The organism is Ornithinimicrobium panacihumi (assembly GCF_052073805.1).
GTDB classification, from domain to species: domain Bacteria; phylum Actinomycetota; class Actinomycetes; order Actinomycetales; family Dermatophilaceae; genus Ornithinicoccus; species Ornithinicoccus panacihumi.
Genome location: NZ_JBQGWG010000025.1, coordinates 1 through 48,358 on the forward strand (window position 1 = coordinate 1; position 48,358 = coordinate 48,358).

Consider the following 48,358-nt stretch of genomic DNA (forward strand, 5'->3'; position numbering starts at 1 on the left):
GGGTTTCTCCTATGTCAAGCCGCTGCCGTTTGGCAAGTCGGTTCGACGGTGGTGTGGGTGTTGTGGTCGGTGGTCAGGAGGTTGAAGACGGTGCGGACCAGGCGTCGTTTCAGGCAGCGCAGGGCTTCACGGTTGGACATGCCCTCGGCCTTCTTCTTCTCGTAGTACGCCTGCCCGAGGGATCCTTTGAGCCGGACCTGGGTGATGGCGATGCGGTGCAGGGCGCAGTTGAGCTGACGGTTGCCCGAGCGGGTCATCCGGACCCGCCCGTCGGTGCGTCCGGACCAGACCGGGATCGGCGCCGCTCCCGCGTGCCGGGCGAACGCGGCCTCGCTCTTGAAGCGGGTGATGCCGGCGGACTCCCCGAGCAGTTTGGCCGCGGTCAGCCCGGCGCAGCCGTCCATCGCGACCAGGGAGGGGGCGTGCTCTTTCGCGTGCGCGGTCAGCTCCTTCTCCTTGGCCTTGATCCGTGCCGTGAGCTCGATGACGTCCTCAAGCTCCTCCAGCGCCAGGGCGGCCACGATCCCCTCCTGGGTGACCAGCCACGCCTTCAACGCGTCCTGGTGCTTGGCCAGGTCCAGCGACCGGGGCTTGGGAGCGTGCTCGGGGTCCAGCTCGTGCACCCGCCACAGCAAGGCGTTGATCCGCTGCGTGCGGGTCTTGACCAGCGCATCTCGCCGGTCGGTCAGCAGCTTGGCGGTCCGGGACACCTCGTCATGGGAGGCGACCGGCAGGTGTGGCTCACGCAGGTACGCCTGCGCCACAGCCAGTGCGTCGATCGGGTCGGACTTGCCCCGGGTGCGGGCGCTGGCCCGGACCTGGGCCATCATCTTCGGCGGGACCCGCACCACGAGCTGGCCCGCGGACAGCAGGTCCCGCTCCAGCCTCGCGGACAGGTGCCGACAGTCCTCGATCGCCCAGGTCAGCTCGGTCCCGAACTCGCGCCGGGCCCACGCCAACGCCTTCAGATGCCCCTTGGACGTGGCCTCGACTTTCAGTTGGCCCAGCTTGCGGCCGACCTCGTCGACGGCGACGAAAGTGTGGGTGGACTTGTGCACATCGGCTCCAACAACAACCATGGCGGTTGCCTCCTCTTTCACCTTGATCAGTGAGTGGACGGTTGGACCGGTCGGCGGACACATCTCAGTCGGGGCGAGACCACGCTCCTATCAAGTCACGCCGGCCGGTCCGTCACACCTGGTGCCGGCAAAACCCATGCTGGTCAACCCGCGAGCGAGCGACAGCGAACCTATGAGCCAGACACCAGGTGATCAGGATCCAACCACCGCAACCAGTGCGGTGCCATCACCCTGACACTGAGGCGAGCCTAGGCCGACGCGAGCCGGTGGGAACAACCACACGGCGCGCCCGGTGGGGGTGGGGGCAACCACACGACGCGCCCGGTCGGGGTGGGGGCAACCACACGACGCGCCCGGTGGGGGTGGGAACAACCAGACGAGGCGCCCGGTCGCCCTGTGGGCAACCAGACGCCTCGCTCGGTGGGTTGGGGTCAGCGGTAGCCGGCCCGCCTCATGTCGGCGTTCATCTGGGAGATGACGTTGAGCGGAATGCCCTTGGGGCAGGCGCGCGAGCACTCGCCCAGGTTGGTGCAGCCGCCGAAGCCCTCGAGGTCGTGCTGGTGGGTCATGGCCAGGACGCGGGCGTCGCGCTCGGGCTGACCCTGGGGCAGCTCGCCCAAGTGGGTGATCTTGGCGCCCATGAAGAGCATGCCGGCCGCGTTGGGGCAGGCCGCGACGCAGGCGCCGCAGCCGATGCACTCGGCGGCCATGAACGCGCGGTCCGCGTTCTCCTTGGGCACCGGGGTCGCGTGGGCGTCCGGGGCCGCGCCGGTGTTGGCCGAGATGAAGCCGCCGGCCTGGATGATGCGGTCGAACGCGGTGCGGTCGACGACCAGGTCCTTGATCACCGGGAAGGGGTCCGCGCGCCAGGGCTCGATGACGATCTCGTCACCGTCCTTGAAGGAGCGCATGTGCAGCTGGCAGGTGGTGGTCCGCTCCGGACCGTGCGCCTCGCCGTTGATGACGACGCCACACGTGCCGCAGATGCCCTCGCGGCAGTCGGAGTCGAAGGCGACCGGCTCCTCGCCCTTCTCGATGAGGTGCTCGTTGAGCAGGTCGAGCATCTCCAGGAAGGAGCTGTCCTCGCTGACGTCGTCCAGGTGGTAGCTGACCATCCGACCCTTGTCGGAAGGCCCGTCCTGGCGCCAGATCTTCAGCGCGACTCTCACTTGTAGCTCCTCTGCTTGAGCTCGATGAATTCGTAGACGAGGTCTTCCTTGTGCAGCACCGGCGCGTCGCCGTCGCCGCCCCACTCCCACGCCGCGACGTAGGCGAACTCGTCGTCGTGACGCAGCGCCTCGCCGTCCTCGGTCTGGGACTCGGCCCGGAAGTGGCCGCCGCAGGACTCGCGACGGTGCAGGGCGTCGATGCACATGAGCTCGCCCAGCTCGAGGAAGTCGGCCACGCGGCCGGCCTTCTCCAGGGACTGGTTCATGCCCTCGGCGGTGCCGAGGACGCGGACGTTGGTCCAGAAGTCGGCGCGCAGGGCGCGGATCTCCTCGATCGCCTCGCGTAGACCCTCGTCGGTGCGCTCCATGCCGCACTTCTCCCACATGATCTTGCCCAGAGCCTTGTGGTAGGAGTCGACGCTGCGCGTGCCGTTGATGGTCATCAGCTTCTCGACCCGGCTGCGGACCGCCTCCTGGGCCTCCACGACCTCAGGGGCGTCCTCGGCCACCGGCCCGTGGGCCGAGGCCTTGGCCAGGTAGTCGCGGATGGTGTTCGGCAGCACGAAGTAGCCGTCCGCCAGGCCCTGCATGAGCGCCGAGGCACCCAGGCGGTTGGCGCCATGGTCGGAGAAGTTGGCCTCACCGGTGACGAACAGGCCCTCGAGGTTGGACTGCAGGTCGTAGTCGACCCACAGGCCACCCATCGTGTAGTGCACGGCGGGGTAGATGCGCATCGGCACCTTGTAGGGGTTCTCACCCGTGATCCGCTCGTACATGTCGAAGAGGTTGCCGTACTTGGCGCGGACGGCGTCCTCGCCCAGGCGGTCGATCGCGTCGGCGAAGTCGAGGTAGACACCGCGGCGGGCGCCGTCGACCTCCGGACCGACGCCGCGGCCCTCGTCGCACATGTTCTTGGCCTGGCGGGAGGCGATGTCACGCGGGACCAGGTTGCCGAAGCCGGGGTAGATCCGCTCCAGGTAGTAGTCGCGGTCCTCCTCGGGGATCTGGCGCGGGTCCTTGTCGCAGTCCTCGGCCCGCTTGGGCACCCAGATGCGGCCGTCGTTGCGCAGCGACTCGCTCATCAGGGTCAGCTTGGACTGGTGGTCGCCGGACTGCGGGATGCAGGTCGGGTGGATCTGCGTGTAGCAGGGGTTGGCCATGTAGGCGCCCTTGCGGTGCGCGCGCCACGCCGCGGTGACGTTGCAGCCCATCGCGTTGGTCGACAGGAAGAAGACGTTGCCGTAACCGCCGGAGGCGAGCACGACCGCGTCGGCCAGGTGGGTCTCGATCTCACCGGTGACCATGTCGCGGGCGATGATGCCGCGAGCGCGGCCGTCGACGACGACCAGCTCGAGCATCTCGTGGCGGGCGTACATCTCCACGGTGCCGGCGGCGACCTGCCGCTCCAGCGCCTGGTAGGCGCCGATCAGCAGCTGCTGCCCCGTCTGGCCACGGGCGTAGAAGGTGCGGGAGACCTGCACGCCACCGAAGGAGCGGTTGTCGAGCAGACCGCCGTACTCGCGGGCGAACGGCACACCCTGGGCGACGCACTGGTCGATGATGTCCGCGCTGACCTCGGCCAGGCGGTAGACGTTGGTCTCGCGGGAGCGGTAGTCGCCACCCTTGACCGTGTCGTAGAAGAGGCGGTGCGTGGAGTCGCCGTCGCCCTTGTAGTTCTTGGCGGCGTTGATGCCACCCTGGGCGGCGATCGAGTGCGCGCGCCTCGGGCTGTCCTGGTAGCAGAAGGACTTGACGTGGTAGCCCGCCTCGCCCAGCGTCGCACCGGCGGAGGCACCGGCCAGGCCGGTCCCGACGATGATCACCGACAGCTTGCGTCGGTTGGCCGGGTTGACCAGGGCCGCGTCGAACTTGCGGGTGGTCCACTTCTGAGAGATGTCGCCCGCGGGCGCCTTGGTGTCGGCGATCGGCTCACCCTCGCGGTAGAGACCGTCGATCAGCGTGTCAGTCATGTCTTTTCGTGGTCCTTAGTCGACGAGCCCGAACAGGATGGCGAAGGGCGGGATCAGGAAGCCCACGACGACGATCGTGGCCACCAGGATGGAGACGAACCGGATCTGCTCGGCCCGCTTCAGCGAGGTGTTCAGCCCCAGGGTCATGCCGGCGCCCCAGATGCCGTGCAGCAGGTGCATCCCGACAGCGATCATGGCGACGGCGTAGATCAGCACGACCCACCAGATCTGGAAGTTGCTGACCACACGCTCGGCCGGACTGACGTGCGCGCCGGTCGGGGTGATCGTCTGCGTCGTGAAGTGCATGATGTGGAAGACCACGAAGAGCAGGATGGCCAGGCCGCCCCATCGCATCGCCTTGGCGTAGACCGTGCCGTAGGTGGCCTTCTTGCTGCCCGAGTAGCGCTGGCTGCGGGCCTTGCCGGCCCGGCGCCACAGCGTCATCGTCGCCCACACGTGACCGATCACGGAGCCGAGGAGCAGGAGCCGGAAGACCCACAGCACCCCCTTCTCGGGGATCATGCCCTCGCCGAGCACACGCAGGTGGTGCGCGTAGCCGTCGAAGGCCTCCCGACCCACGAGGATCTGGAGGTTTCCGTACATGTGCATGAGCAGGTAGAAGACGAAGAAGAGGCCGGTGGCAGCCACGATCGTCTTCAACAGGATGCTGGGCGGACCGACCTTGGTCGCGCGCGCGGGAGCAGTTGTAGTGGCCACGGGTGCACCCTACTACCGGACGCCACGGGGCCTTTTACAACATTCGACACTGCCCTAATCCCACCTCGGCGCGGGTCGGGGAGCACCTACGATGACGGGCATGGAGTCTCTGCGGGAGCGGCTGCTCGGGCCGTCGTCCCGGCAGACGGCACGGGCGCACCGGATCGCCTGGATCGGCATCCTCGTGGCCACCGTGCTCGGCGGCGCGATCCGCTTCTGGCGCCTCGGCCACCCCACCCGCCTCATCTTCGACGAGACCTACTACGTCAAGCAGGCCTGGTCCCTGCGCCTCTACGGCCACGAGCGGGAGATCAAGGACGGGCTCGAGACGCCGGACGAGCTGTTCACCAACGGCACTCCAGAGGTATGGGGTGACGCACCTGATCTGGTCGTCCACCCTCCCGTCGGCAAGTGGATGATCGCGCTGGGCGAGATGCTCTTCGGCGTCGAGTCCTCCTTCGGCTGGCGCTTCTCCTCGGCCGTGGTCGGCACGCTGTCGATCCTGATCCTGGGCCACGTGGCGTGGCTGCTGTGGAAGAACGCGCTCCTGGCGATCGCGGCCTCGACCCTGCTGGCCGTCGACGGGCACCACTTCGCCCAGTCGCGCATCGGGCTGCTCGACATCTTCGTGATGTGGTGGGCCCTGCTGGCCTTCTGGTTCCTGCTGCTCGACCGGGAGCATGGGCGGGCCCGGCTGGCCCGACGGTGGGAGCCCTGGCTGGCCCGACGACGAGCCGCGTCAGGCCCTAGCCGTCACGTCCAGGGTGCGTGGGGGCCGGGCTCCTGGGGGCCGGGCCTGGGCGTGCGCTGGTGGCGGCTGGCAGCCGGCATCAGCCTGGGCCTGTGCATCGGCACCAAGTGGTCCGGGCTGTTCTTCCTGGCCGTCTTCGGTCTGATGACGGTCTGGTGGGACCTGGGTGCCCGCCGGGCCGCGGGTGCGCGGGGGTGGCTGCCGGGAGCTGTGGTGCGTGACGGCATACCCGCCTTCCTCCTGATAGTGCCCACCGCGCTGGTGACCTACGTGGCCAGCTGGGCGGGGTGGTTCGCCACCGACGGCGGCTGGAAGCGCGACTGGGCGACCCAGCACCCCGCCGCCGACGGCAGCCTGGCCGCCCTGGTGCCCGACCCCCTCCGCTCGCTGTGGGCCTACCACGCCGAGATGATGACCTTCCACGTCGGGCTGCAGAACGAGCACAAGTGGAGCTCCAACCCGTGGAGCTGGACGGTCCAGTGGCGCCCGACCCTGTTCTACGCCGAGTGGCCCAAGCAGGGCGAGAAGGGCTGCGAGGTCGCCGACTGCGTCGACTACATCGCCTCCCTCGGCAACGTCTTCGTCTGGTGGGGCGCGACCGCCGGGATGCTGGTCGTGGCCTTCCTGTGGCTGCTGGGCCGAGACTGGCGCGCCGGGGCCGCGTTGTCGGGGATCATCGCCGGCTGGCTGCCGTGGTTCATGTACCAGACCCGCACGATCTACAGCTTCTACGCCGTGGCCTTCGTGCCCTGGCTGGTGCTCGTCGTCGTCTGCTGTCTCGGCCTCGTCCTCGGCCCGGCGGACGCGTCGCGGCAACGGCGGCGCTGGGGTGCCGTCGCCGTCGTGGTCTACCTGACCCTGGCTGCCGCCTGGATGGCGTGGTACTACCCCGTCCACGCCGCCGTGGTTATCCCGCGCGACGAGTGGCAGCTGCGGATGTTCTTCGACTTCTGGAACTAGGCGTCCAGCCCCATCGCCTCGGCCAGCTTCAGGTGCGGGGCACCCTCCTCGGCACGGCCGGCGCGCTGGAGGGTGCGGGCCAGAAGCAGGTGCGTGTAGGCGTCACCGGGCCAGCGCTCGAGCATCTGGCGCAGCACCGTCTCCGCCGGGCCGAGCCGGGCGGCGTGGTAGTAGGCGCGCGCCAGGAGCAGCGCGACCTCGGAGTTGCCGGGGTTGTCCCGCACGAGCGGCTCGAGCAGGTCGGCGGCCGCCCCATAGTTCTTGGTCTCGAAGGCGAAGGTGGCCCGGTCGTAGCGCGCGTGGTCGTCCAGCTCCGCCTCGTCCGGGAGCTCGATCGACGGCAGGCCCTGGTCGGGCAGCGCGGTCAGACCGCTCAGCATGGCCTCGAAGTCGGGCTGGTTCTGGCTCACACCTCGACTACGCCAGGAAGTCCTCCAGCATTCCCGGGGTCGCCTCGCGGGCGAGCGCGACCGCCAGGTCGACCGGGATGTTGGGGGCGATGACGACCTCGGCGCCGGCCGCGGTCGTGGCGTGCAGGTCGGCCAGGCCACGCCGCCGCTGGAAGAAGGTCTGGTGCATGGTCCAGCCGATGATCCCGGCCCGCTCCAGCGCCTCGCGCGTGCGGATGACCGCACCGGTCTGCACGACGAGGTGCTTGCCGGTCAGCCCGTGCCCCAGGTTGCGCCAGGCGCTCTCGGCCAGCAGCGCGTTGAGCAGGCCGAACCCGACCAGCCCGGCCACCGGCAGCCAGTCGGGGATCCGGTCAAAGATCCACCACCGGTCCAGGAAGTAGGTCAGCACCGCCAGGACGCCGGTGAAGAAGAGCGTCCCCCACTGGTTCTGGAGGTGGATCCGGCGCCGGGCGTAGGGGCCGTGCCCGATCAGCGGCATCGTCAGGGCGCCGTCCTCCTCGAGGAGCTCGTGGCCGATCCGGGTGACGACCTCGCGCGGCGCCGGCGGCAGCACCTTGGTCGTGCCGGCCGCACCGATGCCGGTCGCCATCGCGGTCAGCTCGGCCCCCTTGACGAAGCGCAGCAGGAAGGGCTCCCCCATGCTGACGCCGCGGACCTTGGCGCGCTCGATGGTTTGGCTGTAGGTCGTCAGCAGGCCCCGCGTGACCCGCAGGTTGCCGTTGCCCTCCCGCACGACGCGCAGGTTCCACCAGGTGATGACATAGCTGAGCGTGGACAGCAGCACCCATCCGACCACGACGAGGAGCACGGCCCCGGCGACCAGCACCAGCAGCGTGCGGGCCAGGATCCAGGCCCAGGCGTCCTGGGCGACCTCGACCTGGTCGATCGGCAGGTCGTCGCCGAACTGCGAGAGCACACCGACGGCACCGGCGACCACCACGAGGCTGGACAGGCTGAAGGGGGCGAAGCGCAGCCAGCCCCAGTCGATGCGCGCCAGCTCGGTCTCGGGTCCCGAAGGCGCCTCGGGGTATGCGGCTGCTCCTGCCCCCGCGTCCCTCGCCTCGCCCTGGCTCGGGTCGGTCACGGCGCTGCCGCGCCCAGCCTCGACCGGCGAGACGGTCTGCCCGGCCTTGGCGCGCAGGAGCAGGAAGGAGCGCAGCTCGGCAGCCTGTTCCTGGGTGAGCCCGTCCAGCTCGATCCGGCTGTCGTCGACTCCGGTGCCGACCTTGACGGTCGCCAGGCCGAGGGCGCGGTGCAGGGGGCTGGACTCGATGTCGACCGAGCGCACGCGGTCCAGCGGCGCGGTCAGCACCCGCCGGCTGAGCAGCCCGGTGCGCATCTGGAGCTGCTCGGCGGTGAAGCGGTAGCGGGTGACGAACCAGGTGAAGACCCCGGCGAACAGCGCGATCGCACCACCGGCCAGGGCGATCCAGATCCAGAACGGGTTCTCCCCGTCCCCCCGGGTGCCGGCGAAGATGGCGATGACCAGCGGGAAGGCCATCGACCACAGCGTGCGGACGGGGTGGACCAGCAGCATGCGTCGGCTCAGCCGGCGCCAGCCCTCGGCATCCTGCGGCTGCAGGTCCGGCGGCATCGGTTCGCTCGACGGCATCGGTTCGCTCGACGGCATCGGTTCGCCCGGCGGCATCGGCGCGTCCGGCGACGCCGGCTGGTGCGCCGGCGGCACGACCGGTCGCCCCACGGGGGGCGGCAGGTCGGGGTGCGGCTGGCTCACGTCGCGTCGCCCGTGGTCTGGCCGGTGATCCGCGCCAGCTCGGCAGTGACCCGGTCGGCCACGTCGGTGTCCAGGCACTTCAGCGTGATGGGGCCTGCCGCCGACGCAGTGGTCACGGTGACGTTGGCCAGCCGGTAGAGCCGCATGATCGCGCCCCGGTGGGTGTCAACGGTCTGCACGCGGGACAGCGGCGCGATCCGCTGGTCCCGGGAGAGCCACCCGGTCTGGGCGAAGACCTTCTCCCCCGTCACCTCCCAGCGGGTGCGCCGGTAGCGGATGATCGGCTCCAGCGTCACGTCGATGAGGTTGGCGGCCATGATCAGGATGAACAGCGGCCCGAGCCAGCGGCCCCAGGAGTCGGGGACGAACCAGTAGATGGCGAACAGGATCGCCCAGGTGATCACCCCGCTGATCAGCCCGTTGACGACCCAGTAGTTGATCGCCCGCGGGCTGACCTGGTGCGCGGGCTCGCGCAGGCCGAGCTGCTCCATACCCTGCATGTCTGAAGAATCCCCCCTGGGGTCGTGGCGTGACCGGCTCAGGCGAGCGTGGCCACCATGAGCGCCTTGATCGTGTGCAGCCGGTTCTCGGCCTGGTCGAAGACGATACTCGCCGTCGACTCGAAGACCTCGTCGGTGACCTCGAGGCCGTTCTTGAGCTCGGGGTGCTTGCCCATGAGCTCCTGGCCGACGTCGGTGTCGGTGTCGTGGAAGGCCGGCAGGCAGTGCATGAAGCGGGCCTCGGGGTTGTCGGTCGCAGCCATCAGCTCGGTGTTGACCTGGTAGGGCAGGAGCTTCTCGATCCGCTCGTCCCACGCCTCGACGGGCTCACCCATCGACACCCACACGTCGGTGTGGACGAAGTCGACGCCGCGGACGGCCTCGACCGGGTCCTCGGTGATGGTCAGCCGCGCGCCGGTCTCGGCGGCGATCTCCTCGCAAAGCCGGACGACCTCACCCGTGGGCTGGAAGGCCTTGGGCGCACCGATGCGCACGTCCATCCCCATCTTGGCGCCCAGCAGGAGCAGCGAGTGGCCCATGTTGTTGCGGGCGTCGCCGACGTAGGCGTAGGAGATCTCGTGCCGGTGCTTGTGGCTGTGCTCGGACATGGTCAGCCCGTCGGCGAGCATCTGCGTGGGGTGCCACTCGTCGGTGAGCCCGTTGTAGACCGGGACGCCGGAGTAGTGCGCGAGCTCCTCGACCTTGGCCTGGCTGGAGCCGCGGTACTGGATCGCGTCGTACATCCGCCCGAGCACGCGGGCGGTGTCCTTGATCGACTCCTTGTGCCCGATCTGGGTGCTCTTGGGGTCCAGAAAGGTGGTGGTGGCCCCCTGGTCGGCCGCGGCGACCTCGAAGGCGCAGCGGGTGCGGGTCGAGGTCTTCTCGAAGATCAGCGCCACCGACTTGCCGCGCAGCAGCGCCCGCTCCTGGCCGGAGTACTTCGCTCGCTTGAGGTCGTGGGCCAGGTCGATGAGATAGCGGACCTCCTTGGGGGTCTCCTCCACCAGCGACAGCAGGCTGCGGCCACGCAGGTTGACGGCCATCTGAAGGGCTCCTCTCAACGACATCGCCGGCGACCCGGCTGCACAGGCCGAGCCTAGCTGCGGGAACCGACAGGATATGAGGCAAGGCCCGGTCTCCGAGGAGTCCGGGCCTTGATCGGGTGGAGCTGAGGGGATTCGAACCCCTGGCCTTCTCATTGCGAACGAGACGCGCTACCAACTGCGCCACAGCCCCGTGGTGCGGCTACCGACTATAGACCCGTGCAGGCATCGTCACAAAATGTCGCAGCCCAAACGCGGTGGTGATCCGCACCCGGCGGATCAGCCCACGGACTCGATGCGGGGCAGGTCCTCGAACTCCTCGTCCAGGGCCATCGCGTTGCCGTCCGCCGGCAGCTCGGAGCCGCCGGTGTAGCTGGGGCGGTAGGCCTTGGCCTTGAGGGTGTAGGTCGGGGGCGGCACCGGCACCGGGCTCCATGAGCCCGCGGGCACCTCGGCCTCGGACCGCGCGACGGCCTGCTCCGGAGCCGTCGGGTGGTGGGCCGCCGGCTCGTGAACTGCAGCTCCGGAGCTGGCGGCCGCCTCCACCTGGTCGATGTCGTAGAGCTGGGCGGCCGTGACGCTGCGGCGGGCCGTGCGCGTGGTGACGGCCACCGACTGCCGGGCGAAGACGTTGTCCTCGACGGGGGTGGCGAGCTCGGCCGGCTGGGTGCTCGCACCGGCGACGGGTCGGTGGGAGACGGGCCGGTCGGCTGAGGCGACGGGGGCGGCCTGACCGCGCGGCGCGACCTGCCGTGCGGACACCGTCCGACGAGCACGGGCCTGCTTCCGGCCCGCGGAGGCCGAGAGTCGGACGCCACCGACGGCGACGGCCATCACCAGCACCCCGACGAACGCGGCCCACGGGGGCAGCTGCCTGAACAGCGAGAGCCCCACGAGGGTCACCATGGTCACCGACCCCAGGAGGAGCGCCGCGCCGCGCAGACGGGCGACGGTGCGGGCACGCCGCACGGTGGGCGGGGCCTTGACCGCGGTGGCACCGGCGGCCACCGGCTTGACGACGACCTCGGGGCGGGCCGGCCGCAGCGGCGAGACGGAGTAGGAGCGCGGGGCGGGCTCGGCCAGGTCCGGCCTGGGCAGCGCACGCCGGCGCTCCAGCACGCGCATCGACTCGGAGAAGCGGTCGACGGACCGGGCGGTGGCCAGGTGGTCCCGGCGCCGGATCCAGTGCTGCACCAGATAGACAGCCCAGACCGCCAGGATGACGACGAAGATCAGGCTGCTGAGGGGCACGCATTCACGCTAGGTGCAGCCGCCGCCGGAACCGGTGAGGCGAGACGTGTGTCGCGCAAGTTCCTGGTGTGACTCAGGTGATCGGGCCCCGCAGCTGCCGGACCAGCCCGCCGGGGGCCCAGCCGTCCGGACCCAGATCCTCGGCCAGCGCCACGAAGACCCGATGGTCGCGCCACTGGCCGTCGACATGCATGAAATCCCGGCGCAGGCCTTCCTCAGGCAGACCGAGCCGCCGGGCCACGGCGATGCTGCGGGGGTTGTCCGGCCGGATGCCCACCTCGACCCGGTGCAGCCCTACCTCCAGGAGGGCGTGGTCGATGATCAGGGCCAGCGACCAGGTGGCCAGCCCCCGCCCCGTGGCCTCCCGGCCGAGCCAGTAGCCGGCCAGCGCGCTGCGCCGCGACCCCCAGATGATGTCGAAGAGCTGGACCGACCCCACGATGCGGTCACCCACGTCGATGACCAGCGGCAGGACCGCACCCATCCGGCCGGCCCGGTCGAAGCCATGCCGCAGCCGGCGGAAGGGCGTGCTCGTGACCTGCTCACCCGGGGCGGTGGCCTCCCACGGGCGGAGCCATTCCTCGTTGCGCGACCTCAGGCCCTCCCACTGGGTCCGGTCGCCGCGGCCCAACGGACGCAGCGTCAGGACCTGTCCGTCGGGCAGGACGGTGCTGACCCGGACCGGCCAGCGCCAGGTCACGCCTCCCGCCCCGGACGCACCCAGTCCCCCGAGCGTCCGCCGGACTTGGCCACGACGGTGACGTCGCTGATCACCGCGTGCTTGTCGACCGCCTTGACCATGTCGACGAGCGCCAGCGCCGCGACGGTCACGCAGGTGAGCGCCTCCATCTCGATGCCGGTGCGGTCCGCGGTGCGGACGGTGGCGCTGATGTCGACCCCGTCGTCCTGGACCACCAGGTCGACCTCCACGCCGTGGATGGCGATGGGGTGGCACAACGGGATGAGGTCCGGCGTGCGCTTGGCCGCCTGGATGCCGGCCACGCGCGCCACGCCGAGGGCGTCGCCCTTGGGCACGGTCCCGCCACGGAGCGCGGCGATCGCGGCCTCCGACAGCAGCACCCGCCCCTCCGCGGTGGCCGAGCGGGCGGTCACGTCCTTGGCGCTGACGTCGACCATGTGCGCCGTGCCGTCCCCGCGCAGGTGGGTCAGCCCCTCGGGCGCGCTCGAGTCCACGCTCACGCGGTGCCGTCCTCGTCGGCCTCCGCGAGCAGGCGCTCCTCCGCCTCCAGCCGGCCGTCGATTTCGGCCCGCGGACGCAGCAGGACCAGGCGCACCTCCGACCCGGCCTCGACCTCCTCGTCGTCGGCCCCGCTGACGGCCAGCGCGTCGGCCGCCGCGAGCCCACCCAGGAGGTGGGAGCCGGACCCACCTGCGGGCGCGGCCGCATACCCGCCAGAAGGGTCTCTGCTGAGGCGCACCCGGGTGTAGGTCTCGCGGTCCGCCGAGGTCCGCCAGCCCTCCAGCGCGTAGGCCTTGGCCTCGCGGTGCGACTCGGCGCGCCCGACGAGCTTGAGCAGCGCCGGCCGGACGAAGACCTCGAAGCTGACGAGGGTGCTCACGGGGTTGCCCGGCAGGGTGAAGACCGGCACCTTGCGCTTGCCCAGCACGCCGAAGCCCTGCGGCTTGCCGGGCTGCATCGCCACCTCGAGGAAGTCCATCGACCCCTCGCCGGTCAGCACCTCCTTGACGACGTCATAGGCGCCCTTGCTGACCCCGCCGGTGGTGATGATGGCGTCGGCGGTGTCGAGATGGCGCCTGATCTCCTTGCGGGTGACCCCCACGTCATCGGGCAGGTGGCCGACGTGGACCGGGAAGAAGCCGGCCTCGCGCACGAGCGCCTCGAGCATGGGTCCGTTGGAGTCGATGATCTGGCCGGGGCCGACCTCGCCGCCGGCGGGGACGAGCTCGTCACCGGTGGACAGGATCACCACCCGTGCGGACGGGCGCACCTCGACCTCGGTGACGCCGCACGAGACGAGCGCCGCCAGCTGCGGGGCCGCCAGGCGGGTGCCGGCGCGGACGACGACGTCACCAGGACGCACGTCCTCCCCCGCGCGCCGGATGTTGGCGCCCTCGTCGGGCTCGACGCGGAACTGCGCCTCACGCACGTGCCCGTCGGTGTCCTCCACCCGCACGACCGCGTCGGCGCCCGCCGGGATCGGTGCGCCCGTCATGATCCGCCAGACGTGACCGGGCTGCAGCTGCTGACCGCCGGGATCGCCCGCCGCGATGTCGCCGTCGACGGGCAGCAGGCGCGGGTGCTCGGCGTCGACGTCGCGCAGGTCCTCGCGCCGGACGGCATAACCATCCATCGAGGAGTTGTCGAAGCGGGGCAGCTCGACGCGGCTGACCACGTCGGTGGTGGTGACCAGTCCGTGCGCCTGGGCGAGCGGCAGGACCACACCCGCCCCCGGCTCGATCTGGGCAAGGATGCGCTCGAGGTGCTCCTCGACGGTGATCATCGGTGCGCCTTTCTCTTCACTGGGGGCTCGCCCCAGCCTAATCAGCACGACCCACAATGGGGGCATGAACATGACTGCCTCGCTGCCACCGTACGCCCCGACCGGTGACGTCCCCGCCGACAAGGCGGCCTGGCGGTCCCTGGTCCGCGCTGCGCGCCGGGAGCTCGTCGGGGCGTGGGGGACGACGGGGCGGGAGGCTGCGGCGCGCTCCCTGGCCGACGGGGGGCTCACCTTCCTTCGCGGGTATGCGGCGTCCCGCGGCCTCGGGGAGCTCACCTCCCTGACGGTGACCGCGTTCGAGCCGATGCGGACCGAGCCTCCGGTGGACGGGCTGACCCGGGTCCTGCAGGCCGAGGGCGTGCGGGTGCTGGTGCCGCTCACCCTGGAGAAGCCGAGGCTGGACTGGGCCGACCTCGCCGACCCGGGGCGGACGCCGCTGGGTGAGGGCGCGCTGGCGGAGGTGGACCTCTTCTTCGTGCCCGGCCTGGCCATCTCGCGCGACGGGGTGCGGCTGGGGCAGGGGGGTGGCTACTACGACACCGTGCTGCCCAGGGCGCGCGAGCTGTCGGGTGGTGCTCCGGCGATCGTGGTGCTGCACGACCACGAGGTCGTGGAGGCTGTCCCTGCGGACACGCACGACGTGGTGGTGGACGGGGTGCTGCGGCCCGGCACCGGGGTGCAGGGAGTGCCGCTCCCGGCGGGGTGAGGCCGCGGGAGGCGACTGCGGGGTCGACGGGCGGAGGCTGCGTGCTGCGCCGGGCCAAGAATGACTGGGGCGCTCAGCGGCCGGGCGTGTCGGCCGGCTCCAGCACGAGGGTGTCGGTGCCCGCCTGCTGCACCGCCTCGCGGCTGAACGGCCAGGGATAGGTCCCGCCCTCGACCCAGGTGGCCGTCTGGTCGGACCAGTGGGGGTGGAAGGGGTGGCCGCTGGTCCCGGTGTGGTTGATCCAGGTCGAGGCGTCGAGGTCGGCCAGATCGACCACCATCCGCATCGAGGGGGCCGAGGTCACCTCGAAGGTGCCGGTCGAGGCGTCCCAGTTCATCGCGTTGACCATCGAGCTGCTTCCGGAGACCGGGATCGGGCGCTGGTTGAACAGGCCGCGGACCGCGGCAGGGATGTCGTCGCCGCCGAGCACCTCGTGGCGCAGGTGCACCTGGTGCAGCTCGCCCCAGGACCAGTCGGAGATGTGCTTGGACAGCTGGCTGGTCAGGTCGAGCCGCGCCTGCGTCATCGCCGTCCGGATCACCTCGTCCCGCGACTCCACGACGCCGGGGGTGCGGCGGTCGTCCCACCAGAGGCTGTCGGGATCGGCCAGCAGCTCCTCGAGCAGGAGCATGGAGCGGGAGTTGCCGGTGGCGCCCAGGTCGGGCGGGAGCTCGTCGTCGAAGACCGTCTCGAGCAGCTTGCTGTAGACCGCGTAGAAGTAGGCCGCCGCCGCGGACTGCTCGCCCTCGGCCGGGGCGGTGAAGTCCCAGGTGCGCAGGAGCTCCTGGGCGTCGGTGTAGAACTCTCCCTCCAGGTCGGCCTCGAGCAGGTAGGGCACGAGCACCTCGGCCAGGGCGTTGCGGTCGTCGAGCTGGATCTGCTGCATCGTCGTGGTCGACAGCTTGCCCGCGGCCAGGTGCTGGGCGAGCAGGGTCTCGATGCGGTCGGCGCGGTAGCCCTTGTCGTACTCCGTCGTCAGGAAGGGCCGGTTGCCCCGGCTGACGGCCTGGTTGGCGGTGATGATGATGCCGTCGTCGGGGTTGAGCACGTAGGGCAGGTCGGCGAACTCGACCCACCCGTCCCAGGCGTACTGCGCCTCCCACCCGGGCGCCGGGTAGTAGCCGGGAGGCGTGCCGTGCGTGGCCGTCTCACGGATCGGGATCATGCCGGGCGCCTGGTAGCCGATGTTGCCGTCGGTGTCGGCGTAGATGAGGTTCTGCGCCGGCACGGCGAAGAGCCTGGCCGCGTCCCGGAAGTCGTCCCAGCCGGCGGCCGCGTTGAGGGTGAAGACCGCCTCGGCGGTGCGCGAGGGCACCAGTCCCGTCCAGGCCAGGGCGACCTCGTAGTCGTTGGAGGTCTGCACCCCGCCCAACGGCGCGTCGGTGCCCAGCTCGCCGATCTGGTCGATCACCCCGGAGACGATCGGCCCGTGCGAGGTGGCGCGCACCGTCAGCTCGACGTCCTCGCCACCGGCGACCTTGAGGGTCTCGGTCCGCACGTCCATCGGGACGTAGTCGTCACCGCGACGGACCCGATCGCCGTCGACGTCCTCGAGGTAGAAGTCGGTGACGTCGGGGTCCATGTTGGTGAAGCCCCAGGCGATGTTGGTGTTGTGGCCGATGATCACGCCCGGGAAGCCGGCGAAGGTGTAGCCCGACACGTCGAAGGGGCAGCTCTCCGACAGCACCCGGCAGTGCAGGCCAGCCTGCAGCCAGACGCTGGGCTGGGTCACCCCCAGGTGGGGGTCGTTGGCCAGCAGCGGCTTGCCGGAGACGGTGTGCTCGCCGGAGACGACCCAGCTGTTGGACCCGATGCCCTCACCCTGGCCGACCATCTCCGGGACCTGACCCAGGGCGAGCGCCGTCGAGGCCAGAGCCCCCTCGGCACGCCCGTCGGCGAGCCAGACCTGGTCCTTCGACGACACCGGGGGCTGGGGAGGACCTTCCTCCCCGCGCGGCTCCTCAGGCTCCGCAGGGGCGCTGGCGCCTCCCCTGCTGTCGACCGAGGCGGGCGGGCGGTTGGGGGCGCTCCACTCCTGCGGGCTGAGGATGGGTGCGTGTCGGTCGACCGGGTAGTCCGGGTAGAGGCCGGAGAGCTGCGGGAGGGCGACCTTGCCCACGAGGAGCCCGCGGGTCAGCTCGTCGGTGTAGTTGCCGCGCAGGTCCCAGGCCATCGCCTTGAGCCAGGCCAGGGAGTCGGTCTCGGTCCAGGGCTCGACGGAGTAGCCGGGCGCGGACTGGGCCAGGGCGAGATACTCCAGCCCCATCGAGGAGGGCCCGCCCTTCATCTCGATGTAGGCATTGACCCCGGCCGCGTAGGCCTGGAGGTAGCTGCGGGCCGACGGGTTCAGGGTCGGCAGCTCCTGCTCGGCCACGCGTCGCCAGCCCATGGTCCGGATGACCTTGTCCGTGTCCAGCCCGCCCTCCCCGACGAGCTCGCTGAGCCGGCCGGCGGTGACGTGCCTGCGCAGATCCATCTGGAAGAAGCGGTCCTGGGCGGCGACGAAGCCCTGGGCGCGGAAGAGGTCCTCAGGAGTGTCCGCGTAGATGTGCGGGACTCCCTGCGCGTCCCTGATCACCTCGACCTCCCCGGTCAGCCCGGGGAGGGACAAGGTGCCGTCGACCTGCGGGAACGGACGACGCGTCAGGCCCACCCCGATGACGGCCGCGGCCACCACGACGACCACCAGGATCGCCACGAGCGGCACGGCCACGCGTTGCCACAGCGGTCGGGACACGCTGCCCAGCCTAGGTCACGATGACAGCACCACGTCGTAGGCGACGTAGACTGCGGGGTCGTGCCGACCTACTCGTACGCCTGCAAGGACTGCGGTCACGCCTTCGACATCCAGCAGGCCTTCACCGACGACGCGCTCACGACCTGCCCCAGCTGCGGCGGGACCCTTCGCAAGGTATTCAGTGCCGTGGGCGTGGTCTTCAAGGGCTCCGGCTTCTACCGCAACGACAGCCGCTCCTCCGGAGGCTCCAAGACCAGCTCGACCTCGTCGACCACCAAGAGCGGCACCGCCGGCTCGGACGACAGCTCGTCCTCGTCGTCATCCTCCCCGTCCGGTTCGGCGGGCTCGACGGGTTCGACTGGTTCGACGGGGTCGTCCAGCTCGTCCAGCTCGTCGTCGACGACCAGCTCCTCCACCGGCTCGAGCAGCTCCAAGGGCTCCGGATCCACCTCAAGCAGCTCCTCCTCCTGACCCGCGCCCGACGACCTGGTCCACATCCCTGCTGACGGACCGGTCCTTCTCCACAACCGAAACCCCGCCCCTGGCGCACACCGGGGCGGCTTCCTACCGTCGTCGACGTGCCGAAGAGCCCTCGAACCCGCCGTCGCCGTCCCACCCTCGGGCCGCGGATCCGCCGCGCCCTGGCCGCCGCGCTCGCCGCGATCGTGGTCGGGGCCGGCCTCACGATCGCCCTGACGAGGCCCGGCCCCGGGGCGGTGCCCGTGGTCGTGTCCACCGGCCACGTCCAGGTCGGCCAGGCCCTGGACGGGGCGCTCGAGGTGCGGCTCCTGCCGGCGGACGTCCTGCCCGAAGGTGCCCTCACCGAGCTGTCGGAGGCCGGCGGCCGGCACGCCGCCTCCGTCCTGGCGCCCGGGGAGATCGTCACCGGCAAGGACCTGCACCTGCCCTCCCTCCTCGTCGACCGTGCGTTCTTCTTCCCGATCGGTGAGGGCGCGGTCCTGCGCCTCCTGAGCTCCGGGGACCAGGTCGACGTGCACTCCCCGGTCGACGGCCGGGTGGTGGTCGACGGCGTGACCGTCGTGGCGGTCGAGCAGGGCGAGGAGGGCGGCGCCTGGCTCGCCGTCTCCCGCGAGGAGAGCATCGACCTCGCCACCGCCCGCGGTCAGGATCCTGCCGGTGCCCATCTCGTGGTCACCGTGCGACGCCCCGAGAGCAGTCCCACCACCTCCTGAACACCTGGTCCCCGCCGTGGACCCATGGCCCCACCTCACCTGCAGGGGTGAGATGACACGCCCCGCCTGCAAGAAGTCGACAAATAGCCAGCAAGGACTTACTTGCGCTAAACTCGTCGAGGCCCCGGGGAGAGCGGGGTCACCCACCATCCACAGACACCGGGCTCTGCCTGGGCGCTGCCCATGTCCGGTCGAGAAAGGAGAGGCCATGCTCAAGGGCTTCAAGGACTTCATCATGCGTGGCAACGTGATCGACCTGGCTGTGGCCGTGGTCGTCGGCGCCGCTTTCGCCAAGGTCGTCGAGGTCGTCGTCGGCAGCATCGTCACCCCGCTGCTCAACGCCGTCGGTGGCGCCGAGACCAGCGGCCTGGGCTTCGAGCTCATCAACGGCAACCCGGCCACCTACATGGACTTCGCCGCGATCATCAACGCGCTGATCGTCTTCCTGATCACCGCCGCGGTCGTCTACTTCGTGCTGGTGGCGCCGATGAACAAGTTCAACGAGCTGCGCAAGCGCGGCGTCGAGGAGCCGGAGGAGGTCTCCGAGGAGATCGCCACCCTGCGCGAGATCCGCGACCTGCTGGCCGCCCGTCGCACCGACGGCACCCTCTGACCCGTCCCAGCACCGGGGCGCACGCCCTGAGCTGACACCAGAAGGACCCCGGCACGAGGTGCCGGGGTCCTTCTGCATCCCCACCCCATCTCACCCCACCCCCACCTCCCCACCGGGCGCACCCAATGGTTGCCCACAACCCCACCGGGCGCGCCGAGTGGTTGATCCCAACGCGACCGAGCGCGTCCAATGGTTTCCCCCACCCCCACCGGGCGGGCCGAGGGGTTGCCGGGCAGGTCAGTCCCAGTGCGGCGGGCGCTGCTCCTTGATCCACCTGTCCCGCGGAGAGCCCGACGCCCCGTCCTGCTCTGGCCGGGCGAGCCGACGCGGACCCCGGGGTGCCACGTCGTCGGACTGGTCCGCCTCCGGGTTGGTCGCCGGCGCGACGACACGACGGTGCCGCCTGGGCCGGGGCACCGGACCCTGGACAGGCCCCTCAGAACCGACAGGGCCCTCAGGACCGCAGGTCACGAGGAGGCCCGCCCCACGGCCTCCCGGAGCGCCTCGAGCACCCGGGCGACCTCGCGCGCCGGGTCGGTGAAGACGTCGGAGCTGCGGACGCGCACCGGCACCCAACCCATCCGGGTCAGCTGCTCGTGACGGAGACGGATCTCGTCCCGCCCGGGGACCGGGGTCTCCTCCCCCACCTCGGCATCCACGTCGACCGCCACGAGGAGCATGTCGGGGAGCTCGTCGCTGGCCACGGCCAGGTCCACGGCGTGTGGACCGTGCCCCAGGCCCTCGTGCACGATCAGCCCTTCCGCCTCGAGCCGTCGGGCGAGCTCGGCCAGCACGGCCGAACGACTCCCCGTGACGCTCACCCCGTCGGTCCCTATCGCCTGGGCGACAAGCTCTGTGCCGGCGCCCTTCGGCCAGGAAGACACCGACGTCCCGGTGACCAGGTCCACGGATCGCCGCGCCGCCGCCAGCACCGCCCCGGCCCGGCCAGGGGTCCTGGCCGCAGCAGGTCCGCCGACCCACACGACATGGTCGCGGACCTCCCCGGCGATCCGCGCCGTCGTCCGCACGAGCAGCGGCTCGACGCCCGACTCATCGGACAGGATCGGCAGCACCGCCCCGAGGGCCTCGTCACCCTCTGCGGGTCCGATCGCCCGCCGGAGCGCGAGTGTGAGGTCCTCGACCGTCGATTCGTCGTCGGCGGCCACCAGCAGGCTCTGGTCGGGATGCGCCTGGCCCCGCCGGACGATGAGGTCGACCGCGGCGGCGACCAGCTCCTGGACCGGCCCCTCAACGACGTGCTCCTTGACCGGGGCCTCGCTGCCCACGCCCGGGAAGCTGTGGACCGGCGTCGACATGATGGGAGCCAGGGGCGCGACCAGCCCCTGGTCGAGGGCACGGTAGTGGGTCTGCAGATGCCGGACGGGCAGCACCGCGGCGGCGTCGTCCAGCAACGACGCCTCGTCGCTCTCGTTCCGGGCCAGGTCGTGCTCGACCCGGGGGTCGGCCATCACCGAGAACTGCCGCGGACCCAGCCCGCCGCCGTCGCCGGTGACAATCACCTGACGACCGTGCGCCAACGCCGGCACCGATCTCGCGGTGCTGGTCCGGCCGGCCCGGTCGAGGACGACCAGGTCGAAGACGAGGTCTGAGGGCAGCACAGTCGGCACCACCAGCGGAGAGGCCAGCACGACGGGGCGCACCGCGCGGACCACCTCCGGCGAGCGGCTGATGACGTCGCGGATGTCGACCGGTCCGGAGGCGGCCGCCTCCACCGACCGCTCCCAGGCCGCGACCTGCGAGGAGTGCGAGGTCAGGGTGCGGGCGAGCCTGCGCAGCACGGCCCGGCGCGCCCGCGCAGCGTTGCGCTGCAGATGGGCCCGGTCGGCCCGACGGAAGGCCCGCTCCGCCTCGCGCACCGTCTCGGCCGGCTGCAGCTGCGGCACGGCGTCGGAGCGGAGATGGTGCAGGAGCGAGGAACGGTGCACGAAGCGGACCTCGGCACCGACCCTCTCGGGCGTGATCTTGCGCTGGGCCAGGTCGTCGACCAGCTCGCCCAGCCCCGAGTCCCGCAGCGGCTGGATCAAGGGGTGCGCCGTCGCGGCGACCGGGGCCCGGTCCGCGGTCGCGTCCAGCCGGACGAGCCGTTCGAGCAGGCTGTCCAGGTGCAGGGTGGTCAGCGTCTTGCCGTCCGGGCGGGTGTCGAGCACGCCGCTCAGCCAGGCGATGTCCTCCCCGATCGGGGTGAAGGCCGTCAGCGCCTCCTCCCCGGACTCCGGTGCCACCGGGCGGGCCGCACGGCCGGCGATCTTCTCCCACTCCTTGCCCTCGTCGCGGGCGTTGCGGACGCGCGTCGCCAGGTCTGCCGGCGGCGTGCCGGGGCGCAGGAGCGAGCGCACCTGGCGCCGCAGCCGGGCCCGCGAGACGGCGCCGGGACGCTCGGTGACCTCGTCGCGCGAGGCGGTCGCGGCCACCATCTCGTCCAGGGGCGCGTCGTAGACGTCCCGGCCGAAGATGTCGAGGGTCTCGCGGACCCGGTCGACGAGCCGCAGCCAGGTGCCCCACTGCTCGACCGTCACCGGGGTCGGGAGCCCGGCCTCCTTGGCGACGGCGTCCGCCTTCTCGCGGGCGGTCGCGAACTCGCCCGAGACCAGCCGAGCCACGATCTCCTGCGCGCGGGCCGCCTCGTCGGCGGAGGTGAGGCGTGCGCCATACCAGGGATCCTGTCCGCTGCCGCGGCTCCAGGCGCCGGCGTCCGCCGCCTCGATCAGCGCGTCGGTGGTGCCGGAGAGCTCGTCGGGGCCAAGGCCGCGCAGCACCTCGAGCGGGAGCCGCACCCGCGAGGTGGGCGGGTGTTCCTGGGCTCCGAGGACGGCGAGGTCCTCCTGCACGTCGGCTAGGGAGAGGCCCCAGGGTTCATGCTCGGTATGCAGCACCTCATGCTCCGCGCGCAAGGTCGCCAAGGCGTCGGCGCGGCTGGGGAGCGGGTCCGGGCCGATCTCCGGCTCCGGCTCCTGCGGGAGCGCCTCGAGCGCGTGGCGGACCTCGGCCAGTGCGGTCCGCATCGAGACGGGGTCTTCGCTGAGGTGGAGACAGAGGTCCCCCAGGCCCACTGCCGAGAGGCGTCGCCGCAGTCCGTCGAGGGCGGAGCGCTCCTCCGAGCTCACGAGCACCGAGCGGCCCTCGGAGAGCGCGGCCACGATGATGTTGGCCACGGTCTGGGTGGCGCCGGTGCCGGTCGGGCTGTCGAGCACGAGGCTGGCACCGTGGACCGCCTCGTCGATGACGAGGCGCTGGGCATGGTCGGCGTCCAGGGCCGAGAGCTCACGCTGCGGGTCGTCCGCGCGCTCGGGGTCCGGGCCCTCGGAGGTCAGCGACACCTCGGCCCCGGCGAGCGCGGCGACGAGGTCGTGGGCGGCGAGCTGGTGCACGTCGCCGGTGTAGGAGGTGACCAGCGGCAGCTTGGCCCAGGGGAAGGTGCCGATGACCATCTGCGGGCCGATGCCGAAGCCGGTCATCTCCACACAGATCTGCTCCAGCGCCCGGTAGGTCTCCCTCGGGTCGAAACCGTGGCTCTGGGCGGACAGCCCCACGAGCATGGCCGGGTCGAGGTCGAGGTGGGCCTCGCTGCGCAGGTAGTGCTCCAGGACGGGGTTGAAGACGACGTCCTGGTCCAGCTCGATGAGGTAGTCGGAGTGGGCCGCGTCGGTGGGGCGGATGGCGCAGGCGCGCAGCAGGACGGGCGCCCGCGGGGGCATGGGGACGCGGTGCAGGGTCCAGGTCGCCAGGCCGATGGCCAGGTAGCCGGTCTCGAGGCCGTGCTCGTGTCGCAGCTCGGTGACCTTGTCGCGGATCGCCCCGATGCGACGGGAGGCGTCCAGGAAGGCGACGTGCTCGCGGACCAGCTCGGACAGGAGCGTGGCGCGCCCGGAGAGCAGCTTGGCCACGCCTCCGGGGTGGGCGAGGTTGAGGTCGAAGGTGCCGGTCAGGGAGGTGCGGTGCCACAGGAGGGTGTTGGGTCCTCCGAGGTCGGCGACCTCGTGGCGCCACTGCGTCCGCGCGCGCTGGACGGCCTCGACCCGGGCGGGGTCGGGGTGGTGGGCGAAGCGAGAAGCGGTCACTGCTTCAGGCTAACCACTCCGCGCCGCATCACCGTGAAGGCGCCCAGGAGGACTGCCGCGATCCCCGCGATCACGCACAGGGTGGCGTAGGACCAGACGTCCATGACCACACCGGCCAGCGCACCGCCCGCCGCGGCCGACAACCCCATCACCAGGTCGGCGGCGCCCTGCACCGAGGAGCGCTCCCCCACCTGGACCGAGCCGGCCACCGTGCCGGACCCGGCGACCATGGTGCAGGACCATCCGAGGCCGAGCAGGATGAGGCCGACGGTGAGACTGGTCGAGTGGCCGTCGGTGGACAGCCCGGCCAGGACGCAGGCGAGCAGCAGGATCACGACGCCGAGGAGTACGACCTTCGGTGCTCCCCAGCGGTCGGTGAGCTGGCCGGCCACGGGCGAGAGGGCGTACATGCCCAGGATGTGCAGCGAGATCACCAGCCCGATCAGCTCGATCTCGGCATGGCCGTGCTTCATGTGCAGGGGCGTCATCACCATGACGCTGACCATGACCACGTGACCGACGGTGACCGCCACCGTGCCCCACAGCGCCGCCGGGGTCCGGAGGATGACCGCGAGACCGTGACCGACGTGGCCGCGCGGCGTCGTCGTGTCCTCCTCGACGCCGGCCAGCTCGCGCGACAGCAGGAGCGGGTCGGGCCGCAGGAGGACCTGCAGCAGGACCGCGGCGAGCAGGAAGCCCGCCGCCGAGAAGACCCACGCCCCGGCCAGGTCCGGCAGCCCGAGCCAGCGTGCGACGAGCTTGCCGGGGCCGATCATGTTGGGCCCCAGCACCGACCCGAGAGTCGTGGCCCACACGACCCAGCTCAGCTGGCGCGCGCGGTGCTCGGGCTCGGCGAGGTCGGTGGCCGCATACCTGGCCTGGGAGTTGGCGGTCGTGGAGGCGCCGAAGAGCGTGGTGCCCACGAGCAGCAGCCAGAAGAGGCCGAGCGTGGTCGCGGTGATGGCGAGGACCGCACCCAACGCACCGATCAGGTAGGCCACGCCCAGGCCGAGGCGCCGGCCCCAGCGACCCATGAGGAGGGCGATGGGGATGGTGAACAGTGCTCCGCCGAGGACCTGCGTGGTGTTCGCCAGTCCGGACAGCGCGTCACGCCCGCTGAGCTCGGCCGCGACGATCGCGGCCACCGCGATGCCGCTGGCCACCCCGATCCCGCCGAGGGTCTGGCTGCCCATGAGGGTGAGGATCGTGCGTTGCTGCACCGGGTGGACGGCGGTGAGCGCGGGGCGGGACAGGGTCACGTGGGCAGTCTGGCAGAGGAGTCGTGGATCTCCTCCCGGGACCCGTTCGTGGCTAGGTGCCCGGCAAGGATCTGGCCCGACGGAGCCGTTCGACGGTGACCCGAGCGTGGTCGAGGGCGACGATTTCCAAGGATGACGGGTCTGACGAGGAGCCGGCGGGGCGACGTCCGGTAGTGAGGCGACTCCACTTGATACCGCCGGCATCGAGTCGGTACTCTGGGTATCGAAAATGGTTCCCGGCACCGAGGAGCGTCATGTCCACCCTCGCCCAGACCCGTCGCCCCGCCAGGGCCGACGTGCGCAGCGGCCTGCTCGCCTCCGCAGCGGAGCTGTTCGTCGAGCAGGGGTACGAGGCTACGTCCGTCGAGCAGGTCGCCCGCGCCGCCGGCTTCACCAAGGGGGCGGTCTACTCGAACTTTGGGGGCAAGCCGGAGCTGTTCGCGCAGGTCTGCCGAGACCGGTTCGAGTCGGCGAGCGCCCCGCTCCTGGAGCTCGTCGAGGGGGTGCTGGAGCGGGAGGACCGCGGCGGTCTGGCGGTCGCGCTCGCCCGCGCGCTGATGTCGATCGTCGAGGCGGGTGAGTGGCAGATCGTCGTAGCGGAGTTCCGGTCGCTGGCCCGTCGTGACGCCCGGCTGTCCGAGCTCTACGACGAGATCGCCCGCGATCGGGAGAGCCTGCTGGCCGCCCGGCTCGACCACGGCCCCCTCCGCGGCACCACGCAGGCCTGGCGGGCGACCGCCGCGAGCATCGTGCTGGCCCAGATCAACGTCCTGACCCTCGAGCGGCTCGCGCGCGGTGACCGGCTGCCGGCCGCAGAGGCGGAGCGCACCCTCGCCGTCCTCCTCGAGGGGCTGCTCCCGTGAGCGGCGAGCTGGAGGACGAGATCGGGCCCGCCGAGCCGGAGGTCGAGGACCCCACCCTGGTCGACGCGGACGCCACGGATGATCTCGCCCCCGCCTCCGCCGACGACGTCCCTGCGCACCTGCCGGACGAGAACCCCGAGCCCGACGAACGTCATACCCCCGGCATCTGGGCCCGTGGTCTGACCATCGCGGCGGGACGGGAGGTGCTCGTGGGCCCGCTCGACCTGGACGTCCCGCAAGGATCGCTCGTCGTGGTCGAGGGACCGGCGGGCGCCGGCCGGTCGGTGCTCCTGCTGGCCCTGACGGGGCGCATGCGTGGGGTCGGGGGCGACCTCGAGATCGCTGGCACCCCCGCCAGCAGGGGACGCCAGCTGCGTGCCCGGACCTCCGTCGCGCGCATCTCCGACCTCGTCGAGATCGACGACCCCCTCACCGTCGCCGAGTGCGTGACCGAGCGCTGCCTGACCGACGGCGTGCCGACCTCGGAGGGCAGCCGGCGCATGGCCGAGCTGGAGGACGTCCTGGGTTTCCGGGTGCCGCGCAACGCCCGCGTCGCCGACCTGTCCCAGCTCGTGCGTGTCCTCCTCCTCGCGATGCTCGCCCAGCTACGGCCCGCCGACCTCGTCGTGCTAGACGACCTCGACGAGGGGCTCTCCCCCGAGGACCAGGGGCGTGCCCTCGACCACCTGGCCCGCCTCGCGGAGTCCGGCCCGACCGTGGTCGTGTCCGCCCTCGCCCTGCCGCCCGGCACCCCTGACGGGGCCCGGGTGATCACGCTCCCCGCCCCTGCCGAGCAAGGAGAGGTCCTGCCATGATGCCCGTCGCCCGACTGGGCAGGTACGAGCTGCGCCGCTTCCGCGGCACCCTGCCCAAGCTCGCCCTCCTGTTCGTCCTGCTGGTGCCGCTGCTCTACAGCGCGCTCTACCTGTCCGCCAGCTGGGACCCGTACGGCAAGGTCGACCGGCTGCCGGTCGCGGTCGTGAACGAGGACCGTGCCGCCAGCGTGACCGACGCCACTGGCAAGGAGCAGCAGGTGACGGCGGGGCAGGACCTCGTCGACAACCTGCTCGCGGAGCCGGCCTTCGACTGGCAGCTGACCGACGCGGCCGAGGCCGCCGAGGGGCTGCGCGAGGGCCGCTACTTCATGACGATGACCATCCCCTCGTCGTTCAGCAGCGACCTGGTGAGCGGACAGACGCCCGATCCTGAGCGGGCGCAGATCTACCTGCGACGCGACGACGCCAACGGCTTCGTCGTCGGCTCCATCACGAGCAAGGCGCAAGACTCCGTCGAACTCGCGGTGGACCAGGCGGCGGTCGACGCCTACTTCAGCGCCGTCTTCGCCAACCTCGAGAACATCCGTGACGGCCTGGTCGAGGCCAGGGACGGGGCGCAGAAACTGGCAGAAGGGGCCGGCGAGGCCAAGACCGGCGCCCACAAGCTGACCACGGGCGCGACGGACGCCGAGAAGGGCGCCACCGCCCTCGCCGACGGGGCCACGAAGGCCAAGGACGGGGCGGACACGCTCGCCACCGGGGCGGACCAGGCGCGCACCGGCGCGCAGCAGATCGCCGACGGTGCCGCCCAGCTCGAGACGGGGGCCCGCCAGGCGCAGGACGGGGCCGCCCAGCTCGACGCCGGTCTGGCACGGCTCGACACCGGGTCCTCGCAGCTGGCGACCGGCGCGGACCAGGTCGCCGCCGGCACCGCGCAGCTCAACGCACGGGTGCTGCCCGTGCTCGACGTGGTGCTGCAGGACCTGCCGGCCGTCCAGGCCCGGGCTGGTGAGATCAGCTCCTCCGTCGCCGACCTCACGGCTGCCGTCGCCGGCGACTCGGGCTCGCTGCGGACCGATCTGGGCGACCTGCAGGCGCAGGCCGAACAGCTCGCCGTGAACCATCCCGAGCTGGCCTCCGACCCCGCCTGGCAGGCCCTGACGGAGCGCCTGGACGCGGCCTCCGGCCGGGTCGACCAGGCCGACGCCCGGGCCCAGGAGGTCGCCGCGGCCGCGGGGCGCATCGACGAGGCGGTGCAGGGCAGCGGCGACGCGACGGGCCGGGTCCAGCAGGCCCGCAACGACCTCGTCGCGCTCGACGACGGCGCCCACCAGGTCGCGGAGGGGGCCAGCCAGCTGCACTCGGGCATCGCGACCGCGCACCAGGGGAGCACCGCGCTGACCTCCGGCCTCGGGGGGCTGAGCGACGGTGCGGGGCAGCTCTCGACCGGTGCCAGCGAGCTGTCCGACGGGGTGGGCCGGCTGGCCACCGGGGCCGACCAGCTCTCCGCCGGCCTGGGCCAGCTCCAGGACGGGGCTACGGAGCTCGACACCGGGCTGGGGAAGCTCGCCAAGGGTGCCGCCGACCTCGAGACCGGCATCGGCAAGCTCCGGGACGGCGCCGACCAGCTGGCCACCGGCCTGGCCGACGGGGTCCGGAAGATGCCCGTCATGTCCGCCGACCAGCAGGAGGACGCGGCGCAAGTCATGTCGTCGCCCGCGGACGTGCAGATGACCGTGGACCACCCGGCGACCTTCTACGGTCGCGGCCTCGCCCCGATGTTCTTCTCCATCGCGCTGTGGGTGCTGGGCATCTCGGTGTTCCTCGTCGTCCGCCCCGTGGCCGGCCGGCTGCTGGCCGGCCGGGCACACCCCCTGCGCCTGTCCCTCACCGCCTGGTACCCCGTGGCCCTGATCGCGGTCGTCGCCGGGCTGATCATGGTCGGCGTCGCCTGGGCCACACTCGGCCTGGCCCCCGTGCGACCGCTGTCGCTGCTCGCGCTCACCGTGCTCGGAGCGCTCTGCTTCAGCTCCATCGCCCACCTGCTGCGCACCGCATTCGGGACGGTCGCCTCGGCCATCACCCTGGTGTGGCTGGTGCTGCAGCTGCCCACCTCGGGCGGCACCTTCCCGGCCCCGCTGCTCCCGCAGTTCTACGCCGCGCTCTCGCCGGTGATGCCGATGACCTACCTCATCGACGGCTACCGGGTGGTGATCTCGGGCGGTCAGACCGATCACTTGGTCCGCGACGTGATCGTGCTCGGCATCATCACCGTCACCTCGATGGCGCTGTGCGGACTGGTGGTCCTGCGCCGCCAGCAGTTCCGGCTGCGTGACCTGCACCCGCCGCTGGTGGCCCCGTGACCCGGAGATGCACCCGTGGACCTGCGGAGAGTTGGCCGTTGTCCTGGTCGACCTGAGACAGGCATCCGCGCACTTGGCGGACGTGGTCGAGGTGCTGGGCCACCTGGGGTTGCGCTGGGGTGAAGCTCGCGCCATGCGATGAGGTGATGTGCTGGTGGCGGATCGGGCGCTGCGCGCGCGCCCGTCGCACAGCGGGGGTATCAGGGGAAGGTGGTCAAGGACCACGAAGCACGCACGGTGCCGGTGCCCGCCCAGGTATGGCCGTTGGTCCTGGCGATGATGCAGGGCAAGCGGGCGACCGACCACCTGATGGCGACCATCAACGGCTCGATGCTCCACGAGAGCAACTTTCGGCGATCCCCCCGGTGGTCCCGGACGGCACCACGCCGCACGCTGCATGATCTGCGGCACTCGGCGGCCACTGAGTGGCTGCGCGCCGGTGTCGACGACCACGGTCCAGGCATGGCTCGGGCATGAGTCCGCAGACGACCTAGGGATATCTGCACCACCTGGCCGGGTCGGCCGCGGACAAGACGGCGCGCGACCTGGTCGATCGACACAGTGGGGGCACGCGGGGGGCACACCCTGACCGGGGGCGACGACGCGCTGGGAGGAGGCGCAACGCTGTGACCAGCACAAACGCCAAGTGCCCCCGGCAGGATTCGAACCTGCGACACCCGCTTTAGGAGAGCGGTGCTCTATCCCCTGAGCTACGAGGGCGAGCCCGAGCTTTCCCGGGCCAGGGAAGATCTTCTCATGGGCAGAGCAGTCCGCCAGCACGGACGGCCGGCGGACTGCTCTTTCCCTTGCTCAGGCTGATGCGGCTCAGCGCAGACGCAGCCCCAGCGCGTCGGCAACCTGGCCCCAGTCGACGTAGGAGAAGTTGGTCGGGTCCTGCTCCTCATCCACGCCCGGGCCGGACTCAGGCTCGTCGTGGGTGACCAGCAGGCCGCGGGTGTAGTCGCCCACCGGCCGGGAGGCGATCGCCAGGCCGTCGGAGCCGTGGATGTCATCGACTCCGGCGACGCCCCGGACGCGGAACGAGCCGACCGGCTCGTGGTTGCCCTGGCGCTGGTAGACGGCGAAGGTGCTCTCGCCCTGGCTGGACACCACAACATAGCCGGTCGCCCCGCGACCGTAGTAGATGTCGACGCCCTCGGCGTCCGCCTCGAGCAGGTTGCCGCCGAAGCCCACAGCCTCCGGGTCGACCGGGGAGCACTCCTCGGTCTCCTCGTCGTAGGCGTCGTGGATGCCGAAGTCGCGGACGGTGTCGATGAGGTTGGTCTTGCCCCGGAAGCCCTTCGGGGTGACCTTGATCGACCAGAGGCCCACATCCTCCTGCGCGGCGAACAGGGTGCCGGTCTGCCGGTCGACGGCGACGCCCTCGAACTGCGGACCCACACCCGGCTCCTCGCAGGGCACCCAGGTGGTCCCATCGGGCAGCGGGAACGAGCCCGGCATCTCGATGGTGTCCACAGGCTCGTAGCCGAGCCGACCCTCCCTCTCGGCGACCTTGACCAGCGTGATGGCCGTCGTTCCCTCCTGGGTGACGACGACATAGGTGCCGCCCTGCCGCGGCTGCCACACGGCCAGACCGTAGGCGGTCTGCTCGGTGTCGACCCCCTCGCGGTCGGCGTGGAAGAGGAAAGGCAGCTCGACCGCGGTCACCTCGGTGAGCGGCTGGTCGGCGCGGGCACCGTCTGGGTCGATGACCCAGAACCGCACCTGGTCGTTGTAGCGGTCGGAGACGACGGCGACATCGACGGGCTCGCCGCCCAGCGGGACGTCGTAGGCGACGTCGACGTTGTTGTAGCGGCCGTCCTCACCGTCGGCACGCGGGGCCGGGGTGGCGGCGACCGACTGCAGCTCACGCGAGCCGAGGTCGTAGACGCGCAGGCCGCCCTCCTTGGCGGTGACGATCACGAGGGAGTTCGCGGAGTCTGTCCCGTCCACCCAGATGGCCGGGTCGTCGCCGGAGGCGTTTCCGCCCTCCTCGGAGTCGTAGAGGACCGGGGTCTCGTTGTCGGTGGTCACCTCTGCGACCCCGGCCGGCTCACCCTTCTGCTGCCCGGGAGAGGTATGGGGTGGTGCGGCGAGCGCGGGGCCTGCGGCCAGCGCGGTGACGAGGGCGAGGGACAGGGCGGGGCGAAGTCGTGGCGACATGCCCCGACCCTGCCCAGCCTCGGTGACGGCCGGATGGCTTCCAGGGGAAGGTTCGGCGACGGTCCGGCGACGCCCGCCCTGTCAGGGCCCGGGCGACAGTCCGGTCAGGAACCGGTCGTGAGTCCGGTCAGGAACCGGTGACGGCCGAGGCGAGCTTGCCGAGGGTGTCCTCGAGGTCGGACTCCTTGACCAGCGGGAAGGACACCTTCTTGAGGAGCTCCTTGTCGGTGACCTTGCTCCAGTCGTAGGTGTGGCGCACCTCGGTGCTGTCCGGGCCCTGGGGCACCAGCTCCCAGACCCACTGCCACCCGGGCGGCTCGGTGCCGGCCGGCGCGGTCTCCCACGCGAGCAGGTGGTCCTTGTCGTAGCCGGTGACGTGGTTGTCGGTCTGGTAGTCGCCACCCATGTGGTCCCCGGACATGTTCATCGTGAACTTCTGGCCGGTCGCGGTGATCCGGTCGCCGTGGTCGACGGACTGGACGAAGCCCGAGCCGTCGAGCTCGACGTGGCGCGCGGGCAGCGAGAGGACCTCGAAGATGTCTGCGGCCGAGGCGTCGATCGTGCGGGTGACGGTGATCTTCTTGTCATCAGTCATGTGCTCGACGCTAGCGGCGGGCGGGTGGTCCCGCGACCTGGGAGGGTATGGGGCATGGCCACCCACACCTACGAGCTCGCCGTAACCTGGACGGGCAACACCGGCACGGGGACGAGCGGTTATCGCGCCTACTCCCGCGACGTGCTCGCCAGCAGCGAGGGTCGCCCGGATCTGGAGCTGTCGGCCGACAGGCCCTTCCGCGGGGACGCCACCCGGTGGAACCCGGAGGTGCTCCTGCTCGCGGCGCTCAGCGAGTGCCACCTGCTGTCCTTCCTGCACATCGCGGTGACCCACGGCGTGACGGTGGTGGCCTACGAGGACCGGCCGGTCGGGACGATGGAGCAGGTCGGCATCGGCGGAAGGTTCACCCGGGTCCTGCTGCGCCCGGAGGTGACGGTGGCGGACCCGGCGCACGTGGACCTCGTGTCGCAGCTGCACCACGAGGCCTCCGAGGCGTGCTTCATCGCCTCCTCGATGAACTTCCCCGTGGAGCACGAGCCCCGGACGACGGTGGCTGGCGGGTAGCTCCCGGCCAGTGCCGCCGATCGCGCCTCGAGCCGGGTTCAGGCCGTGTGCCGGTCGGATCAGGCCGTGAGCCGGACCGTGCTGGCCTGCGGGATGGCTGCGTAGCGGTCGGGCGTGCAGGTCAGCAGGATCACCTGCACGTCGCTGCCCTGGGCGCTGGCCCCCAGGACCTGCCCCATCTGCTGGAGCCGGTCGGGATCGCTGTAGCCGAGGGCGTCGTCGATGACGACGGGGACGCCCTGGGTCGGGTCGACCAGCCGGGCGACGGCAAGCCGCGCCAGGATGCCCAGCTGCTCCTTCGCTCCCCCCGACAGCTCCTCGAAGGGCACCGTCGTGCCGTCCAGGGTGCGCGCGGCGAGCGTGAGCTGGTCGTCGACGGTCACCGAGAAGCCCTCGCCGTAGACCGTGCGGCCCAACGTCTCCAGGGCCTCGGTGTAGGGCAGGACGTAGACCCGGTGGGCGGCCTCCCGGTGGGCGACCAGCGTCCGCCACAGGTGGCGGGCCGCACGGGCACGGCGGTCCAGCCCGGCCAGGTGCCGCTCGGCGTGCTCGAGGTCGGCCACGGCCAGGTCGTAGTGCTCCTGCCGCCCCTCGCTGGCGGCCATCTCGATCTGGCCGGACAGCGTGTGCAGGGCGGCCGTCGCGCGGTCGTGCTCGGTCTGGGCGAGGTCGGCGCGGCCCGCGGCGGCGACGACCTGGCGGTCGATGCCGTCGACGTCGGCCTTCTCGACCTGGGCCCGGGCACGCTGTGCGGCGAGCTCGGCGGTGGCCAGCTCCTGCGAGCACTCGTGGACGCGGGCGTCCAGGTCGTCGTCGCCCAGACGTGCCCGGGCCTGGTCCAGCTCGGAAGAGAGCCCGGCGAGCTGGGCCCGGTCGGCCTCGAGGCGGCCGGTGGCGTGGTCGAGCCGGGCCCGGATGGCCTGGCCCTGCTGCCGCAGGTCCTTGCAGGCCGCCGTCGCGCGACGCCGCTCGGCACGGGCGTCCTGCCAGGACCGGGCCGCCTCGGCGGCGACCGCGGTCGCCTCAGCCAGGTCTGCCGGCAGCGGGGCCTGGACGTCGCGCCCGGCCAGGTAGGAGGCCGTCGTCTCGGTCAGCCGGTCGACCTCGGCGATCAGCGAGGCAGGGACATGACCGGCGATGGCCTCGTCGAGCTCGGCACGGGGGCGGCCCGCGAGCGCGACCTCGAGCTCGTGGGTCAGGGAGGAGAGGCTGGCGCGCAGACCGTCCTGGGCGGCCACCACCTGGGCGAGCTCCTCCACGGACTCGACGCCCGCCTGCGAGAGGGCCTCCCCCAGACGGCCACGCGCCGCGTTGAGCTCGGCGGCCCGGGCCTGGCTGCCCTGCTCGGGCACGATGACCACCCGGACCGACCCGGGGACGGTGACGACGAGCTCCTCGGTCAGCGGATAGCTCCCCTGCCCGGCCGCGCCCACCTGGTCGACCTGCCCGGTCGCCTCCTGCTCGGCGGTGGCGACCTCGACCTCGGCGCCCAGGGACTCCACCCGCACCTGCGCGCTGGCGGCCGCATGCTGGGCCTCCAGGTGCCGGACCGTGGTCTCCAGGTCGCGCGCCTGCTGCAGGTCCTTGCCCGAGACCGGGACCTCTGGCAGCTGCGCCCGTGCGGCGGACAGCTCACCGACGAGGTCGGTGACAGACCCGACCAACCACGAGAGACCGGCCAGGCGGTCGACGGCGGCCAGGTGGTCGGCGTCGGCCCGCGCCCGCTCGTGCACGGCCTCGGCGAGGTCGGCGGCGTCGTCGGCCTCGGTCGCTGCCGCCTCGGCCCCGGCGAGGTCCTCGATGAGCCGGGTGGCGGCCTGCTCCTGCGCCTGGAGGGCGGCCGCATCCTTGGTGATCCGCCCGGTCAGCTCGGTGACGGTGGCGACCAGGCGGCGACGCTCCTCGCGGAGCCGGGCCGCGCCACGGGAACGCTCGCTCGCCTGCCCCAGGACCGCCTTGGCCTGCTCGTGGGCGGCCACCACCTCGGCGACGGCCTCCTGGGCCTGGCGGGCTGCGTCGTGCTCGGCCTTGGCCGCGGCCAGCAGCTCGCGCGCCCCGTCGGCGGCGGCACGGGCCTGGACCTGACGCTCGAGAAGGATCTCTGCCTCCTGGAGCCGCCGGTGCGCTTCGGAGACGGCCTCCTGCGCCAGGGTGTAGGCACCCATCGCCTGCTTGTAGTCACCGGTGGGACGCCCGGACCTGAGCGTGAAGTAGGTGGTGTATTCCTTGGCGACCAGGTCGAGGACCTGCTCGCCCTCCTCCGCGTGCAGCTGCGATCCGGCGGCCGCGTCGAGCGCGCTGCCGAGCACCGCGCTGTCGGCCAACGGGGCAAGGGTGCCGTCCTGGGCCTGGGTGAACCGCAGCGCGTCCCAGAGGGTGCGGTCCAGCGAGCTGGAGATGAGCCGGTCGAGATAGGACTGCGCCGCTTCGCCGGACAGCTGCCGGGGCGCCGGGGAGAGCACGTCCAGGGTCGTCATGGTCTGCCGCAGCCACCGCTTGGCGTAGCGGACCCGCTGCCCTCCCACGGTGAACTCGGCCTCGACGTAGGGCCCCACGTCCTTGCCGACGGGCTGGAGCCGACGGATCTCCCTGCTCGTGGAGGTGGCCTTGAAGCGGGGGTCGAGCAGCTTGTCGAAGGCCTCCAGCAGGGTGGACTTGCCGACCTCGTTGGGGCCCTCGACCACGACGACGCCCTGGTCGGGGAAGGTGACGGTGCGCTCCTGGACGCCCTTGACGTCCTTGACCGTGATGCTGTGCACCCTCATGCCGCACCTCCGCGGGTGAGCCGGTAGAGCAGCGCGAGAGCGTCGCGCGCGGACTCCTCGTCGTCGTCCCGGCCCGGGACGAAGGGCCGCCAGGACTCGTCGTCACCGGCCGGCACCTGCTGGGCGGCCGCGCTCTCCGCCAGGCTGCGGATCTCTTCCACGGCTGTGCCCAGGAAGCCACCGAGGCCGAGCTCGGACCACTCCTCCTGGTCGCTGACGACGGCGACGTCGTGGTGGCGGGACCATGCGTAGAGCGCCGCCAGGGTGTCGCGGTGACGCTCCAGGAGCGTCTCGAGCCGCGCGTGCTGGGCGACGGTCAGCGTCCCGCGCAGGGCGTAGCGGACGATCGTGCGGTCCTTGTCCGGCAGCCCGGACAGGAACGAGTCGAGGGCGTCCAGGTCTGCGGCCGAGGCGACCTCGCGCTGCACGTCGGTGAAGCTCCAGGTGCCCACGTGGTGCGGCGTCACCCGGGCCGGCGATTCCGCCTCGGCGACCTTGGGCTCGACCTCGACGACGAGCACGTCTCCGGGCCGGCTCTCGCGGAACGAGGTGGCCTCGGGGGCGCCCGAGTAGTGGATGGCCGCGTCGGCGACCTGGGTGCGGGAGTGCCGGTCGCCGAGCGCGACGTAGTGGATCCGCCCCTCCTCCAGCGCCGCCACCAGCGGTGCCGTGGCGATGCTCGCCGAGCTGCGACGGTCGGGGTCGAGCTGGTCCACCGCGCCGTGGCCCACGACCACGCGCACGGTGCCCTCCGGCGCGGGCCCGTCGGGCAGCTCCGCCAGCGCCTCCGCCACGAGGTCACGGCCCGGATGCTTGCCGTGCCAGGGTGCAGCCACGATCTCCACGCCCGGCGCGATCTCGTGCACGCCGGGCCGGTCGAGGACGTGGACGTGGTCGGGCGCCTCCGTGCGGAAGACCTCGGAGGTGTAGACCGACATCGCATCGAGCGGGTCGTGGTTGCCGGGCAGCAGGTAGACCGGGACCGGCACGTGCCGCAGCGCCTCCAGCGCGCGGCGCACGGTCTGGGCGGTCAGCTGGTTGGACTCGAAGACGTCGCCGGCCACCACGATGAAGTCGCAGTCCTGGTCCTTGGCCACCCGGCCGAGGCGACCGATGACGTCCACCCGGGCGGCCGAGAAGCGCGCCTGGGCCTCCCCCGCCAGGAAGTGGCGCGTCATCCCGATCTGCCAGTCGCTGGTGTGCAGGAACCTGACCGTCCTCAGCGTGATCCCTCCGTCCTCGTCGCGTGTGTGCCCAACTACCGACCACCGTAGGAGAGACCACCGACAGACCCCGGCAGCCACGGCTGCCGTGTCGGTCACGCCCGGCGTCTCAGCGGGCCAGGAGGCTGCCCACGACCAGCCCGAGGACCGCCGCGAGGACGCCCGAGACGACGGCGAGGGCGAGGTATGCGGCAGCTCGCCGGAGCGAGCGCCGCCCCACCTCCCAGCCCTGGACGGCGAGGGTGCTCCACGTGGAGAGCGCGCCGCACAGCCCCGTGCCGAGCAGCAGCAGGAGCGCCGGGGGCACGAGGTCGCCCAGCCCGACGAGCACCCCCAGCAGCGCCGACCCCACGACGTTGACGACCAGGACACCCCGGAACGGCCCCACCGGAGGCATCGAGACCAGGTGGCGCAGCACCGCCCCGGCCGCCCCGCCCAGGGCGACGAGCAGGATCACCCAGCCCGGCCCCATACCCTCCAGGGCGCTCATCGCGTGCTCCTCAGCGCGGCCGTGCCGGCCAGCGCCGCCGCGGCAAGGCACAGGGCGGGAGAGAGGACCAGGAGCGCGAGCCCGACCAGGGGCGAGGAGTGACCCGCGGAGGCGACCTGCACCGCATACGTGGAGAAGGTCGTGAAGCCGCCGAGGAGACCGGTGCCGAGCGCGGGCCGGACCCACCGCGGATGGCGGCGACGGTCGTCATGCACGACCAGCCACGCCAGCAGGGCGCTGCCCAGGACGTTGGCGACCAGGGTCGCCCAGGGCCAGCCGTCCGTCAGGGGCAGGGTCAGCTCGAGCCCCCAGCGCAGCATGGCCCCGACCGCGCCGCCGACCGCGACGGCCCCCAGGGTCGCCGGGTGGGCCGCGTGGCGGTGGGTCGGGTGGTCGTGGCGCGCAGGTTCGCCGTGCGCCGGGGCGGTCGAGGACACGGGGCGAGCGTAGTCCTGGCCGTACAATGGCGGGATGAGTTCCGACTCCACCCCTGACAGTCCCTGGCCGGGCAGTGCCCGGCTCCTCGACAGCGCGGCCCCGGGGGGCGGCACGTGCTGATCATCGGCGGCATCACCGTCATCGTCGTCCTGACCATCATGACCGGCTACTTCGTGGCCCAGGAGTTCGCCTACGTCTCGGTCGACCGGGGCAAGCTCAAGCAGCTGGCCGACCAGGGTGACGAGGCCGCCAGGCGCGCCCTCAAGGTCGCCTCCCGCCTGTCCTTCACTCTCTCCGGCGCGCAGTTCGGCATCACCGTCACCGCCCTGCTCGTGGGCTACCTCGGCGAGGAGTTCCTGGTCCGCGGGCTGACGGAGGAGTATGCGGATCTGGGCTGGCTGGCGCGCGGCGCCATGATCTCGCTCTTCTCGATCGGCACGCTGGTCTTCTCCACGATCCTGCAGATGGTGATCGGCGAGCTCGGCCCCAAGAACTGGGCGATCGCCCGGCCCGTGCCGCTGGCGCGGGCGCTGTCGCGCTCGACGCTGCTCTACCTGGCCATCTTCGGCCCGATCATCACCCTGTTCGACAAGGCCTCCAACGCCCTCCTGCGCTCGGTCGGCATCGAGCCGGTCGAGGAGCTCCCGCAGGGCGCGACCCCCGAGGACCTCACGCGGATCATCGCGGAGTCCCACAGCGGCGGCACCCTCGACGAGGACCTGTCCACCTTGCTGGGCCGCGGCCTGGCCTTCCGGGACCGCGTGGCCGAGGAGGTCATGACGCCCCGCACGTCGGTGGAGACGATCCAGGCCGACGAGCCCGCCTCGGTGGTGCTGGAGGCCATGCAGACCGGGCACTCCCGCTTCCCCGTGATCGGTCGCGACATCGACGACATCGTCGGGGTCATCGGCCTGCACGACCTGCTCGAGGTCGACCACGAGACCCGCGCCACCACCCTGGTGCGCGACCTCGCCGACGACGCCGTGATCCTGCCCGAGTCCCTGCCCCTGCCGCGCGTGCTCGAGGCCCTCCGTGAGAGCCACCAGCAGCTGGCCGTGGTCGTGGACGAGTACGGCGGGTTCGCCGGCATCGTCACCTTCGAGGACGTCGCCGAGGAGGTCGTCGGCGAGATCTGGGACGAGGACGAGGACCAGGAGCCCACCAGCGCCGCCCGACCCGACGGCATCTGGGAGCTGTCGGCCCGCCTGCGGATCGACGAGACCGCGCAGGTGACCGGCATCGAGCTGCCCGAGCACGAGAACTACGACACCCTCTCCGGCCTGGTGATGGAGCAGCTCGGCCGCACCGCCGAGGACGGGGACAGCGTGGTCGTGCGGTGGACCAGCCGCAGCGGCGAGGGTGAGGAATATGTCCACCAGACCCGGATCGACGTGCTGAGCACCCAGCGCTTCGTGCCCGAGGTGGTGGCCCTGCACCCGTTGGTCTCGCTGTCGGCCGACGACTTCCGCCAGCTCGACGAGGACGCGCGGGAGCAGCTGACCCCGAGCAACGACGGGCCGGTGATCGCCACCCCTGACGTGGTCGAGGCCGGGGAGGGGGTCGTCCGATGAGCATCACCGTCGCGCTGCTGATCAGCGTCCTGCTGCTGGCGGCCAACGCCTTCTTCGTGGCCGCCGAGTTCGCCGTCGTCGCCGCCAAGCGGCACCGGCTGGAGGAGAAGGCCGAGGAGGGCAGCCGGGCCGCCCGCGCCGCCGTCGACGCCTCCCGCCAGCTCTCCCTCATGCTCGCCGGCGCCCAGCTGGGCATCACCCTGTGCACCCTGGGCCTGGGCGCGCTGGCCAAGCCGGCCATGAAGGAGCTGCTCTACCCGCTCCTCAAGGCGCTGCACATCCCCGCCCCCGACGTGGTCATCTCCGGTATCGCCGTGGCGCTGGCCGTGGGCATCGTCGTCTTCCTCCACATGGTGGTGGGTGAGATGGCCCCCAAGTCCTGGGCGATTTCCCACCCGGAGAGCTCGGCACTCATCCTGGCGATCCCCTTCCGGGCCTTCACCTGGGTGATGAAGCCGGTCCTGTGGCTGATGAACGAGCTGGCCAACCTGATGCTGCGGATGGGTGGCATCGACCCGGTCGACGCCCTCGGCAACGCCCAGACGCCCGCGGACCTGCAGCTGCTGCTGGCCCAGTCGCACGAGCACGGGGTGCTGGAGGACGCCGACCACCAGATCCTCACCGGTGCCCTGCGCCTGGAGGAGGAGACCGTCTCGGCGGTGATGTTCCCGACCACGGCGGCCGTGACGATCCCCCGCACCGGCACGGCCGCGGACGTGGAGCGGATCAGCCGCGAGAGCGGCCGGTCGCGTCTGTTCGTCGTCGAGCCCACCCAGCGCGCCGGGCACCAGCGCATCCGCGGACTGGTCCACGTGCGCGACGCGATCCTGGCCAGCGCAGAGGGGCCGGAGGGCAGCGGCCGCGGGCTGGGTGAGTTCATCCAGCCGGTCGCCTCGCTGCGGGCCACCATGCCCCTCATCGACGCCGTCTCGAGCATGCGCGCCCAGCGCGGGCAGCTCGCGCTGGTCCACGACGAGCAGGGCCGGGTCGTGGGGATGACCTCGATGGAGGACATCCTCGAGCAGATCCTCGGCGAGTTCGACGACCAGTCCGACGAGGCTGCCACCGCCGGGCGCCCCGTCTGAGCCTCGATCCGCCGAAGTGATGGGTGCGTTTAGCGGGTCGTGAGACACGAATGCCCCTGTGACCTGGGATGATGGGACTTGCGACAGTTCCGATCGACCAGATAACAGGAGCACCCGATAGTGCGAGTCTTTCACAACATCTCAGCCGTTTTCGACGACCCGAACCTGATCGGCGCTGCGGGCCTGGTGCCGGTGATGGGCCTGGCCGAGCGGGCCGGCCTGCACGACCTGGTCACCGAGCACGTGACCGTGCCCGGGTCGGCCGGTGCCAACGCGGGGGTGAAGGTCTGTATCGCCCCGGCTCTGATGGAGGCTCTCATCACACGGAAGGATGAGAGTCATGGGAGCACCACGGGAGTACAGCCCGGAGCTGCAGGAGCGGGCCACGCGGATGGCGGTGGAGGCGCGCCAGGACCCGGACCGGGCGCGCGGGGCCATCTCCCGGATCGCGTCACAGCTGGGCGTCCACCCCGAAGCGCTGCGCAACTGGGTCCGGCAGGCCGAAATCGACGGCGGCCAGCGCCCGGGCACCACGACCGATGACGCGGCGCGTATCCGCGAGCTCGAGAAAGAGAACGCTGAACTACGCAGAGCAAATACGATTCTGCGGCAGGCCTCAGCTTTCTTTGCGGCGGAGCTCGACCGCCCCAAGAAGTAGTCATCGACTTCATCGACGAGCACAAGGCTGAGCACGGGGTCGAGCCGATCTGCGCAGCGCTGAAGACCACCACCGCGCAGATCGCCCCGTCCACCTACTACGCGAGCAAGAAGCGGCCGGCCTCGGCGCGGGCGCTGCGCGACCTGGCGCTGATCACCGTCATCGCCAGGATCCATGCGGCCAACTACGGCGTCTACGGGGCCCGGAAAGTCTGGCACGCCCTCAAACGCGAGGGCCACGACGAGGTCGCCCGGTGCACCGTGGAGCGGCTCATGCGCGTCAACGGGCTGCGCGGCGTGAGCAAGGAAAAGGCGCCCCGCACGACCCGGCCGGCGAGGGACGACATTCCCGACGATTTCGTGAACAGGCAATTCGTCGCCTCGGCACCGAATGAACTTTGGGTGGCGGACATCACCTATATCAAGACGCACTCGGGATGGGTGTACGCCTCGTTCGTCATGGACATGTTCTCGCGCTTCATCGTCGGCTGGCAGGTCGCCACCAGCCTGCACACCCGCCTGGCCCTGGACGCCCTGGATATGGCGATCTGGGCGCGCACCCGAGCGGGCGATGACCTGTCCTCGCTCATCCACCACAGCGACAGGGGCGTGCAATACCGGGCGGTGCGCTACACCGAGCGGCTCGCCGAGGCCGGCGCGGTGGCCTCGGTCGGTTCCAAGGGCGACTGCCTGTTAACCGGCCAATCACCCCTGCAAGGTCGTTCCGGAGGTGGCCAACCTCGCAGTCGAGGTGCTCGCTTCGCGCGGTGTGGAGGCGTAGGTATGAGGCATGGACACCGACGCCGGTGCTGTCAGTCTTCGCCAGGTCGAGCAGCGCTGGGAGCTGACCTGTCCTGCCCGGCCCGAGCTCGTCGCCGTTCCCAACGCCTACCTGGGGTACCTGACTGACCGGAACTACTCGCCTCGCACCGTCCGCACGTACGGCTTCGGGCTGGTGGCGTTCTGCCGTTGGGCCTATGGCACCGGCAAGGATGTCGAGGCGGTGAGCACTGATGACCTGCTGTCGTTCTTGTCCGCGTGCCGCCAGCAGGTCGTGGCCGGTCGGGGCGGGCCGAACGTGGTCGACCTGGCCGGGCGCCGCACCGACCGCCTCGCCCCGGCCTCGGTGAACCTGCGCCTCGCGGCCATCGCGGGGATGTATGAGTACCTGGCGATGCGGGACCCCAGCAGGACCTCTCCGGTCCCGAAGGGACGGCCCTCGACCTGGTTCGCGCAGGGAGAACGCTCCGGGCTGCTGGCCCACACCAAGCGCCGACCCGCGCCCCGGTCCCGGCTTCGGTTGCGGACCCCTCGACGACTTCCTCGGGCCCTGACCCCGACAGAGACCAGGGCGCTGCTGGCCAGCCTGCGCAGCCGACGGGACCTGGCGATCGCCGGGCTGATGCTGTACTGCGGACTGCGCTCGTGCGAGGTCCTCGCCCTGGCCGTGACCGACGTCGACATCGGCGGCCGGTGGCTGCTGGTGCACGGCAAGGGCGGCAAGGACCGCAGGGTGCCGCTGGATGGCGACCTCGCCGCGGCGATCAACGCCTACCTACTCACCGAGCGCCCGGACACGCCCAGCCCGTCGCTGTTCGTGGTGGCCAAGGGCCCCACCCGCGGTCAACCGCTGACCCCGGCCGGGCTGCGCACCATCTTCCGCTACCACCGTGCCCGCAGCGGAGTCGGCGCCGGCGCACCGCACGCGCTGCGGCACACGTTCGGTACCGCGCTGGCCGAGGCAGGGGTCGACCTGGCCGTCATGCAGTCCCTGCTCGGCCACGCCCACGTCGACACCACCGCCCGGTACATCCACCTCGCCCCGACCCACGTGAAGGCTTCCTACGATGCTGCCCGCACCCGGCAACGCGACACGTCCAACTGACCAGCACCACGGTGCTGAACCACCGCAGGAGGTGCTGGCCGCCTACCACGCCCACCAAGGCCGCACCGGCCGCGGGAACAACGCATTCACGAGCGCGGCGAAAGCGTTCCTGCGACGCTGGCCGTGCGTGCAGGACTGGGCGGCCGAGCCGCTAGGCGTGCAGCTGTCCGCGAACACGGCCACCCGCCCGTTCCTCACCTTCCTGCTCGTCACCGGACGACGGCGCCCCTCGTGGGAGTACCTGGTGCACCGCAAGTTCTCCTCCCTGTGGCGCGACCTGCCCGACACCGTGATCGGCGACGACGTGCAGGAGTTCATCACCGCAGCCCGAGCCGTCGGCTACTCCGAACGGGTCGCCTCAGCCATGGCCTCCCAAGTCATGGCCCGGGTACTGTTCGCCACCGGCAAACGCCTGGACCAGGTCACCCACGACGACTTCGACGCCCTCGCCGCCGCCGGCCAGGCACGGCAGGAGGCCACCGGACGCACCTGGAAGCACTACCGTGCCTGCGCCACCGCGACCCGGACCGTGCTGTTCCACCACGGCGTGCTCCCCGCGCCGCCTCCCTCGCGGGAGCAGCGTTGGCCGTTCGCCCGACGCCTGGGCAGCGTGCCCGAACCGATGCACTCGATCCTGGTGCGCTACCTGGACCGCAAGTCCGTGACCTGCAAAACGACCACCGTCTCCTCCCTGGCGACCCGCCTGGCCCACTTCGCCACCTTCGTCACCACCCTCGAGGCGGACATCACCCCCGCGGGCCTGGACCGGGTCAGGCACATCGAACCGTGGCTGGTCGCGCTCACCCGAGCCGAGAACACCAAGTCCGGCGGCCTCCTGTCCGTGCCCGAGCAGGCACGACGGATCCTGGCAGTGGCCAACTTCTGCTCCGACATCACCGAGTGGGACTGGCCCGAAGCACCACCGCGCAAGCTGCTCTACGCCTCGGACAACCCGCGCCTGCCCCAACCCCTGCCCCGGTTCCTCCCACCGGCCGCCGACCAAGCCCTGACCCAGGCCCTGACCGACTCACCCAACCGGCTGGCCGCCGACGCGCTGCTGCTGCAACGCGCCTGCGGCTTGCGCATCGGCGAACTGCTCGACCTCGAGCTTGACGCCGTCATCGACGTCCCCGGCGCCGGCTCCTGGCTCAAGGTGCCGCTGGGCAAGCTGGACACCGAGCGGATGGTCCCGATCGACACCGAGACCCTCACCCTGATCGATCGGATCAGCACCACCCGCAGTCCCGGCCGACCGATCCCGCACCCGCGCACCGGACGCCCCGCGGACTTCCTATTCACCGCCCACGGTCACCGGCTCAGCCAGAACCGGCTGCGCGCCGAGCTCGACCGGGCCGCCGGCGCCGCCGGGCTCGGACACATCACCCCTCACCAGCTGCGGCACACCTACGCCACCGCCCTGGTCAACGCCGGCGTCTCCCTGCAAGCCCTCATGGTCATCCTCGGCCACGTCAGCGCCGAGATGAGCCTGCGCTACGCCCGCCTCTTCGACAGCACCGTCCGCGCCGAGTACGAACGCGCACTGAATCTGGCCAAGTCGCGCCTCGGCCCCCTACCCACCCCCGACCGCGACACCGACAAGCCGGACCAGGACATCGACTGGCGCACCACCGCAACCATCAAGACCGCCCTGGCCGGAGGCTACTGCCTGCGTGCCCCGGCGCAAGGGCCCTGCGCCTACGCCAACCTGTGCGAGCACTGCCCCGCCTACCGCACCACCATCGAGCACATCCCCGTACTGACCGCCCAACGCGACGACGCCGCCGTCCTCGCTCAAGACGCCACCGACCGAGGCTGGGACGCAGAGACCCAACGACACCTACGGCTCATCAGCCGCCTCAACACCCACATCGAGCAAGCAGCGACACGCCGAACCCCCGCGTGACCAACAGCACAACACGTCCCACCGCGCCCCAGTCAGGGCCCCGATTAGCCGGATAAAGCTACGACAACGCAGCCGCCGAGGCGCTGAACTCACTGTTCAAGGCCGAGCTCATCCGCAACCCCGGCCCCTGGAAGGGCGTCAACGACGTCGAGATCGCGGTCGCCGAGTACGTCGACTGGTACAACAACCGGCGCCTGCACGGCGAGATCGGACACGTCCCACCCGCCGAGTACGAGGACCACCACTGGGCAACCCTGCACAGTGAGCACTACCGTAAGAACCCGGTCCTCACCGAGGTCGGACCCAACTAACCGAGCGTCCACGAAACCCGGGGCGATTCATAGAGTCCCGCACGGAGGCCGCCCGCGAGGCCATCGACCGCTTGGTGAGGGCCGCCAGGGACGAGCTGGACGTACACACCCGGGGGGTTTTCCCCGTCTCCGTGGACGACCCCCGCGATCTTCAGGAGACATAACCGGCGGACGAGGTGCCGACAGGCAACGGCACTCAGAACTCACGCAGCGGTCTTACACGAACGCCCTGCTCAAGGCGCTCACGTACCCACCCAGGCCTGCTGAACCAGGTCCGGCTCAGGCAACGTCGTTGGCTGTGGCAGGGATCCGGGGGTTCTCTCTATCACGCTGCCTGGCCCGACGGACGAGCTCGGCGGGGTCGATGACCTCGTAGTCCTGCTCGGGCTCCGTGTCGGTAATCCTGACATCAGTGGAAGCAGGAGCCCCAGACTCTGGCTTCCTCGCGCAGCACCTGCAGAACGAGCTGGGTGGCCCGCGCGTCCCCCGCCTTGACCCGTCTAGAACCGGGGCGGCAGGCAGCCACGCAGTTCTGTCCCTCCACGCCCGAGCGATTCAGCACAACAACAAGAGTAAAGGTTTGGTAAGAGGGCTTGACACCTGGGGTGCTTATGGCAGCGTTGGCGCTACAGCCTTCACACTGGGTCACCGACGACCCAGGGGCGCTGGAGAGGGACGACACAATGAAGGCACGGCGTTTGATATTGGGGTTCGACGCGGGGTGCAACACCTGCACCGGCATTGCTCGCGACATCACAGAGCTGAGTGATGGGCGCATCGAGGTCATGGGCCTTGATGAGCCCGAGATGGTGACAGCTCGCCACAACCGTTACGGCCCTGCCGCGCCCTGGGCCCCCACGTTGGTGATCCACCAGGCCAAATCTGCCTCACCACGCGTCGTCACCGGTGCAGGGATCGCTATTGCGTTGGTCACTGAGATCGGGCTACGGAACTCGTGGGCAATTGCCAATAAAATAGACGCCGTGGTCGGTAACGGGCGTGGCACACCTGTAACAGGCGGTCTGCGCCGGTCCACCTTTGTCAAAGGGGTGCTAGGTGGCATGGCGGGCATTGCGCTGTTAAGCGGAGCCCGGCCCGCCAACGCGGCTGCTACCGAGGCCGATCATTGGATACCTAGCCTGCACCTTAAGACACAATCCAGGATGGCGGAGTCAGAAGCATGGGAGGTGCTGAGACGCCTCCTGCCAAGAACGGTGCTTAGGCGTCCCGAGCTCGCGGAGTTGCGGACAGCGGTAGAGGGAAACTCAAAGGGCCAAGCTCATCCCGCGATCCGCGAGCACCTACAGGGCGGCGACCAGCAAGGCGGTTCCGTGGGTGCATTTCAGACAGGCGTTCGTGAGGCCCCTGCCCTACTCGTTGTCGGTGCAGTTCATGAAAATGACGAGGGCGACCGACTCACGATCCTAACGGTGCAAACAGGAAACAGGGTTGTCGCGCATTACGACCTGGCGGGCAGACGCTCCGCAACGCGCGTTCTTCGCGTCGAGGGAACGGGCGCCGAGGATTGGAGAGCCGTTTCCGAGTTGTACATGGAAGACTCCGAAATTATCCTCGATAGCCATTCTTCAGTGGGTATCGGAGGGGACCAATTTGAGACACAGAGCACCTGCCCGCCATGCTTCAACCGGTCCTGTGTGGCCTATGATGGCCGATGCTTGGCCAACTGCTGCGCACAATGCCTCCTGTGTGTGTTTGCACCATGGGTGCCCGTCACGGGTGCCGCCTGTTTGGCGTGCGTCCTGGCCTACTGCAACTGGTGTATTTGGTTTAACCGTTGCTGCGCTTCCTATGTGTGCCGTTACCGCGGAGGAAAACTATGCTGAGTAGCGCGCGCCATCATGTTTCGTTAACTCTTGTGATCTTGGTGGCTGCCCTTGTGACCGTCCCAAATCTGCCCGACGCCATCGCATCACAGCGACCCTTTAGCACCGTCGTCTTCCTGGCTGCTTGGGTCCTTACTGCAGTGTTCGCCTTTGCATGGGCTCTTCAATACTCAAGGCAATCGCCCCGCGCACTGATGCTTGCCGTAGCAGTGTCAGCGATCGTGACGCTCGGGATGGGTGTGAGTCTTATCTCAACTGCTGGACGCGGTAGCGAACTCGACTTTGCTCGGCCTCTCACCACGGGGGTATTAGTGTTGCTATCGCTCGCCGCGATCCATCGCTGGTCCGTCAATCGGTCCGAGCGAGGAAGAGAGACCGACCATTGACCCTGCCCGGCGCGGGCATAGCTTTTGTGATACGCGAAGGGTCGCTCCTGCACGGATGGCGGCATTGCAGCGGCCCTCACCGCGCCGTTGATCCGTCGGGAACGGTTGTTCTGGGCGCCCACAGGGGCCCCTTTGCTAGGGGAAGACGGCCAGGGCGTCGAGCGTACGGACTGCTGGATCATGCGACCCTAGAAGACTTTCGAACCCTGGGTACGGATTTCGGTTACAGACCGTGGAGCACGAGCTTGCTGGCACGTCACGTGAGAGTGGTAGACAAGCAGTTACAGCGCGAGGTGCTGAAGACTAGGGGTGTCCTCATGCTGCCCGATCCCGCCGATGAAGCGGAATCGCGTGTGGCTATCCCCCGCTGGGGGTCGGGTGGCCAGGGGGTTGTGGCGCTACGTGAGGGTGAGTGGATTGACACAAATCGTTACACCGTGACCCAGTTCTGTCCCGGCCACGAACTCTCCATGAACCTGTACGTCGGTCGCCGTCGCCTCGTCGCGTTCCCTCCCGTTTATAAGGGGCGCACCCGCGAGGACCTCCTGCATCCTGCTGTTAGACCTCGGATAGCCGGTATGGCACTCCCTGGCAATCTGACTACACGCCTGGAAGCAATGGCGATCAAGTGCACTCAAGCATTTTCCTTGCATGGCTTTGTAGAGGTGGAATTTATTCTTGACGATTTCGGTAGACTCCGGATAGTGGAGGTGAATCCTCGCATTTCACAGTCCTTGAGGCCCTCTGCCTTATCGGCCAAGAGCTGCCTCTGCCTTCTCGGACTTGCGGAGGCAAGTAAGTCTGCCTCGGCACTGCTGAGATTTGATAACTCGCGCCCGGTGGTGGAGATTCCTTTTTCCCCGTTGCCTGAAACAAACTCCTCGTCGTGGGTTTCGCATGGTCGCCTGACAATGGTCTTGGATGGGGCTGACATTGATGACATGATGCTGTCGCTAGGCTGCTCGCGCACCTATACGCGGCACTGGAAGCACGAAGTCCGCAAACTACTTCAACAATTTGATGAAATGGTGCGGACGGTCAGGGGCTCGCATCATGGTCTCGACCCCAGTTTCTAGTAGCTTCATCGATACAGGTTTCACCTTTTGGTGAGCCCGGCTGCGATCTGGTCTGTCCGTCCTGGCCAAGTGCCCTGGGTTTACCCCTTCGCAAGGAACTCCTGAAGCTTCTTGACGAGCCCCAGTAGCTCCGACCTGAGTTGTGACGTTGCCCCGGTTTTGCGGTAGTGGCCAGCCCTGACCTGCGGCTTCGTGTTGCAGGGTGTGACTAACCGGGGCCTTCGGCGTGGGTAGCCTTGCCCCGTGGGCTCGTTCGTGCGCAAGGTGACGACCGCCTCGGGCGCGACAGCAGTGCAGATCATGCACAAGCGCGGACGGCGAGTCCTGGGCATCGACCACATCGGCTCGGCCCGTACCGAGGCCGAGCTGGCGCTGCTGGAAGCCATCGCGCACGAGCGGTTGCACGCCGGCCAGGACCAGCTGCCGCTCGATCATGGTGGGTCCAGCGCTTCGACCGCAGCCCCGGGGATGGGCGCCACGGTCGCCGGCACGTCCTCGCGTGTGCTGTGGCAGGCCCTTGAGCGGGTCTACGCCGACCTCGGCTTCGACGTCCTGGGGGACGAGGCGTTCAAGCAGCTCGTCCTGGCTCGGATCATCGAGCCGACGTCCAAGGCCGACACGGTGCGGGTGCTGGAGGAACTCGGGGTGCCCTCCCGCACGAGGGAGACGTTCATGCGCTGCCTGTCCCGGGTCGTCGAGCGCAACTACCGCGACCAGCTCGGCGCCGCCTGCTACGCCCACGCCGCCCCCACCGGGCGCCTGGCCGCAGTGTTGTACGACC

General features: G+C 70.7%; 38 protein-coding genes, 2 tRNA genes, 3 pseudogenes and 1 other annotated feature. Of the genes and pseudogenes, 19 read left to right on the forward strand and 24 right to left on the reverse strand.

Annotated elements, in window-relative coordinates:
- Positions 1-14 precede the first annotated feature (14 nt).
- From ACTMMA_RS15920 to ACTMMA_RS15935, 4 genes are all read right to left on the reverse strand, one after another.
- Complete coding sequence (locus ACTMMA_RS15920; protein ID WP_441188427.1) at positions 15-1,079, reverse strand: IS110 family RNA-guided transposase; 1,065 nt, start codon at positions 1,077-1,079, stop codon at positions 15-17.
- A gap of 431 nt (positions 1,080-1,510) precedes the next feature.
- Positions 1,511-2,248: a succinate dehydrogenase/fumarate reductase iron-sulfur subunit gene (locus ACTMMA_RS15925; RefSeq protein ID WP_441191102.1), complete on the reverse strand. Its 738-nt coding sequence runs from the start codon at positions 2,246-2,248 to the stop codon at positions 1,511-1,513.
- Positions 2,245-4,218 (reverse strand): fumarate reductase/succinate dehydrogenase flavoprotein subunit, encoded by a 1,974-nt coding sequence (locus ACTMMA_RS15930; protein WP_441191103.1) that lies wholly within the window; start codon positions 4,216-4,218, stop codon positions 2,245-2,247. The genes ACTMMA_RS15925 and ACTMMA_RS15930 overlap by 4 nt, the downstream gene beginning before the upstream one ends.
- Positions 4,219-4,233: 15 nt before the next feature.
- Complete coding sequence (locus tag ACTMMA_RS15935; RefSeq protein WP_441191104.1) at positions 4,234-4,935, reverse strand: succinate dehydrogenase cytochrome b subunit; 702 nt, start codon at positions 4,933-4,935, stop codon at positions 4,234-4,236.
- A gap of 100 nt (positions 4,936-5,035) precedes the next feature.
- On the opposite strand from ACTMMA_RS15935, the gene ACTMMA_RS15940 reads away from it, so the two are divergent.
- Positions 5,036-6,646 carry a dolichyl-phosphate-mannose--protein mannosyltransferase gene (locus tag ACTMMA_RS15940; protein WP_441191105.1) on the forward strand — a complete coding sequence of 537 codons (1,611 nt, stop codon included), beginning with the start codon at positions 5,036-5,038 and terminating at the stop codon, positions 6,644-6,646.
- On the opposite strand, the gene ACTMMA_RS15945 is transcribed toward ACTMMA_RS15940, so the two are convergent.
- From ACTMMA_RS15945 to ACTMMA_RS15985, 9 genes are all read right to left on the reverse strand, one after another.
- On the reverse strand, positions 6,643-7,056 hold the full coding sequence (locus tag ACTMMA_RS15945) for a tetratricopeptide repeat protein (RefSeq protein ID WP_441191106.1): 414 nt from the start codon (positions 7,054-7,056) through the stop codon (positions 6,643-6,645). The genes ACTMMA_RS15940 and ACTMMA_RS15945 overlap by 4 nt on opposite strands.
- 7 nt (positions 7,057-7,063) lie before the next feature.
- On the reverse strand, positions 7,064-8,671 hold the full coding sequence (locus tag ACTMMA_RS15950) for a PH domain-containing protein (RefSeq protein ID WP_441191107.1): 1,608 nt from the start codon (positions 8,669-8,671) through the stop codon (positions 7,064-7,066).
- 119 nt (positions 8,672-8,790) lie between these two features.
- Entirely contained in the window at positions 8,791-9,294 is a 504-nt protein-coding gene (locus ACTMMA_RS15955; protein WP_441191108.1) for a PH domain-containing protein, read from the reverse strand.
- Positions 9,295-9,332: 38 nt separating this feature from the next.
- Positions 9,333-10,337: an ornithine carbamoyltransferase gene (locus ACTMMA_RS15960; protein WP_441191109.1), complete on the reverse strand. Its 1,005-nt coding sequence runs from the start codon at positions 10,335-10,337 to the stop codon at positions 9,333-9,335.
- A 120-nt stretch (positions 10,338-10,457) separates the two neighbouring features.
- Positions 10,458-10,530, reverse strand: a tRNA-Ala gene (locus ACTMMA_RS15965).
- Between the two features lie 86 nt (positions 10,531-10,616).
- A complete protein-coding gene (locus ACTMMA_RS15970; protein ID WP_441191110.1) occupies positions 10,617-11,588 on the reverse strand; it encodes a SepX/GlpR family protein in 972 nt (323 codons plus the stop codon).
- Positions 11,589-11,661: 73 nt separating this feature from the next.
- A complete protein-coding gene (locus tag ACTMMA_RS15975; RefSeq protein ID WP_441191111.1) occupies positions 11,662-12,288 on the reverse strand; it encodes a GNAT family N-acetyltransferase in 627 nt (208 codons plus the stop codon).
- Entirely contained in the window at positions 12,285-12,788 is a 504-nt protein-coding gene (gene moaC, locus ACTMMA_RS15980) for a cyclic pyranopterin monophosphate synthase MoaC (RefSeq protein WP_441191112.1), read from the reverse strand. The genes ACTMMA_RS15975 and moaC overlap by 4 nt, the downstream gene beginning before the upstream one ends.
- The gene (locus ACTMMA_RS15985; protein WP_441191113.1) at positions 12,785-14,071 is read right to left on the reverse strand and encodes a molybdopterin molybdotransferase MoeA; all 1,287 of its coding nucleotides are present in this window, start codon (positions 14,069-14,071) and stop codon (positions 12,785-12,787) included. The genes moaC and ACTMMA_RS15985 overlap by 4 nt, the downstream gene beginning before the upstream one ends.
- Positions 14,072-14,135: 64 nt before the next feature.
- Between ACTMMA_RS15985 and ACTMMA_RS15990 the strand changes: the two genes are divergently transcribed.
- Complete coding sequence (locus ACTMMA_RS15990; protein ID WP_441191114.1) at positions 14,136-14,777, forward strand: 5-formyltetrahydrofolate cyclo-ligase; 642 nt, start codon at positions 14,136-14,138, stop codon at positions 14,775-14,777.
- 73 nt (positions 14,778-14,850) lie between these two features.
- On the opposite strand, the gene ACTMMA_RS15995 is transcribed toward ACTMMA_RS15990, so the two are convergent.
- Entirely contained in the window at positions 14,851-17,514 is a 2,664-nt protein-coding gene (locus tag ACTMMA_RS15995; protein ID WP_441191115.1) for a penicillin acylase family protein, read from the reverse strand.
- 60 nt (positions 17,515-17,574) lie between these two features.
- On the opposite strand from ACTMMA_RS15995, the pseudogene ACTMMA_RS16000 reads away from it, so the two are divergent.
- A pseudogene (locus ACTMMA_RS16000) lies at positions 17,575-17,715 on the forward strand (FmdB family zinc ribbon protein); the annotation flags it as partial.
- A 14-nt stretch (positions 17,716-17,729) separates the two neighbouring features.
- Here ACTMMA_RS16000 and ACTMMA_RS16005 read toward each other — a convergent pair.
- A complete protein-coding gene (locus ACTMMA_RS16005; RefSeq protein ID WP_441191138.1) occupies positions 17,730-17,963 on the reverse strand; it encodes a hypothetical protein in 234 nt (77 codons plus the stop codon).
- Positions 17,964-18,092: 129 nt separating this feature from the next.
- Between ACTMMA_RS16005 and ACTMMA_RS16010 the strand changes: the two genes are divergently transcribed.
- Together ACTMMA_RS16010 and mscL are read left to right on the forward strand one after the other, a co-directional pair.
- Positions 18,093-18,707 (forward strand): CpaB family protein, encoded by a 615-nt coding sequence (locus tag ACTMMA_RS16010; RefSeq protein WP_441191116.1) that lies wholly within the window; start codon positions 18,093-18,095, stop codon positions 18,705-18,707.
- A 208-nt stretch (positions 18,708-18,915) separates the two neighbouring features.
- On the forward strand, positions 18,916-19,320 hold the full coding sequence (gene mscL, locus ACTMMA_RS16015; protein WP_441191117.1) for a large conductance mechanosensitive channel protein MscL: 405 nt from the start codon (positions 18,916-18,918) through the stop codon (positions 19,318-19,320).
- A 467-nt stretch (positions 19,321-19,787) separates the two neighbouring features.
- On the opposite strand, the gene ACTMMA_RS16020 is transcribed toward mscL, so the two are convergent.
- Positions 19,788-23,399: a PDDEXK-like endonuclease domain-containing protein gene (locus ACTMMA_RS16020; protein WP_441191118.1), complete on the reverse strand. Its 3,612-nt coding sequence runs from the start codon at positions 23,397-23,399 to the stop codon at positions 19,788-19,790.
- A complete protein-coding gene (locus ACTMMA_RS16025) occupies positions 23,396-24,658 on the reverse strand; it encodes an MFS transporter (RefSeq protein WP_441191119.1) in 1,263 nt (420 codons plus the stop codon). The genes ACTMMA_RS16020 and ACTMMA_RS16025 overlap by 4 nt, the downstream gene beginning before the upstream one ends.
- Before the next feature lie 254 nt (positions 24,659-24,912).
- Between ACTMMA_RS16025 and ACTMMA_RS16030 the strand changes: the two genes are divergently transcribed.
- The 4 genes from ACTMMA_RS16030 (at position 24,913) to ACTMMA_RS16045 (ending at position 29,137) form a co-directional block, all read left to right on the forward strand.
- A complete protein-coding gene (locus tag ACTMMA_RS16030; protein ID WP_441191120.1) occupies positions 24,913-25,521 on the forward strand; it encodes a TetR/AcrR family transcriptional regulator in 609 nt (202 codons plus the stop codon).
- Positions 25,518-26,336: an ATP-binding cassette domain-containing protein gene (locus ACTMMA_RS16035; protein WP_441191121.1), complete on the forward strand. Its 819-nt coding sequence runs from the start codon at positions 25,518-25,520 to the stop codon at positions 26,334-26,336. Before ACTMMA_RS16030 ends, ACTMMA_RS16035 begins: the two co-directional genes overlap by 4 nt.
- Entirely contained in the window at positions 26,333-28,660 is a 2,328-nt protein-coding gene (locus ACTMMA_RS16040) for a YhgE/Pip family protein (RefSeq protein ID WP_441191122.1), read from the forward strand. The genes ACTMMA_RS16035 and ACTMMA_RS16040 overlap by 4 nt, the downstream gene beginning before the upstream one ends.
- 210 nt (positions 28,661-28,870) lie before the next feature.
- Positions 28,871-29,137, forward strand: a complete 267-nt coding sequence (locus ACTMMA_RS16045; RefSeq protein WP_441191123.1) for a site-specific integrase — start codon at positions 28,871-28,873, stop codon at positions 29,135-29,137.
- Positions 29,138-29,307: 170 nt separating this feature from the next.
- Here the strand turns inward: ACTMMA_RS16045 and ACTMMA_RS16050 are convergent.
- From ACTMMA_RS16050 to ACTMMA_RS16060, 3 genes are all read right to left on the reverse strand, one after another.
- Positions 29,308-29,380: transfer RNA gene (locus tag ACTMMA_RS16050), tRNA-Arg, on the reverse strand.
- A gap of 105 nt (positions 29,381-29,485) precedes the next feature.
- Positions 29,486-30,823 (reverse strand): phytase, encoded by a 1,338-nt coding sequence (locus ACTMMA_RS16055; RefSeq protein WP_441191124.1) that lies wholly within the window; start codon positions 30,821-30,823, stop codon positions 29,486-29,488.
- A gap of 127 nt (positions 30,824-30,950) precedes the next feature.
- Complete coding sequence (locus ACTMMA_RS16060; RefSeq protein ID WP_441191125.1) at positions 30,951-31,418, reverse strand: SRPBCC family protein; 468 nt, start codon at positions 31,416-31,418, stop codon at positions 30,951-30,953.
- Positions 31,419-31,472: 54 nt separating this feature from the next.
- On the opposite strand from ACTMMA_RS16060, the gene ACTMMA_RS16065 reads away from it, so the two are divergent.
- Positions 31,473-31,943 carry an OsmC family protein gene (locus ACTMMA_RS16065; protein WP_441191126.1) on the forward strand — a complete coding sequence of 157 codons (471 nt, stop codon included), beginning with the start codon at positions 31,473-31,475 and terminating at the stop codon, positions 31,941-31,943.
- Between the two features lie 59 nt (positions 31,944-32,002).
- On the opposite strand, the gene ACTMMA_RS16070 is transcribed toward ACTMMA_RS16065, so the two are convergent.
- From ACTMMA_RS16070 to ACTMMA_RS16085, 4 genes are all read right to left on the reverse strand, one after another.
- Entirely contained in the window at positions 32,003-34,708 is a 2,706-nt protein-coding gene (locus ACTMMA_RS16070) for an AAA family ATPase (RefSeq protein ID WP_441191127.1), read from the reverse strand.
- Positions 34,705-35,937, reverse strand: a complete 1,233-nt coding sequence (locus ACTMMA_RS16075; RefSeq protein WP_441191135.1) for a metallophosphoesterase family protein — start codon at positions 35,935-35,937, stop codon at positions 34,705-34,707. The genes ACTMMA_RS16070 and ACTMMA_RS16075 overlap by 4 nt, the downstream gene beginning before the upstream one ends.
- A gap of 103 nt (positions 35,938-36,040) precedes the next feature.
- The gene (locus ACTMMA_RS16080) at positions 36,041-36,421 is read right to left on the reverse strand and encodes a CrcB family protein (RefSeq protein WP_441191128.1); all 381 of its coding nucleotides are present in this window, start codon (positions 36,419-36,421) and stop codon (positions 36,041-36,043) included.
- Entirely contained in the window at positions 36,418-36,858 is a 441-nt protein-coding gene (locus ACTMMA_RS16085) for a FluC/FEX family fluoride channel (protein WP_441191129.1), read from the reverse strand. Before ACTMMA_RS16085 ends, ACTMMA_RS16080 begins: the two co-directional genes overlap by 4 nt.
- 114 nt (positions 36,859-36,972) lie before the next feature.
- On the opposite strand from ACTMMA_RS16085, the gene ACTMMA_RS16090 reads away from it, so the two are divergent.
- From ACTMMA_RS16090 to ACTMMA_RS16130, 9 genes and pseudogenes are all read left to right on the forward strand, one after another.
- Positions 36,973-38,430: a hemolysin family protein gene (locus ACTMMA_RS16090; RefSeq protein WP_441191130.1), complete on the forward strand. Its 1,458-nt coding sequence runs from the start codon at positions 36,973-36,975 to the stop codon at positions 38,428-38,430.
- The gene (locus ACTMMA_RS16095) at positions 38,427-39,515 is read left to right on the forward strand and encodes a hemolysin family protein (protein ID WP_441191131.1); all 1,089 of its coding nucleotides are present in this window, start codon (positions 38,427-38,429) and stop codon (positions 39,513-39,515) included. Before ACTMMA_RS16090 ends, ACTMMA_RS16095 begins: the two co-directional genes overlap by 4 nt.
- A 340-nt stretch (positions 39,516-39,855) precedes the next feature.
- Positions 39,856-40,173 carry a transposase gene (locus ACTMMA_RS16100; protein WP_441191132.1) on the forward strand — a complete coding sequence of 106 codons (318 nt, stop codon included), beginning with the start codon at positions 39,856-39,858 and terminating at the stop codon, positions 40,171-40,173.
- Positions 40,134-40,262, forward strand: a sequence feature (AL1L pseudoknot). Its footprint overlaps the gene before it by 40 nt.
- Complete coding sequence (locus tag ACTMMA_RS16105) at positions 40,185-41,081, forward strand: IS3 family transposase (protein WP_441191136.1); 897 nt, start codon at positions 40,185-40,187, stop codon at positions 41,079-41,081. Its footprint overlaps the feature before it by 78 nt.
- Positions 40,963-42,057 (forward strand): tyrosine-type recombinase/integrase, encoded by a 1,095-nt coding sequence (locus ACTMMA_RS16110; protein ID WP_441191133.1) that lies wholly within the window; start codon positions 40,963-40,965, stop codon positions 42,055-42,057. Before ACTMMA_RS16105 ends, ACTMMA_RS16110 begins: the two co-directional genes overlap by 119 nt.
- Positions 42,020-43,960 carry a tyrosine-type recombinase/integrase gene (locus tag ACTMMA_RS16115; protein WP_441191134.1) on the forward strand — a complete coding sequence of 647 codons (1,941 nt, stop codon included), beginning with the start codon at positions 42,020-42,022 and terminating at the stop codon, positions 43,958-43,960. The genes ACTMMA_RS16110 and ACTMMA_RS16115 overlap by 38 nt, the downstream gene beginning before the upstream one ends.
- Before the next feature lie 71 nt (positions 43,961-44,031).
- A pseudogene (locus ACTMMA_RS16120) lies at positions 44,032-44,271 on the forward strand (IS3 family transposase); the annotation flags it as partial.
- 2,496 nt (positions 44,272-46,767) lie between these two features.
- Complete coding sequence (locus ACTMMA_RS16125; RefSeq protein WP_441191137.1) at positions 46,768-47,577, forward strand: ATP-grasp domain-containing protein; 810 nt, start codon at positions 46,768-46,770, stop codon at positions 47,575-47,577.
- A gap of 243 nt (positions 47,578-47,820) precedes the next feature.
- Positions 47,821-48,358: pseudogene (locus ACTMMA_RS16130) on the forward strand (IS1634 family transposase); the annotation flags it as partial.

Bases quoted from the DNA above. Each gene is read 5' to 3' on its own strand.
- ACTMMA_RS15920 (WP_441188427.1), bottom strand. From the start codon at position 1,079: ATGGTTGTTGTTGGAGCCGATGTGCACAAGTCCACCCACACTTTCGTC.
- ACTMMA_RS15930 (WP_441191103.1), bottom strand. From the start codon at position 4,218: ATGACTGACACGCTGATCGACGGTCTCTACCGCGAGGGTGAGCCGATC.
- ACTMMA_RS15940 (WP_441191105.1), top strand. From the start codon at position 5,036: ATGGAGTCTCTGCGGGAGCGGCTGCTCGGGCCGTCGTCCCGGCAGACG.
- ACTMMA_RS15950 (WP_441191107.1), bottom strand. From the start codon at position 8,671: ATGCCGTCGAGCGAACCGATGCCGCCGGACCTGCAGCCGCAGGATGCC.
- ACTMMA_RS15955 (WP_441191108.1), bottom strand. From the start codon at position 9,294: ATGCAGGGTATGGAGCAGCTCGGCCTGCGCGAGCCCGCGCACCAGGTC.
- ACTMMA_RS15960 (WP_441191109.1), bottom strand. From the start codon at position 10,337: ATGGCCGTCAACCTGCGTGGCCGCAGCCTGCTGTCGCTGGTGGAGGAG.
- ACTMMA_RS15985 (WP_441191113.1), bottom strand. From the start codon at position 14,071: ATGATCACCGTCGAGGAGCACCTCGAGCGCATCCTTGCCCAGATCGAG.
- ACTMMA_RS15990 (WP_441191114.1), top strand. From the start codon at position 14,136: ATGAACATGACTGCCTCGCTGCCACCGTACGCCCCGACCGGTGACGTC.
- mscL (WP_441191117.1), top strand. From the start codon at position 18,916: ATGCTCAAGGGCTTCAAGGACTTCATCATGCGTGGCAACGTGATCGAC.
- ACTMMA_RS16030 (WP_441191120.1), top strand. From the start codon at position 24,913: ATGTCCACCCTCGCCCAGACCCGTCGCCCCGCCAGGGCCGACGTGCGC.
- ACTMMA_RS16040 (WP_441191122.1), top strand. From the start codon at position 26,333: ATGATGCCCGTCGCCCGACTGGGCAGGTACGAGCTGCGCCGCTTCCGC.
- ACTMMA_RS16055 (WP_441191124.1), bottom strand. From the start codon at position 30,823: ATGTCGCCACGACTTCGCCCCGCCCTGTCCCTCGCCCTCGTCACCGCG.
- ACTMMA_RS16060 (WP_441191125.1), bottom strand. From the start codon at position 31,418: ATGACTGATGACAAGAAGATCACCGTCACCCGCACGATCGACGCCTCG.
- ACTMMA_RS16065 (WP_441191126.1), top strand. From the start codon at position 31,473: ATGGCCACCCACACCTACGAGCTCGCCGTAACCTGGACGGGCAACACC.
- ACTMMA_RS16070 (WP_441191127.1), bottom strand. From the start codon at position 34,708: ATGAGGGTGCACAGCATCACGGTCAAGGACGTCAAGGGCGTCCAGGAG.
- ACTMMA_RS16080 (WP_441191128.1), bottom strand. From the start codon at position 36,421: ATGAGCGCCCTGGAGGGTATGGGGCCGGGCTGGGTGATCCTGCTCGTC.
- ACTMMA_RS16095 (WP_441191131.1), top strand. From the start codon at position 38,427: ATGAGCATCACCGTCGCGCTGCTGATCAGCGTCCTGCTGCTGGCGGCC.
- ACTMMA_RS16100 (WP_441191132.1), top strand. From the start codon at position 39,856: ATGGGAGCACCACGGGAGTACAGCCCGGAGCTGCAGGAGCGGGCCACG.
- ACTMMA_RS16110 (WP_441191133.1), top strand. From the start codon at position 40,963: ATGGACACCGACGCCGGTGCTGTCAGTCTTCGCCAGGTCGAGCAGCGC.
- ACTMMA_RS16115 (WP_441191134.1), top strand. From the start codon at position 42,020: ATGCTGCCCGCACCCGGCAACGCGACACGTCCAACTGACCAGCACCAC.